Origin of the sequence: Humibacter sp., from assembly GCF_035547335.1 — a bacterium.
In the GTDB taxonomy this organism is placed as follows: Bacteria; Actinomycetota; Actinomycetes; order Actinomycetales; family Microbacteriaceae; genus Humibacter.
In genome coordinates, this window is the sequence record NZ_DASZVF010000009.1 from 1 (window position 1) to 56,348 (window position 56,348).

General features: G+C 67.1%; 55 protein-coding genes and 2 pseudogenes. 25 read left to right on the plus strand and 32 right to left on the minus strand.

Annotation, left to right across the window (positions count from 1 at the left end; genetic code table 11):
- Positions 1 to 418: pseudogene (locus tag VHB92_RS01965) on the plus strand (MFS transporter); the annotation flags it as partial.
- A gap of 38 nt (positions 419 to 456) precedes the next feature.
- Here the strand turns inward: VHB92_RS01965 and VHB92_RS01970 are convergent.
- The gene (locus tag VHB92_RS01970) at positions 457 to 915 is read right to left on the minus strand and encodes a MarR family winged helix-turn-helix transcriptional regulator (protein WP_325450840.1); all 459 of its coding nucleotides are present in this window, start codon (positions 913 to 915) and stop codon (positions 457 to 459) included.
- A gap of 64 nt (positions 916 to 979) precedes the next feature.
- On the opposite strand from VHB92_RS01970, the gene VHB92_RS01975 reads away from it, so the two are divergent.
- Positions 980 to 1,348 (plus strand): VOC family protein, encoded by a 369-nt coding sequence (locus VHB92_RS01975; RefSeq protein ID WP_325450843.1) that lies wholly within the window; start codon positions 980 to 982, stop codon positions 1,346 to 1,348.
- A 41-nt stretch (positions 1,349 to 1,389) separates the two neighbouring features.
- Here the strand turns inward: VHB92_RS01975 and VHB92_RS01980 are convergent, their stop codons facing one another.
- The 4 genes from VHB92_RS01980 to VHB92_RS01995 form a co-directional block, all read right to left on the minus strand.
- Complete coding sequence (locus VHB92_RS01980; protein ID WP_325450845.1) at positions 1,390 to 1,806, minus strand: putative immunity protein; 417 nt, start codon at positions 1,804 to 1,806, stop codon at positions 1,390 to 1,392.
- Positions 1,807 to 1,876: 70 nt separating this feature from the next.
- A complete protein-coding gene (locus VHB92_RS01985; protein ID WP_325450847.1) occupies positions 1,877 to 2,659 on the minus strand; it encodes a nucleotidyltransferase domain-containing protein in 783 nt (260 codons plus the stop codon).
- Positions 2,660 to 2,728: 69 nt separating this feature from the next.
- Positions 2,729 to 3,031, minus strand: a complete 303-nt coding sequence (locus VHB92_RS01990; protein ID WP_325450849.1) for a hypothetical protein — start codon at positions 3,029 to 3,031, stop codon at positions 2,729 to 2,731.
- A 40-nt stretch (positions 3,032 to 3,071) separates the two neighbouring features.
- On the minus strand, positions 3,072 to 3,500 hold the full coding sequence (locus VHB92_RS01995) for a MarR family winged helix-turn-helix transcriptional regulator (protein ID WP_325450851.1): 429 nt from the start codon (positions 3,498 to 3,500) through the stop codon (positions 3,072 to 3,074).
- Positions 3,501 to 3,550: 50 nt separating this feature from the next.
- Between VHB92_RS01995 and VHB92_RS02000 the strand changes: the two genes are divergently transcribed.
- From VHB92_RS02000 to VHB92_RS02010, 3 genes are all read left to right on the plus strand, one after another.
- Positions 3,551 to 4,336 (plus strand): alpha/beta hydrolase, encoded by a 786-nt coding sequence (locus VHB92_RS02000; RefSeq protein ID WP_325450853.1) that lies wholly within the window; start codon positions 3,551 to 3,553, stop codon positions 4,334 to 4,336.
- 67 nt (positions 4,337 to 4,403) lie between these two features.
- On the plus strand, positions 4,404 to 5,264 hold the full coding sequence (locus tag VHB92_RS02005; RefSeq protein ID WP_325450855.1) for a fructosamine kinase family protein: 861 nt from the start codon (positions 4,404 to 4,406) through the stop codon (positions 5,262 to 5,264).
- A 100-nt stretch (positions 5,265 to 5,364) separates the two neighbouring features.
- On the plus strand, positions 5,365 to 5,730 hold the full coding sequence (locus VHB92_RS02010; protein WP_325450857.1) for a VOC family protein: 366 nt from the start codon (positions 5,365 to 5,367) through the stop codon (positions 5,728 to 5,730).
- A gap of 35 nt (positions 5,731 to 5,765) precedes the next feature.
- On the opposite strand, the gene VHB92_RS02015 is transcribed toward VHB92_RS02010, so the two are convergent.
- Both VHB92_RS02015 and VHB92_RS02020 read right to left on the minus strand, forming a co-directional pair.
- Positions 5,766 to 6,071 carry a tautomerase family protein gene (locus tag VHB92_RS02015; RefSeq protein WP_325450859.1) on the minus strand — a complete coding sequence of 102 codons (306 nt, stop codon included), beginning with the start codon at positions 6,069 to 6,071 and terminating at the stop codon, positions 5,766 to 5,768.
- A gap of 203 nt (positions 6,072 to 6,274) precedes the next feature.
- Positions 6,275 to 7,204 (minus strand): NADP-dependent oxidoreductase, encoded by a 930-nt coding sequence (locus tag VHB92_RS02020; protein ID WP_325450861.1) that lies wholly within the window; start codon positions 7,202 to 7,204, stop codon positions 6,275 to 6,277.
- Between the two features lie 91 nt (positions 7,205 to 7,295).
- Here VHB92_RS02020 and VHB92_RS02025 point away from each other — a divergent pair, with 91 nt between their 5' ends.
- On the plus strand, positions 7,296 to 7,787 hold the full coding sequence (locus VHB92_RS02025) for a MarR family winged helix-turn-helix transcriptional regulator (protein ID WP_325450862.1): 492 nt from the start codon (positions 7,296 to 7,298) through the stop codon (positions 7,785 to 7,787).
- Positions 7,788 to 7,914: 127 nt separating this feature from the next.
- Here VHB92_RS02025 and VHB92_RS02030 read toward each other — a convergent pair whose 3' ends face one another.
- Positions 7,915 to 9,045, minus strand: a complete 1,131-nt coding sequence (locus VHB92_RS02030; protein ID WP_325450863.1) for a sialidase family protein — start codon at positions 9,043 to 9,045, stop codon at positions 7,915 to 7,917.
- 471 nt (positions 9,046 to 9,516) lie between these two features.
- Between VHB92_RS02030 and VHB92_RS02035 the strand changes: the two genes are divergently transcribed.
- Positions 9,517 to 9,945, plus strand: a complete 429-nt coding sequence (locus VHB92_RS02035; protein WP_325450865.1) for a VOC family protein — start codon at positions 9,517 to 9,519, stop codon at positions 9,943 to 9,945.
- A gap of 62 nt (positions 9,946 to 10,007) precedes the next feature.
- Here VHB92_RS02035 and VHB92_RS02040 read toward each other — a convergent pair whose 3' ends face one another.
- Together VHB92_RS02040 and VHB92_RS02045 are read right to left on the minus strand one after the other, a co-directional pair.
- The gene (locus VHB92_RS02040; RefSeq protein WP_325450867.1) at positions 10,008 to 10,463 is read right to left on the minus strand and encodes a heme-binding protein; all 456 of its coding nucleotides are present in this window, start codon (positions 10,461 to 10,463) and stop codon (positions 10,008 to 10,010) included.
- Positions 10,464 to 10,551: 88 nt separating this feature from the next.
- On the minus strand, positions 10,552 to 10,887 hold the full coding sequence (locus tag VHB92_RS02045) for a helix-turn-helix domain-containing protein (RefSeq protein WP_325450869.1): 336 nt from the start codon (positions 10,885 to 10,887) through the stop codon (positions 10,552 to 10,554).
- A 77-nt stretch (positions 10,888 to 10,964) separates the two neighbouring features.
- Between VHB92_RS02045 and VHB92_RS02050 the strand changes: the two genes are divergently transcribed.
- From VHB92_RS02050 to VHB92_RS02060, 3 genes are all read left to right on the plus strand, one after another.
- Positions 10,965 to 11,615 carry an FMN-dependent NADH-azoreductase gene (locus tag VHB92_RS02050; protein ID WP_325450871.1) on the plus strand — a complete coding sequence of 217 codons (651 nt, stop codon included), beginning with the start codon at positions 10,965 to 10,967 and terminating at the stop codon, positions 11,613 to 11,615.
- Between the two features lie 129 nt (positions 11,616 to 11,744).
- Entirely contained in the window at positions 11,745 to 12,722 is a 978-nt protein-coding gene (locus tag VHB92_RS02055) for a diacylglycerol/lipid kinase family protein (protein WP_325450873.1), read from the plus strand.
- Between the two features lie 584 nt (positions 12,723 to 13,306).
- Positions 13,307 to 13,696 carry a carboxymuconolactone decarboxylase family protein gene (locus VHB92_RS02060; RefSeq protein ID WP_325450875.1) on the plus strand — a complete coding sequence of 130 codons (390 nt, stop codon included), beginning with the start codon at positions 13,307 to 13,309 and terminating at the stop codon, positions 13,694 to 13,696.
- Positions 13,697 to 14,395: 699 nt separating this feature from the next.
- On the opposite strand, the gene VHB92_RS02065 is transcribed toward VHB92_RS02060, so the two are convergent.
- Together VHB92_RS02065 and VHB92_RS02070 are read right to left on the minus strand one after the other, a co-directional pair.
- A protein-coding gene (locus VHB92_RS02065) for an IS3 family transposase (protein WP_226658157.1) occupies positions 14,396 to 15,651 on the minus strand; the annotation gives its coding sequence in 2 pieces (ribosomal slippage) (positions 14,396 to 15,381 and positions 15,381 to 15,651; 1,257 coding nt in all).
- Complete coding sequence (locus VHB92_RS02070) at positions 15,584 to 16,402, minus strand: hypothetical protein (RefSeq protein ID WP_325450879.1); 819 nt, start codon at positions 16,400 to 16,402, stop codon at positions 15,584 to 15,586. Before VHB92_RS02070 ends, VHB92_RS02065 begins: the two co-directional genes overlap by 68 nt.
- Before the next feature lie 337 nt (positions 16,403 to 16,739).
- On the opposite strand from VHB92_RS02070, the gene VHB92_RS02075 reads away from it, so the two are divergent.
- Complete coding sequence (locus VHB92_RS02075; protein ID WP_325450881.1) at positions 16,740 to 17,720, plus strand: hypothetical protein; 981 nt, start codon at positions 16,740 to 16,742, stop codon at positions 17,718 to 17,720.
- A 106-nt stretch (positions 17,721 to 17,826) separates the two neighbouring features.
- Here VHB92_RS02075 and VHB92_RS02080 read toward each other — a convergent pair.
- From VHB92_RS02080 to VHB92_RS02105, 6 genes and pseudogenes are all read right to left on the minus strand, one after another.
- A pseudogene (locus VHB92_RS02080) lies at positions 17,827 to 18,077 on the minus strand (Mu transposase domain-containing protein); the annotation flags it as partial.
- Positions 18,078 to 18,230: 153 nt separating this feature from the next.
- Entirely contained in the window at positions 18,231 to 19,646 is a 1,416-nt protein-coding gene (locus VHB92_RS02085; protein WP_325450883.1) for an aldehyde dehydrogenase family protein, read from the minus strand.
- Positions 19,643 to 20,740 carry a tartrate dehydrogenase gene (locus VHB92_RS02090; RefSeq protein ID WP_325450885.1) on the minus strand — a complete coding sequence of 366 codons (1,098 nt, stop codon included), beginning with the start codon at positions 20,738 to 20,740 and terminating at the stop codon, positions 19,643 to 19,645. The genes VHB92_RS02085 and VHB92_RS02090 overlap by 4 nt, the downstream gene beginning before the upstream one ends.
- Positions 20,741 to 20,788: 48 nt before the next feature.
- A complete protein-coding gene (locus VHB92_RS02095; protein ID WP_325450887.1) occupies positions 20,789 to 21,667 on the minus strand; it encodes a carbohydrate kinase family protein in 879 nt (292 codons plus the stop codon).
- A 351-nt stretch (positions 21,668 to 22,018) separates the two neighbouring features.
- Positions 22,019 to 22,675 carry a hypothetical protein gene (locus VHB92_RS02100; protein WP_325450889.1) on the minus strand — a complete coding sequence of 219 codons (657 nt, stop codon included), beginning with the start codon at positions 22,673 to 22,675 and terminating at the stop codon, positions 22,019 to 22,021.
- The gene (locus VHB92_RS02105; protein WP_325450891.1) at positions 22,672 to 23,223 is read right to left on the minus strand and encodes a carboxymuconolactone decarboxylase family protein; all 552 of its coding nucleotides are present in this window, start codon (positions 23,221 to 23,223) and stop codon (positions 22,672 to 22,674) included. Before VHB92_RS02105 ends, VHB92_RS02100 begins: the two co-directional genes overlap by 4 nt.
- A 152-nt stretch (positions 23,224 to 23,375) precedes the next feature.
- Between VHB92_RS02105 and VHB92_RS02110 the strand changes: the two genes are divergently transcribed.
- Genes VHB92_RS02110 through VHB92_RS02140 form a run of 7 tightly spaced genes read left to right on the plus strand, consistent with a single transcriptional unit; the run spans position 23,376 to position 31,113 of the window.
- The gene (locus tag VHB92_RS02110; protein ID WP_325450893.1) at positions 23,376 to 24,227 is read left to right on the plus strand and encodes an SMP-30/gluconolactonase/LRE family protein; all 852 of its coding nucleotides are present in this window, start codon (positions 23,376 to 23,378) and stop codon (positions 24,225 to 24,227) included.
- Positions 24,224 to 26,611: a glycoside hydrolase family 2 protein gene (locus tag VHB92_RS02115; RefSeq protein ID WP_325450895.1), complete on the plus strand. Its 2,388-nt coding sequence runs from the start codon at positions 24,224 to 24,226 to the stop codon at positions 26,609 to 26,611. Before VHB92_RS02110 ends, VHB92_RS02115 begins: the two co-directional genes overlap by 4 nt.
- A gap of 3 nt (positions 26,612 to 26,614) precedes the next feature.
- Positions 26,615 to 27,427, plus strand: a complete 813-nt coding sequence (locus tag VHB92_RS02120; RefSeq protein WP_325450897.1) for an SDR family NAD(P)-dependent oxidoreductase — start codon at positions 26,615 to 26,617, stop codon at positions 27,425 to 27,427.
- A gap of 3 nt (positions 27,428 to 27,430) precedes the next feature.
- Positions 27,431 to 28,453 carry a zinc-dependent alcohol dehydrogenase gene (locus VHB92_RS02125; RefSeq protein ID WP_325450899.1) on the plus strand — a complete coding sequence of 341 codons (1,023 nt, stop codon included), beginning with the start codon at positions 27,431 to 27,433 and terminating at the stop codon, positions 28,451 to 28,453.
- A gap of 22 nt (positions 28,454 to 28,475) precedes the next feature.
- Positions 28,476 to 29,540, plus strand: coding sequence for a lactonase family protein (locus VHB92_RS02130; RefSeq protein WP_325450902.1), 1,065 nt, complete (start codon positions 28,476 to 28,478; stop codon positions 29,538 to 29,540).
- Positions 29,537 to 30,316 carry an SDR family NAD(P)-dependent oxidoreductase gene (locus VHB92_RS02135; RefSeq protein ID WP_325450904.1) on the plus strand — a complete coding sequence of 260 codons (780 nt, stop codon included), beginning with the start codon at positions 29,537 to 29,539 and terminating at the stop codon, positions 30,314 to 30,316. The genes VHB92_RS02130 and VHB92_RS02135 overlap by 4 nt, the downstream gene beginning before the upstream one ends.
- Complete coding sequence (locus VHB92_RS02140) at positions 30,313 to 31,113, plus strand: SDR family NAD(P)-dependent oxidoreductase (protein ID WP_325450906.1); 801 nt, start codon at positions 30,313 to 30,315, stop codon at positions 31,111 to 31,113. The genes VHB92_RS02135 and VHB92_RS02140 overlap by 4 nt, the downstream gene beginning before the upstream one ends.
- A 494-nt stretch (positions 31,114 to 31,607) precedes the next feature.
- Here VHB92_RS02140 and VHB92_RS02145 read toward each other — a convergent pair whose 3' ends face one another.
- The 4 genes from VHB92_RS02145 to VHB92_RS02160 form a co-directional block, all read right to left on the minus strand.
- Positions 31,608 to 32,501 (minus strand): hypothetical protein, encoded by an 894-nt coding sequence (locus VHB92_RS02145; protein ID WP_325450908.1) that lies wholly within the window; start codon positions 32,499 to 32,501, stop codon positions 31,608 to 31,610.
- A 78-nt stretch (positions 32,502 to 32,579) separates the two neighbouring features.
- Positions 32,580 to 33,917, minus strand: coding sequence for an ABC transporter substrate-binding protein (locus VHB92_RS02150; protein WP_325450910.1), 1,338 nt, complete (start codon positions 33,915 to 33,917; stop codon positions 32,580 to 32,582).
- Between the two features lie 101 nt (positions 33,918 to 34,018).
- Entirely contained in the window at positions 34,019 to 34,828 is an 810-nt protein-coding gene (locus tag VHB92_RS02155) for a carbohydrate ABC transporter permease (protein WP_325450912.1), read from the minus strand.
- Positions 34,829 to 34,929: 101 nt separating this feature from the next.
- Complete coding sequence (locus VHB92_RS02160; RefSeq protein WP_325451291.1) at positions 34,930 to 35,769, minus strand: sugar ABC transporter permease; 840 nt, start codon at positions 35,767 to 35,769, stop codon at positions 34,930 to 34,932.
- A 428-nt stretch (positions 35,770 to 36,197) separates the two neighbouring features.
- Between VHB92_RS02160 and VHB92_RS02165 the strand changes: the two genes are divergently transcribed.
- Positions 36,198 to 37,022, plus strand: coding sequence for a DeoR/GlpR family DNA-binding transcription regulator (locus VHB92_RS02165; protein WP_325450914.1), 825 nt, complete (start codon positions 36,198 to 36,200; stop codon positions 37,020 to 37,022).
- A 35-nt stretch (positions 37,023 to 37,057) separates the two neighbouring features.
- Here the strand turns inward: VHB92_RS02165 and VHB92_RS02170 are convergent, their stop codons facing one another.
- Complete coding sequence (locus VHB92_RS02170; protein WP_325450916.1) at positions 37,058 to 39,454, minus strand: glycoside hydrolase family 2 protein; 2,397 nt, start codon at positions 39,452 to 39,454, stop codon at positions 37,058 to 37,060.
- A gap of 45 nt (positions 39,455 to 39,499) precedes the next feature.
- Positions 39,500 to 40,444, minus strand: coding sequence for a sugar phosphate isomerase/epimerase family protein (locus VHB92_RS02175; RefSeq protein WP_325450918.1), 945 nt, complete (start codon positions 40,442 to 40,444; stop codon positions 39,500 to 39,502).
- A gap of 149 nt (positions 40,445 to 40,593) precedes the next feature.
- On the opposite strand from VHB92_RS02175, the gene iolC reads away from it, so the two are divergent.
- Complete coding sequence (gene iolC, locus VHB92_RS02180) at positions 40,594 to 41,592, plus strand: 5-dehydro-2-deoxygluconokinase (RefSeq protein WP_325450920.1); 999 nt, start codon at positions 40,594 to 40,596, stop codon at positions 41,590 to 41,592.
- Positions 41,593 to 41,629: 37 nt separating this feature from the next.
- Here iolC and VHB92_RS02185 read toward each other — a convergent pair whose 3' ends face one another.
- A complete protein-coding gene (locus VHB92_RS02185; RefSeq protein ID WP_325450922.1) occupies positions 41,630 to 43,135 on the minus strand; it encodes an aldehyde dehydrogenase family protein in 1,506 nt (501 codons plus the stop codon).
- A gap of 77 nt (positions 43,136 to 43,212) precedes the next feature.
- On the opposite strand from VHB92_RS02185, the gene tcuA reads away from it, so the two are divergent.
- Both tcuA and VHB92_RS02195 read left to right on the plus strand, forming a co-directional pair.
- Complete coding sequence (gene tcuA / locus VHB92_RS02190) at positions 43,213 to 44,694, plus strand: FAD-dependent tricarballylate dehydrogenase TcuA (protein ID WP_325450924.1); 1,482 nt, start codon at positions 43,213 to 43,215, stop codon at positions 44,692 to 44,694.
- A 122-nt stretch (positions 44,695 to 44,816) separates the two neighbouring features.
- Entirely contained in the window at positions 44,817 to 45,236 is a 420-nt protein-coding gene (locus VHB92_RS02195; RefSeq protein ID WP_325450926.1) for an NAD(P)H-binding protein, read from the plus strand.
- 163 nt (positions 45,237 to 45,399) lie between these two features.
- On the opposite strand, the gene VHB92_RS02200 is transcribed toward VHB92_RS02195, so the two are convergent.
- The 5 genes from VHB92_RS02200 to VHB92_RS02220 all read right to left on the minus strand — a co-directional run bounded on the left by VHB92_RS02200 (position 45,400) and on the right by VHB92_RS02220 (position 51,285).
- Positions 45,400 to 47,763: a glycoside hydrolase family 2 protein gene (locus VHB92_RS02200; protein WP_325450928.1), complete on the minus strand. Its 2,364-nt coding sequence runs from the start codon at positions 47,761 to 47,763 to the stop codon at positions 45,400 to 45,402.
- Between the two features lie 30 nt (positions 47,764 to 47,793).
- Positions 47,794 to 48,528, minus strand: coding sequence for an orotidine 5'-phosphate decarboxylase / HUMPS family protein (locus tag VHB92_RS02205; protein WP_325450930.1), 735 nt, complete (start codon positions 48,526 to 48,528; stop codon positions 47,794 to 47,796).
- A gap of 43 nt (positions 48,529 to 48,571) precedes the next feature.
- The gene (locus tag VHB92_RS02210; protein WP_325450931.1) at positions 48,572 to 49,516 is read right to left on the minus strand and encodes a sugar phosphate isomerase/epimerase family protein; all 945 of its coding nucleotides are present in this window, start codon (positions 49,514 to 49,516) and stop codon (positions 48,572 to 48,574) included.
- A gap of 114 nt (positions 49,517 to 49,630) precedes the next feature.
- Entirely contained in the window at positions 49,631 to 50,440 is an 810-nt protein-coding gene (locus tag VHB92_RS02215) for a DeoR/GlpR family DNA-binding transcription regulator (protein ID WP_325450932.1), read from the minus strand.
- Positions 50,437 to 51,285: an aldolase gene (locus VHB92_RS02220; RefSeq protein ID WP_325450934.1), complete on the minus strand. Its 849-nt coding sequence runs from the start codon at positions 51,283 to 51,285 to the stop codon at positions 50,437 to 50,439. Before VHB92_RS02220 ends, VHB92_RS02215 begins: the two co-directional genes overlap by 4 nt.
- A 263-nt stretch (positions 51,286 to 51,548) precedes the next feature.
- Here VHB92_RS02220 and VHB92_RS02225 point away from each other — a divergent pair, with 263 nt between their 5' ends.
- Entirely contained in the window at positions 51,549 to 52,607 is a 1,059-nt protein-coding gene (locus VHB92_RS02225) for a Gfo/Idh/MocA family oxidoreductase (RefSeq protein ID WP_325451293.1), read from the plus strand.
- Positions 52,604 to 53,236, plus strand: a complete 633-nt coding sequence (locus VHB92_RS02230) for an aldo/keto reductase (RefSeq protein WP_325450936.1) — start codon at positions 52,604 to 52,606, stop codon at positions 53,234 to 53,236. Before VHB92_RS02225 ends, VHB92_RS02230 begins: the two co-directional genes overlap by 4 nt.
- A gap of 42 nt (positions 53,237 to 53,278) precedes the next feature.
- Here VHB92_RS02230 and VHB92_RS02235 read toward each other — a convergent pair whose 3' ends face one another.
- Positions 53,279 to 53,485 carry a hypothetical protein gene (locus VHB92_RS02235; protein WP_325450938.1) on the minus strand — a complete coding sequence of 69 codons (207 nt, stop codon included), beginning with the start codon at positions 53,483 to 53,485 and terminating at the stop codon, positions 53,279 to 53,281.
- A gap of 50 nt (positions 53,486 to 53,535) precedes the next feature.
- On the minus strand, positions 53,536 to 55,128 hold the full coding sequence (locus VHB92_RS02240; protein WP_325450940.1) for a HEPN domain-containing protein: 1,593 nt from the start codon (positions 55,126 to 55,128) through the stop codon (positions 53,536 to 53,538).
- A 179-nt stretch (positions 55,129 to 55,307) separates the two neighbouring features.
- On the opposite strand from VHB92_RS02240, the gene VHB92_RS02245 reads away from it, so the two are divergent.
- Positions 55,308 to 56,168, plus strand: coding sequence for an HAD-IIB family hydrolase (locus tag VHB92_RS02245; RefSeq protein ID WP_325450942.1), 861 nt, complete (start codon positions 55,308 to 55,310; stop codon positions 56,166 to 56,168).
- The last annotated feature ends 180 nt before the right edge of the window (positions 56,169 to 56,348 follow it).

Genomic DNA, 56,348 nt, shown 5'->3' on the forward strand with positions numbered 1-56,348 from the left:
CGGCTTCCTCCTCATGCTCGCCTCGACGTCGGGCCTCGAGTTCTGGTGGCAGCTGCTGCCCGGGCTCGTCGTCTACGGCATCGGGCTGGCCATCACCGTCGCGCCGCTGACGACGGCCATCCTCGGATCCATTCCCGTCGCGGATGCCGGAATCGGCTCGGCCGTCAACAATGCCGTCGCCCGCATCTCCGGGCTCATCGCCGTCGCCTTCCTCGGCACCATCGTCGGCGGCGTGATCGACACCGACGGCTTCCACCGTGCGCTCCTCGTCACGGCGGCGTGCTTCGCGGCCGGCGCGCTCATCTCGGCCGTCGGCATCCGCAACCTTCCCGTCGATGTCGAGGCGATCCCGGCGGCGGCGAAGGCCAACTGCAACGACCGTCCGTCCGCGGCAGCATTGCCCGAGGCGACCCGCTGACCGGCCCTCCTCCCTGTTGCGGCGCTGCGTGGACACGCTCAGGAGTCCTCGCTCTGCGACCCGTCGCGCAGCGAACGAGCCATGCTCTGCAGAAGCCGCAACGCCTGCGCCTGGTCGTCGTCCGTCATGCCGTGCAGCATCCTGAGCTCGACCGATCGCACGGCTGCGGATGCCTTCTCGAGGCTGCGCCGTCCGCGCGCCGTGAGGCGGGTAGGGAGCGCCTTCCCGACCGGCGGCTCGGCGGGTCTGGAGACGTAGCCATCCCTTTCCAGAGCCTGCAGCAGCACGTTCATCGTCTGCCGCGTGACGAACGCGCCCCTGGCGAGCTCGGAGTTCGACAGCCCCGGTCGCTGCGCCAGCAGCTCGAGGCACGAGTAGTGCGTGACGGTCATCCCGAGCGGGCGCAGCACATCCTCCATGGCAGAACGCAGCGCGCTGGATGCCTCCTTGAGCAGGTATCCCAGGGATGTCTCAAGGTCGACGCGGTCTTGACTCATGTCAGCAGTCTGACATACAGTCATCTATGTCAGACAACTGACATCCGATTCAGAGGAGCATCTCATGCCAGCAACAGGCCCCGACTTCATCTCCCTGCAGGTTCGCGATCTCGACGCATCCCAGGCGTTCTACGAGAACTACCTGGGCCTCGTCCGCTCGCAGTCCGGACCGCCGCACGCCGTGGTGTTCGAGACGAAGCCCATCGCATTCGCGCTCCGTGATGTCATCCCGGGCACGGATCTCGACGCCGTGACGCAGCCGGGCATCGGCGCCGCCATCTGGCTGCACGCGACCGACGTGCAGGCCATTCACGACGCCCTGGTCGCAGACGGCCACACCATCGTCTCCGCGCCGATCGACGGACCATTCGGTCGCACGTTCACCTTCGCCGACCCGGACGGGTATCAGATCACGCTCCACGACCGGGCCTGACCTCGCGCTCGGGGGAGGCCGGCGGCAGCGGATGCCCGGCCTCAGTCGGCGTGCGACTCGCGCTCTCCGGCGATCGCGCCCTGGATGGTGCGCACGGTCGATCCCAGCACACCCGCGCTGAGCAGGCCAGAGCCGAGCGGGCCGGACGGATCCGCACCGAGCGCAGGCAGCTGCCGCAGCGCCTCCCGGACAGCGGCGGACATCGCATCCAACTGCCAGCGGATCTCGTCGTCGCCGGCGATCGCCGGATCGACTGCCGCTTCGCGCACAGCCCGCACCGCGTACGCGGCCGCGCCGAGCGCGTGTGCTCCCATGTGCGCGACCGCCGCGGCCTGAGCCGCAGCACGGGCGGCAGCGATCGCCGCCGGAGAGGTCACCACGTTCGCAGCGCGGCCGGCGGCGAAGCGACGTCGGATCTCGCCGGCAGCATCCAGTTCTCCCCGGGGAGGCCACGTCACCTACCCTCGCAGACCCCGAGCGGTGCGAAGGAATTGACGGCTGATCGATCGCGGCTCCGTCCGCTGAGGCCTAACGTTCAGCGCGCGCCTCTCTCAAACTTTCGGCGCAGAGCGTTCGCGCCTCGTCGACCGTCAGGAGCAGGCGCGCAGGGTCGGCCGTCGCCGCGGACAGGATGCTGTCCACCTCACGCAGTCCCGCACGAACGAACAGCTGCTTCTCGTTCGTGATCCAGATGCCACGCGCGGCGAGCACAGCGTGCGCCGAACAGGTGGCGGCTCGGGCGACAAGTCCCAGGCACTGGGTCAGACGGCCGGATGAGGCGTGATACCGGCTCGCATAGTCGAATTCGGCCTCTGCTTGTGTCCACCACACGTCGGGAGCATGTCCTCGAAGCGCCTCGGGGTAGGAATGCACAACGGGCGGATCGCCGACGAGCACCCGATTCATCGCCAGTTCCGCCATCGCGAAATAGGACGGGAGGCGAGCGAGATGGAACCACAGAGGCTCCGTCGTGAACCTGCCCTCGCCGGCCTCGGTGATGACGTGCTCGACGACGTCGAGATCCCGGTAGTGCACATCGCTCTGGCGACCTTCCACCGTCAACCACGCTCCGCCGTTGAACACGGTGTCGGGCACAGAGCTCCAGCTCCCGAGCTCGCCGATGACGCCAGGCCAGCCAAGCTCGCGCAGTCCTTGCGGGTCGAACGCACCGCGGTAGTAGATCGAGAAGTCCCAGTCGCTGTCGGGGCGATTCGTGCCTTCTGCGCGCGACCCGCCCAACGTCACCGCTTCGACGCCGGGAAGAGAACCGAGGCGCTCGCCGACGTACGCGACGAACGCGGAGTCATCCATCGGAACACGCTAACAGCGCCGACCGGGCGGACGACGAATGCAGCGGATACACGACCGGGGCGTTCGCTCCTATGACGAGCCGAAAGCGCCGTGCGAACGCCAGAGCTCGGCCGCGCGATCGGCCGCCCTGTTGATCAGGTCCACGAGCTCAGGCCGATCCGGCACGGCGAACGACACGTACGCGCCCCTGCCGCCGGCGACCGGTCGCCCGTATGCTTTCGCGGCCAGGTCGCCGTTCGGCAGCAATCGCACCGTGATGCTCTGCAGCTCGAATTCCTCGCCACGCCGCACATCGCGCCAGCGCAGTTCCTGCGGAACGACGACATTGACCGCGGATGCGCCGACCTCGGGGACGCTCGACGGATGCTCCATCACCCCATGCTCCCAGAGCCGGCCACCCAGGCATGGGCATTCAGTCAGCGGCTGAGGATGGCGCTGCAGTGAGGGTCTCGAGCGTGTGGAGCAGGGCCGTTCGCTGCGATTCGTCGAGCGGCGAGAAGAGCTCCTCGAGCACGCTGGAGGCCACCCGATGCCCGTCCTCGAGAGCCTCGTGCCCCCGTTTCGTCAGCTCGTACTGCAGGCGGCGTCCTCGTCCAGGCGACCGCGCGATCAGGCCGCGCTCCTCGAGTCGGCCGGCGAGCGTGCCGAACGACTGATCGCTTTGGAACGTCGCGGCGGCCAGCTGGTGACCCGACGCCCCAGGCATCCGATCGATGGCGCGGAGCGCATCCCACTGCACGAGGGAGACGCCGACACCGCGCAGCGCCGCATCCATCGTTCGATGATTCCGGTACTGCGCCTGCTTGACGGCCAGGCCGAGTCTCTCCAGGTCCGTCGTCATGGTGTTACTGTATCAGCATACTTATATAAACATACTGATTCAGGGGCACCATGGATATCCTTCCCGAAGACCTGATCGTCGCCAGCAGCGGCGACCCTCGAGCGCGCACCGTCCTCATCCTGCATGGCGGTGGCGGTCCGCAGACCGTCGCGACGATCGCCGTCCATCTTGCGGAGACCATGCAGGTCCTCATGCCGACGCACCCCGGCTGGGAAGGAACGCGCAGGCCGGAATCCCTCACCTCCGTCGCGCGGCTCGCCGCCGGTTACCTCGAGTTCCTGGTGGAGCGCGGCGCACGCGATGTCGTTCTGGTCGGCTCGTCCATCGGCGGGTGGATCGCACTCGAGATGGCTCTGCAGGCGGCCGACGACGAGCGGTACCAGGGTCTCATCGGGGCGCTCATCGACATCGATGGAGTCGGCGCCGTGGTCGCGGGGGAGCCCATCGCCGACTTCTTCACGCTCGACGCTCGTGGCCTCGCCGAGATCGCGTGGCACGACCCGGAACGGGGCTATGTGGATCCGGCGGCACTCACGGACGAGCGACGTGCCGTACTGCGCACCAACGCGAGCACCATGGCGGTGATCGCCGGTCGGAGCATGAGCGATGCAGGCATGCTCGGCCGACTCGATGCGATCACGGTTCCGACTCTCCTCGTCTGGGGCGAGAGCGACCGTGTTGTCACCCCTGCGTACGGGCAGGCGATCGCCGATCGGATCCCGGCCGCGCGGTTCGTGCAGATCCCCGCCGCCGGCCACCTGCCGCATCTCGAGGCGCCCGACGCGACGTGGGCCGTTATCGACCGGTTCCTGTCCGACGCGACGGCGCTGGGATGACGACGAGCGCGCTTGAGTAGGCGCGCTCGAGTTTTGTAGTGTTTAACGACAAACATCGGGAGGCGTGATGCAGGCCGACGAGTGGTCGCCCACCCTCCTCCCGGAAGGACGAGCCGTTCGCACCAGGCGCCGTCTCCCCGGCGGATTCGCGAACCCGGTGTGGCTGTGCGAGCTCGACGACGGGGACGTCGTCGTCGTCAAGGCATCGACCCGCGATGCCGCCGACCTGTTCGCCGGCGAGGCTGCGGGGCTCGAAGCACTCGCCTCGCTGGGCGGACTCACCACTCCTCGTGTGGTGGCGGTCGGTCGCCACTCGATCGTGCTGGAGGCGCTGGATCCGCGTCTTCCCAACACCGATCGGTTCTGGCAGCAGGCGGGGCGCGTCGTCGCTCGCATGCACACCACCACCGCGCATGACCGCTTCGGCTGGGAAAACGACGGCTGGCTGGGTCTCTTTCCGCAACGCAACGCCTGGGATGCCGATGGGCATCGCTTCTTCGCCGAGAACCGCGTTTTGCGCTATCTCGGTGAGGCACGCGTCGAAAAGGAGCTCGACGCCGGCGACCGGGCGGGGATCGAACGGGTGTGCGCGCGACTTCCCGAGCTGGTTCCGGACACCGGCGCCTGTCTCACTCACGGTGACCTGTGGCGCAACAACGTCATCGCCGACCACGACGGGCGACCCGCCTTCCTCGATCCAGCCGTGAGCTACACCTGGGCCGAGGTGGATGTCGCACACATGCTCTGCTCGGGGGGTGTACCGGAGTCGTTCTTCGAGGCGTATGCCGAAGTCCGGCCGCTCCATCCCGAGTGGCGGGAGCACGCCCGCATCCTCAACCTGCGACAGCTTCTCGCGATGCTCGCCGCCGGCATCCCGATCCCGACGATCGTGGCATCCATTCGGGAGCTCATCGCCACGTACGCGTGAGGCCTGCCGCGCACCACGGGCGTGCGTTCCTGTCGAGCGCTGAGCAGCACGGCTCTGGACACCGCTCGACCGGAGGCCTGGGCTGGACGAGACTTGCCGCATGGCGAAGACGACAAGGGTGTTGAGCGTGACGGTGCCGGTTCCGGACCAGGACCGAGCCCTGGAGTACTACCGAGACGTGCTCGGGTGCGAGGTGAGATACGACGGAGAACCCTGGCCCGGCGCGCGCATGATCGAGGTCGTTCCGCCCGGGTCGTCAGTGGGAATCGTGCTGCTCCCCCCGGACAGCGAGCTCCCGATCGCCGTGCGCCTGGGGACCGACGACGCAAACGAAGCGTTCGGTCGGGTCAGGGACTCGGGCAGCGATATGCACAATGACGCACCCATCACGATCCCCGGCGGGAGGCCGATGTTCTTCTTCGACGACCCCTTCGGCAACGGGCTGGTGTACATCGAAGAAGGCTGAACCCCGAGCATCCTTCCAGCACAGAGCGGGTGCTACTAGACGTCCACGCGGTAACCGAGGGCGAGGTCCGCGGCGTTCTGTCCGCGAATGCCCCGGTTGACCTTCGGTGTTTCCGTGATCGTGATCTCCAGGCTGTGTGGACGGATTCCCGCCTCGGCTTCGACACGGGTGAACAGTTCGGCGATGAGCGCGCGCTTGGCGGCTTCCGAGCGGCCCTCGAACATCGAGATCTCGATGATCGTGTACTCGGTGCCGCGGTCCTCCGGGTAGAAGAAGTCCTCCGCCTCGAGGGCGATGAAACGCTGGAACAGCTTCTCCCTCGGGTAGTCGAGGGCGACCATGATCGCCCCGTGATGGCTGCGGAAAGAGCTGCCCGTCGCTGCATCAGCGACTCACGCCGCCCGTACACCACTACCTGCGCCATGCGGTCACGATAGTCGTCCCCACCCCGGCGTCCGACGGCCGACGTGAAGCCGCTACCGGAGTCGACCGTCGGGCCCAGGACGTCGGCGCCGAACATGCCGACACCGGGGGTAGTTCGAGGTCAGGGGAGCACGATCACCTTTCCGGTGATCGGGCCAGCGGCCGCCTCGGCATGAAGCGCGGGCAGTTCAGAGAGCGGAATCCGTCGCGTCACCTCCACAGCGAGCGCACCCTCGTCGACGAGCGCCACCAGCTGTTCGAGCCGGTCGCGGTTCGGTTGAACGAACACGGTCACCCCACGTACCCCACGACTCTCATCACCCGGCGTGGCCATGAACGCCGTCGTGCTCACGACCACGCCGCCGTCTCGAACCGCCGCGACGTACTCCGCGAACTGCCCAGGAGCGATAGGGGCGAGATTCAGCAACGCGTCGACGCGCTCGTCGAGAGCCGGCAGAAGGTCGGTCATGGTGTGATCGACGATCTCGTCGGCGCCGGCCGCGCGCACCGCGTCGATGCTGCGCGGGCTCGCCGTCGCGATGACATGCACGCCCGCGCGCTTGGCCAGCTGGATGGCGTACTTCCCGACGACACCTCCCGCCCCGACGATCAGCACGCGCTGCCCCGCTTCGAGGCGACCGTCATCGAAGAGAGCCTGCCAGGCGGTCAGCGCCACCGATGGAAGCCCGGCCGCGTCCGCCAGCGGGATGCTCGCGGGCGCCGCGACCACGGCATCCGCGGGTGCGATCACGTATTCAGCGGCTCCGCCGTTGCGCTCCATGGGGAGGAACGCGATCACCGGGTCACCGATAGCGAGGTCCACGACTCCATCGCCGATCGCGTCGACGACGCCTGACACGTCATATCCCGGAATGTGCGGCAGCTCGATCGGAATCGGGAGCAGCCCGGCTCGCATGCTGCTATCCGCCGCGCTGTACGCGGAAGCCGCGACGCGCAACAGCACCTCTCCGGCCGCCGGGGCGGGCCGCTCCGCCTCACCGTACTGGAGGACCTCGGGTCCGCCTAGCTCATGGAACTGCACTGCCTTCATGATCTGAGTCCTCTCATTTACTTCGAATTGGAAGTACCTGCCGAGGACTCTAACTCTGTTTCGAATTCAAAGCAACCCTTAGAGTGGATCCATGACGCACGCACCCGCATCGCTCACGCCGACCCAGCTCCAGGCGTACTTCGCGTTCACCGAGGTGAGCGCGCTCGTGCGGCCCGCCGTCGAGAAGCAGCTCCGAGAGGTCGGCGACCTCAGCTACGTGCAGTTCCAGCTGCTGGCCCGACTGGGTGACGCGCCGAACGGTCGCCAGCGCATGACCGACCTCGCCGACGGCGTGGTCTACAGTCGCAGCGGTCTCACCTACCAGGCGCAGGTGCTCGAGCAGCGTGGCCTCGTCACTCGCTCACCATCGCCGGAGGACGAACGCAGCACGATCGTCGCGATCACGGCGGCGGGGCGGGACACGCTTGCGACGGTCTTTCCAGGCCACATCGCAACCGTTCACGAACTGCTGTTCGCACCGATCACGGCCGAGGATGCGCGTGACCTCGCACGCATCCTCGGTCGCGTGAGCGAGCACCTGCGCGCGGCACCTCCGCGTTCGGCCGGTCGCAGGACGAAGTAGACAAAGCGAGCGCCGGGCCCCGATGTGCTCGGGACCCGGCGCTCCTCTTACTGAATCAGCAACCAGACGATGCGCGGCGGACCAAGCACCGGCAGAAGTGCTTCCCCGCGCACCGACTCGCGGTGTGTCAGCCGGCCAGCGAGATGATGCCCGCCTCCACCGGTCCCGACTCGCCGTACTGCGCTCCGGTGATCACGAAGACCAACCCGCGGTTCTCCGGGCTTCCCGGGCCGTCCAGCGGAATCGTGTACCGGCTGTAACCGGCCGGCATGGGCGTGGAAAGACGCGTCCACGCCGACGGATCGCCGAGTTCCGTGTTGACGAAGAAGTCCTGATCGTCGTTGCCGGTCACGACGATCGTTCCGTTCACGCCCGGATACTGAGACCACGACACGACAGGGGCACCGTTCGGTGCGTTCCCGTCCTTGTCGAGGAGAGGCGTGTCGGGCGAGAACCGGAACGACTCAGGGTCCTTCGCGATCCGGTAGTGCACGTGATACGTGTAGTTGTTCTGATCCGGGTTCTCCGGGTCATCGGGCTCGCCGAACTCGTACGTCATGATCCACAGGTCACCCTTCAGCTGCGCCACCGTGGTCATGCCGGGACGCTCCGCGTACGCCGTACCCGTCGCGTCGTCGACGACCGGGCCCCACGTGCGCAGATCCGTGCTGGTCTGGTGCGCCAGCTTCTGGCCGAAGTTCGGATCCCGCTGGTCCGAGTAGTAGCAGATCATGTTGTTCTCGTGCAGAAGCAGGAACGGCTCCCACACCGGCGTCGCACCGTTCGTCGTGTTGGGCGGGCCGCCCTGGGCCACGGTGCTCAGGAATTGCCAGGTGAGGCCGGCATCCGTGCTCGCATACAGCTGGATGTTGGTGCTGCTGAAGTTGCCGAGCGCGTTGCACGCGAAAAGGAGAGTCCCCTTCGCAAAACCGGCGAACGCCCGCGGCAGCTCGTAGAGGAACGGCTGCCGGTACAGCCCGGATGCCGAACTCGGCACGCTGCTCCACCTGGTCCACGTGCGGCCGTCGTCGTCGCTGCGGTAGATCGGGAACCCCGGCCCTCCGCCGCCCTGGTACGTCGCCAGGATGGTCTGCGACTTGCCGGCCGGCTGCCCCGCAGTGAGCCGGACGGCGCGAGCGTACGACGTGCGCCCGTTCTGTCCGGCGACGACAACAGGCCCGAACGGCACCTCGCCGCCGGGCTTTCCGGCGACGGTCGCCGCCTCGGCGAAGGCCGGCCCTGCGAGGCCGAGCGTCACGCCGGCCGCGGCCGCGGCTCCCGCGCCCAGAAGGGCCCGGCGCGAAATCCCGGTTTCGCGTCGGCGGTACCGCTGTCATCAGGTGCATCGTGAAACTTCACTTGCTTCCTCCCCATTGAAGCCCCCCTGCCATGCACGTCCGTGTGCATAGCCCCGAAAGGGCGTGCTCCGAAGGCTAGTGCGGGATTTGTTCTCAGCTCAACCAAATCCGCAACATTTAAGAACCTTCAGGATCGCGGAGTGCTTCGGCTTTGACCGATCGACAAGCACGGCCTTGACTGCCGATCGGGCACTCCATGGCGTCGTCGGCGGGACGCGCCCGGCACGCGAAGCCATCCCTCCAGGGATGAATTCGAGTGATCCTCACTATCCGGGAGTACAATGCGCGCCGGGGCCCCATCCGTGCTGCGAGTAGCCGCGGCGTTGGGCTGGGCCGGCGCGGAATGGCAGCGCCCCGGAATGGGGAGCATCATGTTCGACAACTTGATGGCGACAGCCGTTCTACCGGCATCGGACCTCGACCGCGCTCGCACCTGGTGGCACGACGTTCTCGGCCGCGAGCCGGTGTACGCCGACGACGAGCCCGGCAATCTGCTGTACGACATCGGAGGCACGACCGTGCTGGTGTACCGCACCGACTTCGCAGGCACCGCTCAGAACACCGCACTCGACCTCGTCACCGATGACATCGACCGGGATGCGACGGCGCTGCGCACGCACGGCGTCGTGTTCCACGAATACGACCTGCCCGGACTGAAGACGGTCGACGGCATCGCCGACATCGGCGGCCTCCGCGGCGCGTGGTTCAGCGACAGCGAAGGCAACATCATCGCGATCAGCCAGCCGACGCCCGAGATGATGCAGGCCACGAAGGGGATGCGCGCCGGCACGGCGAACTGAGGCCACAGACCGCATCCGGTGGTCGATCGTCGGACCGCCGTCCTCGAGGAGGCGGTAGTGATTTACGCGCGGAAGCGGGTCAGAGCATCCGCGATCGTCTCGTGGTCGACGACGTCGGACTCACCCGACGACGAGAGCGTGCCGATCAGCTCGCCATTAGCGAAGAGCGGGATGCTGCCGCCCCAGAACTTGTACTCGGGGCCGAGGCCCTCGGCCACGGACGGGTCGGCGTCCTTCTTGAAGCGGCCGAGCAGGGAACTGTGCCCGAAGTGCTTCACGACCAGTCGCTTGCCGACGATCACGTCGGCGTTCGGCTGACCCGTGGATCCGAGTTGCGCGCGGTATGCCAGTTCGTCGCCGATGTGCACCTCGATGGCGAGGTTCAGCTCGCGTTCGCGCACGAGCGCGACGGCCATCTCTCCGAGGCGAGCTGCGTCATCCCGCGTGAAGGACGCGAACTCCGCGACCGGTTCGGCTCCGAGTTGTTCAAGGGTGTACGTCGGTTCGGCGTGGGTCATAACGACATCCTGGCCCATCCGTCACCTCCTCGAGGCAGCGCCCTTCGCCACCCTCGCTCGCACGTGAAGAGCCGCACCGACCAGCGGGTCAGTCGCGAGGCTGGAGATTCCGCTGCGCCCAGGCGCCGAGCTCTTCGATGGTCGGCACGATTTCGGCGCCGGCAGCCGTGAGCTCGTATCGCACCGATACGGGCGGACCTTCCGCTACGTCGCGGCGGACGAGTCCGGCTTCCGCGAGCTCGGACAGTCGCTCAGAGAGCACGGTGTCGCTGATGCCGCTGACGGCCTTGCGAAGCTCGACGAACGACGCACTTCCGCCGCCCAGCACACCGAGAATCATGCCGTTCCATCGCTTGCCCAAGACCGAGAAGGCGAGCGTGATCGCCGAATCACACCTGCGCACATCGGTCTCGGGCTGGGCCATGACACCCATCCTAACCGTGCTATCTTTTGCTCTGTTGCTCTATTTTTCTTAGTCCCTTAGTGTATGGAAGAAGTGTCATGTCGTTGTTCCGTCTCGATGCGAGCATCACGCCCGCGACATCCCAGAGCCGTGCCCTCGCCGATCTGGTGGAAGCCGAATGGTCCGCTGAGCACCCCGACTCGGTCGTCACGCGTCGTGACCTCGGCAGCCAGCCCCTGCCCGCCACGCTGTGGCGCGACGTCGTGACCAGCGGATTCGTGCCCGAGGCAGACCGCACCCCCGATCAGCGCGCCGCCGTCGCGTATGCCACCACCCTTGCCGACGAACTCATCGACGCGGATGCCCTTCTGCTGGCGATCCCGCTCTACAACTGGGGAGTCGCTGCCCACGTGAAGAGCTGGTACGACGTCACCTACACCGATCCGCGCATCGCCGGCGGCGCCCTCAAGGGCAAGCCCGCCGTGCTCGCGACGGTGCTCGGCGGCAACTACAACCCCGGCACGCCCAAGGAAGGATGGGACCACTCCACACCGTGGCTCACCCGGGTGATCAGCGAGGTGTGGGGTGCCGACCTTCTCGTTGTGCAGCGGCAGTTCACGCTCGTCGGCGTCAACCCCGCGCTCGACAGGTTCACCGAGGAGGCAGCCGAGATCAAGGCCGCTGCCGAGCGGTTGGCGATCGAGCACGGGCGCGCCCTCGCAGCGAAGCGGTATTCGCCGGTGGGCTGATGCGGGATCGCGGTATCCACGTGCACTCGCATCTGATACGCGTCTCGAGGAATGTCCGATCGCACTTGCGGTTGTACTGCCCAGCACCGGCTCCGCGCCCAGACAGTGACTGAGCTTTAGGCTCGACTGATGGATGCGAGGCGGGCGGCGATCGTCTACAACCCGGTGAAAGTCCCGCTTGATCGGCTGCGGGATGCTCTCGGCGAGCAGGAGAGGCTGCACGGGTGGTCGACTTCCGCCTGGTACGAGACGAGCCCCGACGACGCAGGGACGCAGGCGGCACGAGATGCTCTCGCGGATGACCCATCCGTGGTGATGGTGGCGGGCGGCGACGGCACGGTGCGCGCGGTCGCCGAGGTCATGCGCGACAGCGGAACTGCGTTGGCGTTGCTGCCTTTCGGCACCGGCAACCTGTTGGCTCGCAATCTCGGTCTGCCCTTGAACGACGTCGAACGTTCCGTTCGGGTGGCGTTCTCGGGCAGGACGCGGGCGGTCGATGTCGCGATCGCCGACATGGAGGACGAGGAGGGTCGGCGGAGTTCGCATACGTTCCTGGTGATGGCCGGGATCGGGCTGGATGCCGAGATGGCCGAGAACACGAATGCGCTGGCGAAGAAGCATGTCGGCTGGCTGGCCTATGTGGCTCCGATCGCCCGCTCCATCGTCAGAAATCGGCTCTTCCACGTGGACTACCGAATAGACGCCGGCCACGTGAGGTCGTCTCGCGCCCACACGGTCATCGTGGGCAACTGCGGAACTCTCACCGGGAACATGCTCCTGATCCCGGGGGCGCGAATCGATGACGGTCTGCTCGACGTGGTGATGCTGCGGCCTAGAGGCCGGTTCGGCTGGGCCGGTATCGGAACCCGCCTCACTCTCCAGGGCATCGCCCACCATTCGCGCATCGGGCGCAGGATGCTCGCGCTCACCCCGGACCTGCGTGCACTCGCGTATGCGCAGGGCCGGCAGTTCGACGTCCGCTTCGAGACACCGCACGGTGTCGAACTCGACGGCGACAGCTTCGGCCACATCGCACGTGCCCGGATCACCGTTCGGCCGGGCTCGCTATCGATCTGCGTGGGCGAGGATCCGGACACCGGCGAGTAGCGCGGAGACCTGGGCGCCGCGCGACGTCTCCATGACGCCAACGACCATCACTGTAGGTTCCGCGTCGAGATGGCGGTAAGCGCCAGGGGTTCCGCAGTACGTTGCGGGGATACCGAGTTCGGGTTCCGCGGGCAGATGGCGACTTCCTACAGCGACACTTGCGGGCATGTTCCACCAGGGGATCCCGCACCGTTCGCCGATGGGCGCGACGAGAGCGTCGATCCACCTGCTCGAATGCGTCAAATCCTGGGTCGCGACAGCGCATCTTGCAGCGGGTTGATGCCTGCACTCACCGGTGCGCGCATCGCGTTAGGCGCTAGCAAGCGGGAGCGGCGACCGGCAATCGGGTTCCTGCAGCCCTTGACCCGCCATTGTCGGCTGTCCGCAATAGCGGAGCCGTACCCAGACCATCGGCGCGTGCCTTTCACAGCTCGGCGAAGAGCGCGAACCTGTCGGTCTGACCGTTTGGCCAGGCATATTTCGATACGGGTGACAGACTCCGGGCAAGGGGTATGGCGGACGCGTTTATCGTCTGAACCAGGACCTCCCTATTCGGGCGGGGGCCAGCAACTCGAAGGAGCACCATGACCACCGACGACGAAAACCGCCAGTACACCGCCGCGCTCGACGAAGCAGAGCGGATGCTCGGCTTCCGCCTTGAGCGGTTCCTCGGCACTGCCGACACCGAGCCCACCAACGCCGCCGACTTCAAGCGCATCGCCACGGTGCAGGCGTTCGGTGCCGCATGGCCACGCACCGAACACCTCGACACCCGAACCCGCGCCCTGATCTCCGTCACCATCGCCGCCACGCTCGGAGTGCTCGAACCCCTTCGCGGACAGCTTCGCATCGCGCTGAACAACGGGGTCACGAAGGAAGAGATCGTCGAGGCATTCATCCAGATCAGCGCCTACGCCGGCGCCGCCCGCGCGTTCGAAGGCTACGGAATCGCCGCCGAAGTGTTCGCCGAGTAGGTCGCACCTCGATACCGCCCTGAAACACAAGAACGGCGGCCAGTTAATGGCCGCCGTTCCCAGTGCTTTCCAGGTGCGTAGCGGGAGCGGGACTTGAACCCGCGACACCACGATTATGAGCCGTGTGCTCTAGCCAAACTCTCACGATCACAGCACTTCGGTCGAGGAACCGCGGATTTGCGGCGTTTTCAAGGCTCGCATGATCACTGTGATCACTTCGGTTCGCCTTCGAGTGTGGGCAAAATGTGGGCAAGCAACGAGGCGTGTTCGGCACCAGGGAACCTCTCACGAGGAGCGAATATCGGGCGGGGAGGCCCACACGCCGGCGTCCCGCCCATCCTCGCGGTCACGGGCTGTCGACTCGAATGTATAGGCCGCGACCTGTTCAGCGATCCCTCAAGGTAGAGGGCGTGGGATTCGAACCCACCTAGCGTCCCTGAAGACGCGGGGCTTCTGAGGTAAAAGTGCTGTTCAGAGGCTCTATTTGAATCACGTTGATATGGTCCCAGTCACAGCGTTTGACGACAGAATGTCGTCAAAACTGTCGTCAAACGCGAGTATGGCGGCCGTGCACGCGAGATCTTCCACCCGTCCGGCTCTGCCTTCAAACTCCGCCTTGACGTGCCGGGCATGCGCCTACCTTGCTCGTGCGGTAGCCGGCGCGAGACACATTGAACCGTCCCCGGTTCTGTGCCGCTTCTATGCGGGTGCCATCTCCGGTTGGGATGGCGTGTTGAGGTCAGCGTAGTAGCTGGCCTCGAACTCGTCGGGCGGGACGTCGCCGAGGGTGCTGTGCAGGCGTCTGCTGTTGTACCAGTCGACCCATTCGGCGGTGACCCATTCCACGTCGGTGACGGTGCGCAGGGGGCCGTTGCGGAACGGGCTGTCCTCTCGGATGGCTTCGTTCTTGAACAGCCCAATCGTGGACTCGGCCAGTGCGTTGTCGTAAGCGTCGCCGATTGACCCGATCGAGGCGGCGATGCCCTCCAACGCGAGTGTCTCGGCGAAGCTGACCGAGGTGAATTGGCTGCCCGCGTCCGAATGATGGATCAGGCCCTCACCGGCTGGTCGGCCGGCGCGGTCGCGACGCCATAATCCCATCCGCAGTGCGGTGGTCACCAGCGGGGTGGTCTTGGTCGTCGCGGCGTGCCAGCCGACGATCGCCCGGGAGTAGCAGTCGATCACGAACGACACGTAACAGAACCCGGCCCAGGTGCGCACATAGGTGAAGTCCGCCACCCAGCGCAGGTTCGGCGCCGCAGCGGTGAAGTCCCGATCCAGCAGGTCCGGCGCCCGGGTCGCGTTCTTATCCGGGATCGTGGTGCGCACGCCCCGGCCCCGGGTGCGCCCGCGCATGCCCAGTTCTCGCATCAGCCGATCCACTCGGCGCGCCGAGACGGCCAGGCCGCGGCGGCGCAGCAGCGCCGTCATCTTCCGTCGCCCATACATGCTCTCCGGGGTTCCGGCCGTTGCCAGCAGCGCATCGATCACCACCGCATCCGCGTGGTCCCGGGCGCTGGCACCGGCATGCTTCCAGGCCCGATATGTCCGCGCGGCGACCCGCACGCCCTGCGATCGCAGAACAGTGCAGACCGACCCGACCGCGCGGCCTTTCACCCGCTGCTCCTCGATGAACGCGAGGATCAACGGCGTCGGGGGTCGAGTTCCCCGGCGAAGAAAACCGCCGCGTCCTTCAGGATCGCGTTCGCCTCACGCAGCTCACGGTTCTCCCGCTCGAGCCGGCGGATCCGCTCGGACTCGGACGAGGTCACCCCTGCCCGGTCGCCGGCATCCACCTGCGCCTGCCGCACCCAGCGGCGCAGCGACTCCGCACCGATCCCCAACCGCGACGAGACCGTCTCGCACGCGGCCGTCAGGTTCGGATACTCATCCAAGTGATCCAGAACCAGCCGCGTCGCCCGCTGCTTGGTCTCCTCCGGAATCTTCTTCGGCATGATCTCTATCTTCCTTCCACACTCGAAAGGAAGCGGCATCAAACCGGGGACGGTTCATAGTCCCGGAGTTCAGCCGATGACCTACCTCCACCGCCGCGGCGTCGCGGACGGCGGGGTTATAGCCGTGCTCGAAGTACAGATTGCGGAGCGTGTCGTTGCGCACTTTGTTCCATTCGATGCTCAACACGTCCCCGTCCGAGTTGGAGGCGACCGCAGGGTCCTCGGGAGTCATATCCGAGGGGTCCACGATGAACGCGTCGATCTGGGGCAACTCCATGTTGTCCCACTCGTGTGCGAACGGTGTCCTGTTGAGCTTGTGCGGTGTGCGTCCTTCCACCGGCGAGTTATCGAAGCTCGGTTGGATTCGGCGAAGACGCGCTGCGACATCGAGCCAGAGTTCCCGCGCCGTGGAGAGCGTGAAGGTGTAAGCGAGGCCGGCGTTCAGCACCTCGGAGTCGCTGGGAACCTGAACGCGTGCCGGGCGCTGCGTGCCGTGGTACAAGGGGACGAGTGAGCGCAACGCTGTTGCGGCGAGCTCCACGTCCTCCGGCAGTGTGAGGTCTCCGCCAAGGTCGAGCATCTGGTCAGTGGTGCTGGCAACGTCACGGGACTGTGCGAGGAGATTGCCATATCCGAACGCGGTGACAATCGTGAGGAAGCGCCGACATTCCCACACGGCGCGCACAAACTGAGCGGCAGCCTCGAAGGCTGCCGGCCCCTCTTCGCCAAACTCCAACTCGTCGTCGTGCAACTGCACACCTCTCGATCACTGTCGGCTAAGAGTAGCTACCACAAGCCGGCAGGCCTTCGTGCTCAGGGACGGGACGTACCGCACGGTCCGTGTCCGTGAGCCGATCCGCTTGAGCACAGCGTGGACATTCGGCCGTTCGGTGGGCCGACAGTCTGCGCATCCTGCGCTGTCCGCGGCGCCACGCCGCACCCCGCCGGAGACCACCGGCGCCACGGTGGACGCAAGCGGTTGGGACGGCCAGACGCGGCGGAGGCGGAGGACCCGATTTGGGGGTGAGGGGTGCCAATTCGATGATCGGCGGACCGCTAGCGTCATCTCTGGATCACTAAGGAGACGCATGAACATCGCACAGTTCCGGAAGCTTTTGGCAACGGCAGCCGGCCGCCGGGAACTCGGGATTGAGATGTCGTCGGACGAGGCTGCCGTCATCCTCGCGGACGACGAGCTGACGGTCGACGCCCATGACGCATACGAGCGCAATTCCAGCGCCGCAACACTGGTCGAGGCTGAGAACGACAGCTCACTCGGTGCATCGACGAGCGCGGCACCTCGCCGATGGAAAGGCTGGATGACTGCTGCCACAGTTGGGATAGGTGTTGTTCTGGTCGTAGCGATCGCTGCCACAGTCAGTATCGGAAGTGCCACGTCTGCACCACAGTCGCACTCCGCAGCCAAGACCGGCACGCATCATGCGGAACCGAGAAAGACGGCCGCCGCAGCGGCGGATCCTTGCGACAAGTACTCACTCAAACAGGCGTATGACTCCTGTAAGTCCGGGGATCTCACCTCCGCCGACAAGATGCAATCGGACTACGACAACGGTACCGGCACCTATGCTCCGACACTCCCCGGTGTCGGATCGACACTCACCAACAGCGGCGCGACAATCACAGTCACGGGTGCCGCGGACGCCAGCACGGTGACATGGAACAACTCATACTTCCGGCAGGGTTCGGGGAACGAGACCTACATTGACAAGCCACCTGCAGCTGGCAACAAATTCTTCATCGTGACTGCGACCGTCACGAATAGCGGAACCGACTCGATGGACATGACCTGTAGCCTGCCCGTCGAGTTCAAGGCGGTCAGCGCCAACCATCAGAACTTCGACCCGATCGACGACCTGTACAACGTCAAGAGCAACCCGGAATGTAATCACCTCCTGGAACCCGAATCATCCGAACCAATGACATGGGTATTCGAAGTGCCAAACGATGCGGACATCGTCGGCGCCTACTTCTACGCAACCTTCACCACCGCCTCACAAGCTCAGATCTTCACGTTCGACAAGAACTACTCGATCACAGCCGGGACCTAAGCGGCCGATCCGACTGCTAACGGCATCCATCATCAGAGTCGGATAGCGATCACCCCCAGTACAGAGCGTCCATCGACCACCTCCGACGCGCGGACAGGCACCCGGACCGAACCGGGCGACCAATGAACCGGGCCCGGACCGAATAGGACGCCGTCCGCACCCGGACGAGGCTCGACCGGCTCACCCGGGTGTCAGCGACAGGCCCGGCTCGAACCGTTCCGCCGTGATCGGTGCCAGGAGCTCGCGTTCGACAGCGAGGTCTTGGGCGACGGTGCGGATCCGATCGCCGATCCTGCGGTTCTCGTCGTCGAGGTCCCACTGACGAACCTTCTGATTCAGTTCGGATCTCATCTCAACCCTTGACGGCGCCGGCCAAAGCTGAACTGCCGCCGAGGAACCGGGTCGTGACGACGTCCAGCCCGAGCATCGGCAGTGATCTTCAGGCCGCGGCCAGCTGGGCCCGAGAGAATCACGTCGATCAACCTCCGGCTGGTGGCTAGATGAGCCCGATCAAGGGTGCAGGACAACGAGCTTTTGTCGGAGCAGCTCCGCCACGGCATACTTAACGCCCTCATGGCCCTCGCCGGATCCCTTCACTCCGCCATAGGGCATGTGATCCGTGCGGAAGGATGGCGGCATATTCACGAATACACTGCCCGACTCGGCCCGGCGCGCGTACTGCATGGCCGTCGCAAGATCCGAAGTGTAGATGGACGTATTGAGGCCGTATTCTGCTGCATTGACCTCGGTGATCGCCGTCGCCAACGAATCGACCTCAACGACGCTGACCACGGGACCGAACGCCTCGGCGCAGATGAGCGGGCTATCCCGCGGCACATGAGTGAGAACCGTGGGAGCCAGCACCCCGTCGCGGACTTCGCCCCCTGCGACCAATCGGGCGCCAGCTGCGGCAGCTTCTTGGATCCAACTCAGAAGACGCTCGGTTGCGGCTGCCGTCACCAGCGGACCCACGACGGTCGACTCGTTGCGCGGATCACCATATGCGACTGCCGAGGCGATCGTGCCCAGCGCTGTAGTGAATTCCGCGGCGACCCCACGCTCGACGTACACGCGTTGGAGAGAGACGCATGCCTGACCGGACCCAGTGAACGCGGCCGCGGCGGCGGCCTCGGCCGCTCGACCGAGATCGGCATCGGCCGCCACGAACATCGCCGTGATGGACCCGAGCTCAAGTACGAAACTCTTGCGGGGCGAGCGTGCTTTAAGCCCCCAACCGACTGCGGACGACCCGGTGAAGGTGATGACGGCCACGCGGTCGTCATCCTGCCAGGCTCCCACGATCTCCTCGGGCGGCCCGGTCACGAGATTGAGCCAGCCGGCGGGGAGCCCTGCGTCCTCGAAGAGCTGCACAAGGAATCCGGCCGCTAATGGCGAATGGTCGGACGGCTTTAGAACGACGGCACAGCCTGCCGCGATCGCCGGCGCGATCTTGTGCAGCACGAGGTTGACGGGGAAGTTGAAGGGTGTGATCGCCGCCACCACTCCGCGCGCTTCGGGGATGGTGAAGGCCATGGTGTCGGCTCCGGCTGCCGCGGCGTCCAGCGGTACGTACTCGCCCGGCAACCGCTTGGCCTCTTCGGCGGCCAACTGGGTGGTCAGTACCCCGCGGGAGACTTCGGCTCTCGACGCGGTGAGGGGCTTCCCGAGTTCCGCGGTGATCAGCTCGGCCAGTTCCTCTGCCCGCTCCTCCATGGCGCGCGCGACGGCGCTGAGCACGCGCGAGCGCTCTGGGATCGCCAGGGGGTTGCGCATCGCGTGGACGGCGGCGTCGGTGGCCGCGACGGCGTCCTCGCGGGAAGCGACAGCAAGCCGGGCGAGTTCCACACCAGTCCAAGCGTCGATCACTGCGCGCGAGGTGGGCGTCTCGATCCAGCGCCCGTCGATGAAGATGCCTTGATACGTCATCTCTGCTCCTTCGACCCCTCCGCCTGCTCCACGAAGCGGTCTGCGATCTCGGCCAGGTTCGTGCGGACGGACGCGACGAACTCGCGAGTTGAGGCGGCACCCCCGAGATCGCGGGTGGAGGTCCCGTCCGCAAGGGTCTTCTCGAACCCGGCGATTAGGTGCGCGGCCGCCGTTCCATACCCGAGGTGTTCAAGCATGAGGGCGCCGCTCCAGATCTGTCCGATCGGGTTGGCGATGCCCTGGCCTGCGATGTCGGGGGCCGAGCCGTGCACCGGCTCAAACATCGACGGGTACCGGCGCTCCGGGTTGAGGTTCGCGCTAGGGGCGACGCCGATCGATCCGGTAACCGCGCTGGCGAGGTCCGAGAGGATGTCGCCGAGCAGGTTCGATGCCACGATCACGTCGAACGACCACGGTCGCAGCACCAGGGCCGCGGCGAGCGCATCGGCCAGGACGCTGGTCAGTTCGATCCCGTCACGCGCGGCGACCGTCTCGGCGACGACTTCGTCCCAGAACGGCATGGTGTGGATGATGCCGTTGCTCTTGGTGGCGGAGGTGAGTCGGCCGTGGCGTTGCGCGGCGATCTCGGCAGCATAGCGCGCCACCCGATCGATGCCGCGCCGCGTAAAGACGGTCTCCTGTACCGCCGACTCGCCCTCCCCCCCACGGGAGAACCGGCCACCGATCTCGGAGTACTCACCTTCGCTGTTCTCGCGCACGATGACGAGGTCGACGCGACGGTCGTCGGCGAGCACAGGCCGGATCCCGGGCAGGGTGCGCGCGGGCCGCACGTTGACGTACTGCTCGAAGTGCCGCCGGATCGGGATCAAAAGGCCCCAGAGGGTCTCGGTGTCGGGGATGTCGGGAGCGCCGACGGCGCCGAGGAAGATCGCGTCGTGCCGGGCGAGCTCATCGAGGCCATCGAGGGGCATCATCCGGCCGTGAGTCCGGTAGTAATCGGAGCCCCAGTCGAGCTCGTGCCAGGTCAACTCCAGCGGATGCCAGGCGCTGAGAGCGTCGATGCACTCCCGCGCCGCCGGCATCACCTCCTGGCCGATCCCGTCGCCAGCGATGACTGCGATGCGTGCGGGCACTGTCGATTCCTTCCTTCGGTGGTTCGACGTCTCGGTCGACGACACGCGTCACCCGTCCCCGAGGAACGCGCGCAGCTCGGTCGTGTCCGGAATCGCGGAGCGGCCGTCCAACCCCCGGCAGGACAAGGCAGCGACGGCGTTCGCCTCCCGGACCGCGTCGTCGAGCGGGCGGCCGAAGACGAGGGATGCCAGCAAAGCCCCGTGGAAGACGTCACCCGCGCCGAGCGTCGACACCGCGTCAACCGCGAATGAGTCAACGAACCGCGGCACGTCGTCGAGATAGTAGCTGCCCCGCGACCCGTCGGTCGCGACGACCCATGCGGCTCCTTCCTCTCGGGCCCGACGGAGGGCATCGTCTACGCCACTGGCGGACGGATACCGCGTCAGGAGGGCGGGAACCGACGGTGCATAGAGATCGATTCCCCGCAGGTCGAGGTCATCGATCGGATTACCGCCGTCGAGACTCAGACGGTTTGTCACGGTACCTGCTGCTGCGTCGATCGCGGCCCGGGTCGGCGCATGTCCGGCGTGGTCCACGTGCAGCCACGTCGACGCACTCAATGGGATGTCGACGGCCCGAGGAGCCGGAGCCCGCACCGTGACGATGGCACGGCTTTCGGTCGCGGTCGACACCAGGACCATGCTTCGAGCGGTCTCCACGTCGGGATCGACCGTGAGCCAGTCGGTCACCACGCCCTCGGATTCGAGATGGCGACGCGCAGCGTCACCTGCCTCGTCCTCTCCGACGACACCGCAGAACCCGACGCGGACGCCAAGGCGCGCGAGCGTGACCGCTGCCGTGGCTGCCGGACCGCCGTGCGCGTCGGTGATGGACGTGGCGAGCACTCGCTGGTCGTCCGTCGGCATGCGGTCAAGAAGGGCGATCCGATCCGAGGTGGCCGACCCAACACAAATCACATCCAGCATCCGCGTTCTTTCTCGACTCAAGGTGTTGGATTATTGCCAGGTAGTGTTCAGATTATCACACTGCCGTAGTCCCATCGGTCGGCCGAGCCCAATGAGGTCCAGACGAGTCCAGAAACGAGGATGGGCCGGCCGGACCATCGCTCGACCGCGGTGGCTGGCGCTTGCGTGTGCTGATCGGCGGCCGGATGCGGTGCCGCCGAGCGTCCTTCACGGAGGTACGACGAAGCGGTCTGGGACACGATCGCCTCCGCATCCCACTGGTGTTCGGACGCTCATCGAAGCTATCCAGCCACGCAGCCCTCCCTGTCACCCCGCAGAATCCACGCGGACGGCTCGCCGGCCCAAGACGCATCACTCGGCGGGCGGGTCCCACGGCGTCGTGACGCCGTGGGATACCGGGACCTCGAACGTGTTGAGGAGGAAGGAGGTGAGGCAGTAGTAGCCGGTGAGGGCGACCACCTCGACGAGCGTCCGCTCTCCCAGCACCGAGATCGCTGCGGCGTACAGATCGTCCGAAACGTGCCCGGTCGTGACGAGCGCATGCGCGACGGACCACGCCGCGTGATCGCTCGGGCTCTTGAACGCGGGATCCTCACCCCGTGCAACGCGCTCAATCGCGGACTCGGGGATCCCCTGCGCCCTAGCGCCCTTCGCATGGCCCGACCACGCGAGGCGGGCATGCCAGTGGCTCGCGACAGTGAGGGTGACGACCTCGGTCAGCCGTGGTCCGAGGCTCGTCGAAAACCGCAGCAGCGCACCGAGATCGCTGACCGCCGTGCCGATCTGCGGCGAGCGCAGCAGCACGTCGAACGGACCGCTCAACTGGCCCTCCGGCCGCACCGCTGTCGCTGCCCGCGGGCCGCTGACCACGGACTCCCACATCGCGTGTTGAGCCGGGTCGAATGCCGCCGGGTCGCGGAGCGCGGCCAGACGGGGCGTGGGCAGACGAGGTGGCTTGGCGGCGGGCGAGCCGCGATCGGGATCCGGATCCGGCGGCATCTGGCTCACAACTCCCGGAGCGGATGGGTTCGCAAGGAGTCGGACCACTCGTACTCGAGCCCGACGTCCAGGGCACCCAGCACCCGCACCACCATGTTGTAGTACGCCACGATGACGACGAGGTCAACGGCGGCGCGACGGCCGAGGGCATCTTCGAGTGCCATCCAGCACGCATCGTCGAGCCGACCATCGAGCGTGAGTTGCTCGGCCGCATCGAGGGCCGCCTGAACGACCGGCTCGAGGTCCGTCTCCTCGTCCGCGAGGTGCCGCTGCACGTCGTCGATGTCGCGCGACGAGACGCCGTTCTCCTCGGCGAGCTGCACGTGATGCGCGTACTCATAGGCGTTGCGGGCCAGAACGCCGACGCCGATGATCGCAAGCTCGCGCACGCGCGGGTCCACCGCGCTGCGGTCGCGCGCCCAGCGACCTACGAAGCGGTTCGCCTCGAGCGCCCCGGGGCTGTTGGCCAGGGCGCGATTGATATGGATGGGGCGGTCGAGCAGCGGACGCTCCTCGATGTCCAGATCATCGGATGTGAGGTACGGGATGCGTGCCATCGGCCGTCTCTTTCGTGGCCGGCGCGGCGGTGCGCCGCCCGCGGTCTGTTCGGCTGGCCCCACGCAGGAGCGTTGGTTTGCGAAATTACGATCAATGAATGATTATATGAGCACACGCGACGAAGCAGGCTGGGAAACGGCGAGGATCGACAATGGTGAAGGCCCAACAGGTGACAGATCCGGTCACCTACCACGGCGAGGGTGCGGTCTGGTACGAGGGATGGGGCGGCCTCCGGTTCGTCGACATGCTCGCCGGCGACGTTCTCTCCCTCGATACCGAGACGGGCGAGGTCAGCCGCCAACAGATCGGCTCCCCCGTCGCGGCGATGCTGCGACCACGCGAGAACGGCGGCTTCGTCGTCGCCACGGAGCGCGGCTTCGCGCTCTGGACGGACGAGGGCGAGGAGTGGGCATCCGGCCCGCTATGGGACGACCCCGACCGCCGGTTCAACGAAGGCGGCTGTGATCCGCTCGGCGCGCTCATCTGCGGGCAGAAGTCGTCCGCGGTCTCCGGCGGCGGCGAGGTACTCCGGCTGAACACGGACCGCACCGTCGACACGCTCTTCGGTGGTGTCACCGTCTCCAACGGCATCGGCTTCACCGCCGACCGCTCCCGCATGTACTACATCGACTCCCGCACTCGGCGCATCGACGTCTTCGACGCCGACGGCCACACCCTTTCGGATCGGCGCCCCTTCGTGGCGATCCCGGACGGCGTGGGCGGCCCGGACGGCATGTGGGTCGACGCCGAGGACGGGGTCTGGGTCGCGCTCTTCCGCGGGGCCGCCGTGCGCCACTACAACTCGGCGGGCGAACTGGAGGACGTCGTCGAGCTGCCGCCCAGCCAGGTGAGCTCGTGCACCTTCGGCGGTCCCGACCTCAGCACGCTCTACATCACGACGTCGCGGGAGAACCTCCCCGACGACGCGGAGCCGCTCGCGGGGGCCGTCTTCGCGGCATCCGTGGGCGTCGCCGGCCAGCCCGTCATCCCCTTCGCCGGATGACGGCCGATCGGGCGGCCGGGTCGCGCCGCGAGAGTCTGACGGCGGGTTGGCGTTTCGGGGGCGCCGTGCCGCACCCCGGGCCGGAGGATCGCCTCGACGAGCGGGTCGTGGCGGAGTGGTCGACGGCCGACCTCGACGACAGCGGGTGGGAGGCCATCGACCTGCCCCACACCGTCGTCCCGCTCTCGTGGGAGGCTTGGGACGCCCGCGCCTGGGAGAAGGTGTGGGCCTACCGCCGCACCTTCACGGTCGATGTGGCACCCGGTGAGCGCGTCTTCCTCGACTTCGATGGCGCCGTGACCTCGGCGATCGTGACGCTCAACGGCGTGCAGGTGGGTCGGAACCGCGGCGGGTACCTGCCGTTCGGCTTCGAGATCACGGACGTCGTGGTCGCCGGCGAGAACCGGCTGGCCGTGATCCTCGACGCCCGCTTTAACATCAACGTGCCGCCCAACGCCCCGGACCCGGTCTCGAGCAGCGCGATCGATTTCTTCCAGCCGGGCGGGATCGATCGCGCCGTCTGGCTGCGCTACGAGCCCGCCGCCTTCATCGGCGACGTGGCGCTCACGCACCGCGACGTCCTGGATTCCGCTCGGCGGACCACGAGCGCCGTCATCACGATCGACGCGGTCGACGCCGTCGACGACGCCGCGCTGACGATCCGGGTGCGTGCCGGCGACGACATCATCGCCGGCACGACGAGCGAGCCGCTCCGGGTGCCCGCCGGTCGATCCGAGCACACCGTCGAACTGGGCGGGCTCGACCGGATTCGCCTCTGGGACGTCGACGACCCGGCGCTCTATCAGGTCGAGGCGGTGCTGACCGCCGACGGCCGCGACCTGCACGCCCGGTCGGTCCGCACCGGCTACCGCGAGGCCCGCTTCGAGCTGGACGGCTTCTATCTGAACGGGCGTCGGCGCTACCTCATGGGGGCCAACCGCCACGCCTACTTCCCGTACGCCGGATTCGCGATGCCGGACCGCGTGCACCGGAAGGACGCCGAGGTCCTCCGTCGCGAGCTCAACTGCCTCATGGTCCGGTGCTCGCACTACCCGCCGTCCGCCGCCTTCCTCGACGCCTGCGACGAACTGGGCCTCCTGGTGTGGGAGGAGTCGCCCGGCTGGCACTTCATCGGTGACACGGAGTGGCAGGAGGCGGCGCTCGATCAGATCGAGCGGATGGTCGTCCGCGACCGGCACCGGCCCTCCGTCGTGGTGTGGGGCGCTCGGCTCAACGAGACCCCGGACAACCCCGACTTCTACGGCCGCACCGAGGCGCTCGTCAAGCGGCTCGATCCCACCCGGGCGACGAGCGGCGCCACCAACGGCGAGTACTTCCGGTCGATGACGTTCCAGCACGACCTGTTCAGCTACGACGACTACACGACCCGCCTCGAGGACGGCGACCGCCGTCCCGATCTCGTGGAGCCGGTGCGCGACCGGCCGTACCTGGTCAGCGAGTCGGTGGCCGCGCGCAGCAGCCCGACCACGCACTACCGCCGGACGGAGACGGCGGCGGTGGCTCAGCACCAGGCCCGGGACTACGCCGTCGCGCACGATCACGCGCGCGGCGACACCTCCTTCAGCGGACTGCTCGCGTGGCTCGCATTCGACTACCAGTCGCCGCGCGGCAACGGCCGCCGCGGCGTGCGCTTCACGGGTCTGACCGACATGTTCCGGGTGCCGAAGCCCGGTGCAGCGCTGTACCGCTCGCAGGTGGCGCCGACGACCAGAGTCGTCATCGAGCCCGCGTTCGCGTGGGACCCCCCGCAGTTCGGCAACGCCCACGGCTACGCCGACCGCCCGGAGACCGCGGAGTGGGGGCCCGGATCCGAGGCGATCATCTGCTCCAACTGCGACCGGCTCGAGGTCTACCTGGGCGCCGAGCTCGTCGGCACGGTCACGCCCGACCGGGAGCGGTTCCCGCACCTCGAGTACCCGCCCTCGTTCGTCGACCTGTCGCTCACCGGCCGCGATCCGGAGCTGCGCATCGACGGGTTCGTCGACGGAGCGCTCGTCGGCAGCCGTCGCTGGTCGGGCGACCGCACCGGCGACGCGCTCGAGCTCCGCGCCGACGACCAGAGCCTTCTGGCCGACGGGTCCGACGCGACGCGTGTGACCATCGCCGTGGTCGATCGCTACGGCAACCCGCGGGCGACCGCGCTACCGACGGTCTCCCTCGAGATCGACGGACCGGCGACACTGGTCGGCGAGCCGCTCGTCGACCTCGACCGGATCGGCGCGATCGCCGCCGTATGGATCCGCTCGCAGGCGGATCGAACGGGCCGAGTCACAATCCGCGCTGCGGCCCCCGGTTTCGGGGCCGGCGCCGCGGTCGTGGACATGACACCGACACGACGCTCCGGCGTCGACGAGAGGGGCTGACCGATGCACATCGATCTGACGGGCCGCGTGGCCGTCATCACCGGCGCAGGACGAGGGATCGGGCGCGACATCGCCCGGCGGCTCGCGCGCGAGGGAGTCCGCGTCATCGGGCTCGACGTGAATGCGGCCGACCTGGAGTTGCTGCCCGGCGAGCTCGCCCAGCACGGCACCGAGGGCGACGCGTTCCTCTGCGACATAACCGACGAGGCGCGGGTCAACGAGGTGATCGGCGAGGTGCTCGCGAAGCACCAGCGGATCGACCTGCTCATCAACAACGCGGGCATCGGCGCCACCGCGCCGACCGACCTGCTGGAGGTCGCGGCCTGGCGGCGCGTGCACGAGGTCAACCTGACCGGCACCTTCATCATGAGCAAGGCCGTCATCCCTGCCATGAAGGCGCAGCGGAGCGGCCGGATCATCAACGCGGCGTCGTTCGCGGCCGTCATCCCGTCGGTCGCGCACGCCGCGTACGCGTCGTCGAAGATGGCCGTCGTGCAGTTCACGCGGGCACTCGCCGGCGAGCTCGGGCCGTGGAACATCACGGTCAACAGCTACGCGCCGGGAATGGTGCCGACCCTGCTCAACCACTTCACCGAGCGCGAGGCGGCGGAGCAGGATCGGCTGCTCGGCACGCTCTCCCTGCGGCGTTGGGAGACGACGGACGACATCGCGAACCTCATCTGCTTCCTCGCCTCCGACGAGGCCGGCTACATCACCGGCACCCTCATCGATGTCAGCGGCGGCAAGCTCGCCACCCAGAATCCGGCCGCGGCGTACGACTACGCCGAGTCGGGCGACATCTCACAGATCCCCTGACCCATGCGCGCTTTCGAGATCGTCGAGCGGGGTCACGGCGAGGTCGTCGAGGTCGACCCGCCGGTCGCCGGGCCGGGACAGGTGGTGGTGGATGTCGCCCTCGTCGGCATCTGCGGCACGGACGTCTCGATCTTCACCGGCGACGAGGCGCGCCTCGCCCGCAGCCGGCTCAGCTATCCGATCCGGCTCGGCCACGAATGGTCAGGCACGGTCGTCGAGCTGGGCGAGGGCGTCGACCCGGCATGGCTCGGGCGGCGAGTCACCGGGGACACCCTGATCGGCTGCGGACACTGCGCGCGGTGCCTCTCCGGCCGTCACCATCTCTGCGACGACCACTGGGGCATCGGCGTGCGGCGCAACTGGCCGGGCGCCCTGGCCGAGAAGCTGCTCGTGCCCGAGGTCTCGCTTCGCGGGCTGCCGGACGAGGTCGACGACGAGCAGGGCGCGATGGTGGAGCCGGGCGCGAACTCGTTCCGTGCGGTCCAGGCCGCGGGCATCCTGCCGGGGTCGACCGTGCTCGTGCTCGGCACCGGCGCGATCGGCTTGATCGCGGCGCAGTTCGCCATAGCGGCGGGCGGTGAGGTGCACGTGGTGGGAATCGACGACGACGGACTCCGGATCGCGCGCTCGCTCGGCGTCCAGGGCACCTGGCGTCCCGACGAGCAGCCCTCGACCCCGTGGGACGCGGTCATCGAGGCGACCAACTCCCCCGTGATGCCGGGCTTCGCGCTCGACGCCGTGGACGCCGGCCGCGTGGCCGTCTTCATCGGCGTCGCGCCGACGCCGAGCGAGGTCGACGCCCGCACGATCGTGCACAAGGAGATCACCGTGCACGGCATCCTGGGCGGCTCGCTCGGGCTGAACGACACGATCGCCGCCTACGCGGACGGCTCCGTCGATCCGCGTCCGCTCATCGCCGCCACCGTGACGCTGGAGCAGGCGGAGGACGTGCTCACGGGTCGCGCGCCGCACACCCGGGGGCCCGGGCCCAAGTTCCTGATCGACCCGAGCCGGGTCGACCGATGACCCGGAGGATGGCGGTGCTCCGATGAGTCCGCAGCCCGAGCGCACGCTCTTCGTCGGATCGTTTACCGCGCCCAAGGGCGCTCGTGGAGAGGGCCTGACGACCCTGTCGGCGGCTCCCGAAGGGGCTGTGCTCCGCCTGGTGGGCGTCGATCGCGGGGGCTGCCCGGCGTACCTCGTGCAGCACCCGACGCTCGACCGGCTCTACGCCGCCTCCGAGCTGCCGGACGGCACCATCGACACCTACGCGGTGGAGCCCGACGGCTCGACGCGGCTGATCGCGCAGACCGCGACGGGTTCGAGCCCCGCCCACATCGCCCTGGGCGTCGTCGACGGCACGACGTTCCTCTTCACCTCGCACTACTTCGGCGGGTGCTTCGCCGTGCACCGCGTCGATGACGACGGCACGGTCGGCGAGCTGCTCGACCTCGTCGACCGGCGCCCGGCCGCCGGACCGGGGCGCACCGCTCGGGCCCACTGCGCCGTCTTCGCGCCGGACGGTCGCTTCGTCTACGGCACGGATCTCGGCACCGACCAGGTCCTCACCTATGCGATCGACGCGGAGACCGGCAAGATCACCGAGGTCGCCGCCGCCTCCACCCCGGCCGACGCCGGCCCCCGGCACCTCGCGCTGCACCCCGACGGACGGCTGTTCGTCTCCGCCGAGCTCGGCGGGCTGGTCATGACGTTCCGAACGAGTACCGACGGGAAGCTGGAGTGGGTCGGCGACCGCCCCTCGCTGGCCCATCGCTCTCCGGCCGGTCCCGCCGGAGACCCGGTGCGACCACAGCCCTCCGAGATTGTGCTCAGCCACGGCGGTCGCTTCCTACACGTGGGCAATCGCCGCGTGGGCATGATCTCGACCTTCGAGGTCGAGGACGACGACCTGCGGCATATCGCCGACACCCCCACCGGCGGCCGCACACCGCGGCACTTCGCGGTAGTCGACGACGAGCTCTACGTCGGCAACGAGGACATCGACGACGTCCGAGCGTTTCACGTCGACCCGCAGAGCGGGCTCCTCAGCCCAACTGGCGCGCGCGTCGAGGTACTCTGCCCGGTGGCGATACTGGTGGGAGGCCAACGATGAACAGGCTCGCCGGCAAGGTGTGCGTCGTAACGGGGGCCGGTGCACCCGGCGACGAGATCGGCAACGGGCGGGCGGTCGCACTTCTGTTCGCGCGCGAGGGCGGAACGGTGGTCGTCAACGACCTCGACCCCGACGCCGCCGAGGTCACCCGGGCAATGATCGCCGACGAGGGAGGCACGGCGACCACCTTCGTCGGCGATCTCAGTCGTGCTGTCGTGGCCGAAGCCCTAATCGCTCACACGCTCGACACCCACGGTCGCATCGACGTGCTGCACAACAACATCGGCATCAGCGGTCGAGGGACCGTGGTCGACGTGACCGAAGAGCTGTGGGACCGGGTCATGCGCGTCAACGTCACGACGATCATGCTTACCGGCAAGTACGCGATCCCGGCGATGTCACGGGCCGGCGGGGGCGCGATCACCACGACCTCGTCGTTGGCCGCGCTCAGGCCGACGGGCCGTGCGCCGTACTCCGCCTCAAAGGGTGCAGTGATCTCACTCACGAAGAGTATGGCCCTGGACCATGCCGCCGACGGCATCCGGGTCAATTGCATCCTTCCCGGACCGCTGTTCACTCCGCACGCGGGTTCGCGCGAGATGACCGACGCCGTGCGCGAGCGTCGCCGACACTCGTCGCCCCTGCACCGTGAGGGGACGGCGTGGGATGTCGGCTATGCGGCCGTGTTCCTGGCCAGTGAAGAGGCTCGCTACCTGACTGGCGTGGTGCTTCCGGTCGACGGCGGCGTGTCGCTGACGACGACGGAGCGGCATTGAGCGGAGCCGGATCACCGTCGGCCCCGGCCGCGCCCGAGCCGGAGTTGCGCGGCCAGGTCGCCCTCGTGACTGGCGGCAGCCGCGGGATCGGTCTGGCGGTCGCCTCCCTTCTAGCTCTTCGGGGAGCCCATGTGGTCATCGCCGCTCGCGACGGGGAAGCTGCACAGGCGGCGGCGACGGGGATACGGGAGGAGCCGCAGGGACGCGGCATCGCCTGCGACGGCACTGCACTCGACGTCCGGTTCGAGAATGACGTTGTGGAACAGATCGACGCGATCGTCGACCGTTTCGGCTCTCTCGACATCCTGATCAACAACGCCGGCACCTCCGGACCGCCCAACAATCTCTGGGAGACGCCTACAGTGTTCTTTGAGGACGTCATGCGGGTCCACTTGCACGGCACTTTCCACTGCATGAAGGCCGCGATCCCGCACATGCTGCGCGCTGGCTACGGCCGCATCGTGAACATGGCGAGTGTCGCAGGCAAGGAGGGCAACCCGCAGAAGGCCCCGTACTCGGCCGCCAAGGCCGCGGTCATCGGGATGACGAAGTCGGTGGCCAAGGAGCTCGCTGTGAGCGGGATCCTGGTGAACGCCGTCGCCCCGACTATCATCGAGACGGACCTGCTCTCGCAGTCCGACCCCGCTCACATCGCGATGCTCACCGCCAAAATCCCGATGGGCCGCCGTGGCACGCCCGCGGAGGTGGCTGAGATGGTCTGCTTCGCGGCGTCGCCACGATGCTCCTTCACCACAGGGGCCGTGTTCGACGTCAGCGGCGGACGCCTGACCTATTGACGCGGCAGTCAAGTCCGCGCCCCGCCGTGATGTCTTATGGTCCTAGCGTGAGGCGCTCGATTTGTGACCGCTGTCTTCGAGCCGTCCCCTGTCAGACCCCCCGAGAGTCGGGTTCTGGAGTTGGTCCTGTAGACCAGTGCCTCACGATGCAGATCGACCCCGCCATGCATTTGCGAACTCGCGTAATCGACGGGTGAACCGTCAGGGCCGGACGCAGCACTTACTTTGGAACCGCCGCCGGTTCCTGTCGAAGGACGATGGAACGTGGCGCCTCAAGCGCTCGCGAAGGCTCTCGGCACCCGAGTATTGCCGTGTTCGCCGGCGGCGCTTCGGCGATCGCGCGTGCTGTCTCAAGGTCGAGTCCCGAATTGCCGCCGGTGATCACGAGTGTTCTGCCGGGCTAACGCGCCAACGGTCGTCACGACGACTGTCGCGGTCGGTTCGTTGGATGAGCTCCGCCCGATCGCGCTTCTGGGCGGTGCGATGGATCCTCGCTAGAGCGCGTGCCGCGCTGCGGAGACAAGTTCCGCGAGTCCTTGGAGGCGCGGCGCCGCGCGCTCGCGGAGCGCGGTTCTCGGATCCACCTCCACCACGGTGTCAGCCCACACGCTCCTTCCGGCCAGGAAGCCAGATGCGCCACCGGCGCAGCTTTCTGCGACAGCTTCCGGGAAGTCTTCCGGTGCGACACCATTGGAGAGGATCACCCAGGGACCAGCCACTATCTCAGACAGTTCTCTGGCGCTCGCACGGACTCTCGAGACGTCTCCCGGTGTGTATCCCGGAACTTGAGCTTTGTATAAACTGGCGCCCTTCGATAAGGCCTCGGCGACATCCAGAATCGCCTCGTCGCGCTCCTTGAGGTCCCGCCACGACTCGCCGGGTGCCAGCCGCACCACGCCCTCGACCAAACTTTCGACGCCGGCTTGCTCTGCCAAATCGAGGAATTGGTCTACAAGATCGCGCTCACCCTTGCGCCCACCATGCCACAAGACGAGTAGCTTGAGCGCCACGGCCTGCGTCTCACGGACATAGTCGACCGTTATTCGCGGGTCGACGCTCGTCGCGGTGACACCCACGCCACGGACATTCGTCAGGGCGTCAGCCGCCAGAATAAGCCCGCAGTTCGGCTGCAGCTCGGCTGGCCGTTGTCCGTTCGGTATGCCGAAGCGGTTGTCCAGGAGCATGCCGGAAGCGTGGGGGCTGAGGATTTCGATCGCCTCGCGCTTGAATTCCTGCAGCACCTGGTCGCTCACGAGTACACCGTCTGCGACGGGCGGGAACATCTCGCGAAGGACCTCTCGATGGTCGAGCGCGACCATCGAGTAACTACCATCCGCAGTCTGCAGCGCTTCCAGGCCGCGACGCGCCTTCTCCGTGATCTGAGTCACGTCCATCCTTACGATCGACCAATACTTAGGTCGGGTGCGAGCCGACTCGTCCGCCCGCACCCGACTTTTATTTTGTCGTTATTTGGTGATAGTGAATCCCTGGCTTGCGCCATACTTTTTCAGCGACTCACCCCACTTGGTTAGACCGGCCTGCAGGTCGCCGTGTTTCGCGTACTCCTGACCAACTGAGTCCCCCACAATAGAATTCGCGTAGACCTGGTACGGCAGGAACTGCCACCCCGGCGATACCTGGCGTGTGGCCTCAGCAAATACCTTGTAGATCTGCTGACCACCGAAGTAGTCGACGTGCTGGTTGAGCCAATCCGGTGAGTTCAGGACCGCCGTCATGCTGGGCGTCGCACCGTTGGCGACCCAAATCTGGTTCGCCTCCTTGTTCTGGCTGAACCACTGCGCGAAGCCGACTGCGGCGAGCTTGTGCTTACTTGCCGCGAGCACCGCAGACGTGGATCCGCCAGTCTGCCCGTTGGCCTGCTCGCCCTTTTTGTACTGAGGCAGCAGGGCGGCACGCCACTTTCCTGTCGCCGTCGGCACGTGGTTGATCAACGAGCCGGACCCCCAGCCTCCTGTGATCAGGGTGGCGTATTTGCCGTTGGCCAGTCCAGTAAACCAATCCGGCGTAAAGGTGGGGACTGTGGTGTCGACCAGACCTTGCGAGACCAGCTGTCCCCACATCGAAGAGAAACGTTTCGTCCCGTTGTCCTGCAGGTTGATTGAAACCTTCGTGCCCGACGTCGAGTACGGCCGGCCTCCGGCCTGCCAGATCATTCCGTTCAGAATGTTCGGCTCTCCCGTATCCGCGGTGATGTAATTCTCTGGGTTAGCCTCATGGATCTTCTTGGCGTCGGCGATGTACTCGTCCCATGTCTGGGGCACGCTCAGCCCCAGACTGTTGAAGACATCGGGGCGGTAGAACATCTCTAGTGGCCCGGTGTCTTGCGGGACTCCGTAGATACCTCCGAGTACATTCACGGCCTCCCAGCTTGCGTCGCTGAACTTCGACTTGTTCTTTGCCTGCCCATACTGGGCAAGGTTGACCAGCGATTTGTTGAGCACAAAGCTCGGGAGCGCGTTGTACTCGATTTGGGCCACGTCGGGTACGCCGGAACCTGCCTTGATCACGTTCTGGAGCTTGGTGTATTCGGTGCCGCTACTGCCAACGTTCTGCAGGTTGATCTTGATCTTGGGGTACGCCTTCTCGAAGGCAGCGATAACGGGAGCGTCTTGTGGGGCCCATCCCCATACGGTGAGCGTCGTCGGCTTCTGGAGCGCCGCCTCAATCTGCGAAGCCGTTGCCAGCTGCTTGGCGCCCGCGCCGCTCTCATTCGTGCTTGAGCCCCCCGGCGAGCAGGCCGTGAGCCCGACGGAGATGGCGACGCACACAGCTGCAGCGCTCAACGTAGCGCGTCGCCGATGTCGTCGTTGAAGATTTGACACAGCTATCACCTCTTGTCTTTTTCGTGCAAGGCGATCGAGCGGGATTGCTCGATTCACCGGTCCTATTGCTTGACGCTTCCAGCGGCGAGACCGTTCTCCCAGAAGCGCTGCAGTAACAGGAAGATGACGACGATTGGGATCACGGCGACGACCGAGCCGGTAATAACCAAGTTGTAGATCGCGTCCCCTCCGTCGTTACTCGCTTGGGCACTCCAGTTGTTGAGTCCGACGGTCAAGGGGAACCACTTAGGATCGCTGAGCATGATCAGCGGCAGGAAGTAGTTGTTCCAGGAGCCCACGATTGAGAACAGCAGCACTGTCACGAAACCCGGCATGAGTAGTCGGAGGCTGACGGATCGGAAGATGCGTAGTTCGCCAGCTCCATCGATGCGAGCGGCCTCCAGCAACTCCAGTGGGACAGCTTCTGTAGCGAAGGTCCAGATCAAGTAGAGACCGAAAGGATTGACCAGTGACGGGATTATGACGGCGAAGGGAGTGTTGGTGAGCCCGAGCGCGCTGAACAACAGGAACGTAGGAACCGCGAGGGCGGTGCCGGGGATGGCGACGGCGCCAATAATGACGGCGAATACGACACGCTTACCGCGGAAGTTGTAACGAGCAAGACCGTAGCCTGCAAGCGTGGCCAGGATCGTCGCTCCACCGGCGCCGACGACGACATACAGGACCGTATTAAGCAGCCACCGGCCATACTCGCCATGCCCATACGTAAATGTCTCCACGACGTTGTCCCAGAGGGCGAAATGGCCGCCGAACGCCAATCCGAAGGTGGAGAATAGGGCTGCTTGCGTCTTCGTCGAGCTGATGAGAAGCCACAGCAGCGGAACGACGGTATAAAGCAGCCCGAGTACCATGACGGCCGTCAGGAAGATGGACTTTCGGGGCCGCAGCTGTGGGTGTCGTCGAACCGACGATACGGTTCGCGAAGGGGCCCTCAAGCGGGTCAATAGAGCAGTCACATTCGGCCCTCTCGTCTAGTCAGGACCACCTGCACGATGTAGGCGGCCACCATGGTGATGGCTCCCATTACGATTGCGACAGCTGCCGAGTAGTTGAATTGTGTGCCGGCGAACGCGAGGTTGTATGCGTAATAGTTCGGCGTGAAGCTCGAGTTGATGGAGTTGGGAGCAAGCGTGTGCAGCACGCTGGGCTCGGCGAAAAGCTGAAAGCTCCCGATCACCGAGAAGACGAGACACACGACGAAAGCACCCCGCATCGCCGGAAGCTTGACTCGGCGGATGATGTGGAACTCGTTCGCACCGTCAATCGACGCGGCCTCATACAAGTCTTTCGGCACGACTTTCAACGCGCCGTAGAGAACCAGCATGTTATAGCCGGCGAACTCCCAGGTGCTGATGTTGCCGATAGCGGCGAGAATGTAGTTGCTGGAGAGGACATCAGGAAGATCCAAGTGCAAGAACGAACTGACGTCTCCGATCAGGCCGAAGTTCCTGCCATAGATGAATCCCCACATGAGCGCTGCCACGACGGACGGGATCGCGTACGGCAGGAAGAACACCATGCGGAAGAATGCCGGAAAAAGAAGCCGCGCGCTGTCGATCGCAAGAGCCGCGACCGTCGCCGCCAGCATCATGATCGGCACCTGCACGAGCATGAAGATTGTGACGCGTCCGAGGCCGGAATAGAACTGCGGATCGGCGAATACCTGCACAAAGTTGGCGAGCCCGACGAAAGAATTGCCCCCTACCAGCCGGTCTTGGAAGACCGACAGGTAAATGGCGTACACGATCGGCGTGATCAGTACGAAGACGAACACGATAAGGAAGGGGGCCATGAACACCCACCCGGCGGATTCGTGGCGGGATCGCTTCCGCGAACCGCGTGTCAGTTGGCGCGGTGAGAGGAGGGTGGCGGTCACGTGGCGGCCTCCGCCTGACCGGTTCGCCATATCGCCCAAGGAGCGAGGATGAACATACGTGCTTCTTTCATCATTGGAAGAGCAGAGCTCTGACGCTGAGGTCGTTCGGGCTGTTGACTTACGAACAGCGCATGCATCGCGATCCTACCCGGATGTGACTATTCGATCAAGCGACGGCGATAAAGTCTCATCCGGAAGGGGCTCCGCGTTCACGCGTGGGCCCCGAGTTGCGCTATTTCGGGGACCAAACCATGTGTGATCGTTTGCACACTCGAGTGCTATGTGATCGAATCGTGTTCAAGTCGCGTCTGTCCGAGCGTTGACAGGAAGTCGAGGAACCATCCGTGTCCGAGGTCGCACAGCAGACATCCATTGCGACCCGCCGCAAGCAGATCGTCGAGGTGGTCGATCTCCGCGGGTACTGCGCTGTGGAAGAGCTTGCCAGGATGTTCGACGTCTCGGCGATGACCATCCGCCGAGATATCACCGAGCTGTCACTTCAGCACCATGTCGTGAAGTTCCACGGCGGCGTCCGCTCTAAGGGGTCGCTCCGCGCATTCATGCCCGACTATGCCGAGCGCGCATTCTCGGAGCGGGTCGTCAAGCGCCGGATCGCCGAGCTCGCGGTCGAGTTCATCGAGCCCGGGATGACCCTCGGTCTCGATGCAGGGACGACCGTGTCGGGCGTGGCTCAGCTCCTGCCCCTCGACATCGACATCCGAGTCATCACCGCCTCGCTGACCGCCACCGAGGTGCTCATCGCAAAGAAGAATGTCGAAGTCACGTCGATCGGCGGGGTGCTGCGACGGGAGAGCCTTTCGTTCATCGGCACGTACGGCGTGGAGGCGCTGTCGCGCCTCCAGATGGACACCGTGTTCCTCGGAGCACACGGCCTCTCCTCTCGGGGCGTCTTCGACGCTACGGACCAGGACGCCACGATCAAGAGGGCGATGATCCGGTCATCCGATCGGGTCGTGCTCTTGGCGGACTCGTCGAAGTTCACCAAGAAGGCCATGACCAAGATCTGCGAGTGGGGATCAGTCCACGTGCTGATCACCGATGATGGAATCCCCGAACAGCAGCACGAGATGCTGATCCAGCGCGGCATCGACGTTCGACTCGCGACCGCAGCCAATCCTGCCGACGCGGATGGGCTCGAAGCCGAGTAGACCGCGGCGACCGTCAACCGGCGAGAATATCGTCCTCACGACGCCCGGCTCTCGATCCGTGCGGTAGTCCTCCCCAGCTCGGGGTTGACAGCCGAGACGAGGATCGTCCCGCCCGCTGCCGGGATGGTCTGCACCCATACCGCGCCGACGGCGCCCGTGTCCTCGAGATTCAGAGACGAGTCGCCGATCAGCAATCCGGGACCGTCGACATTGAACTGGATGACCCGTCGTGACGCGCCGCGGGGCTCCCCAAAGCGGTCGACGATCATGACGACGACGCGGGTTGCGTCCACACCGTCGGCGAACAGGCTGCGGTCATCGGGGATCATCGCGAGGGTGTCGCCCGAGCGATCGCCGGAGTAGCGACGAGTAAGGACCTTCTCGTCCCCGAGGTATCCATCGATCCGGAGGTCCGTCGACGGGCGGTCGCGCAGCGTCAGGTCAACGAACGAGGGGGCGAAGGGCAGATGTGGGAACCGCGCCCGGTCAGGGTGCACGCGCTCAACGAGATGGTTGCCGAGGAAGACGTCGAGGTAGTCACAGTTCGAGCAGATCATGGCCTCCGCGCCGGGGCCCCAGGCGCGCGCTTCGGGGCGTGTGGCGTAGGTCTCCGACGGAGACAGCTCCGGGGGATCCCAGGTGAACGCTGGCTGGACCACGATCCGCTCCGTCGGCGAGACCTGCGCCTGATAGATGGCAGCTCCGGGCTTCAGGACACGGAAGACGTCTCCGAGGCCCGAGGTCTTCGTGCCGTGGTGGTGGTTGTCCCCCCGCGCTGACTGGTAGTCGAACGCGACCCATGCCAGTAGGCCGGAGAACCGTGGGTCGCCCATGGCGTCGTCGTGCACCTGGGCGTAGTCGAGCGCTTGGTGCTGCTGGACCGACGCCACCTCGGCCCGCCGGTACTTGATGGTCGGGCTGCTGCGGATCGAGACGGCCTCGCTCACGAGGTACGGGCGCCCGTCCACCGGCGGTCGCAGGCGGGGGCGCCGCCGGCCCTCGTCGTCGACGACGGTCGCGTAGTCGTCGTAGCTGAAGACGTCGTGCTGGAAGACCGCGACGTCCATGTAGTCGCCGTGCATCGTCCCGCTGGTCTGCCGGGTGGGGTCGAGCGCCTTCACCAGGCGCTCCGTGCGGTCGTAGAACTCCGGGTTGTCGGGCGTCTCGTTGAGCCGGGCGCCCCACACCACGATCGAGGGACGGTGCCGGTCGCGCTCGATCATGTTCGCGATGTCGTCGGCCGCGTGATCCTGCCAGACCTGGTCGCCGACGAACTGCCACCCCGGCGACTCCTCCCAGACCAGCAGGCCGAGCTCGTCGCAGGCGTCGAGGAAGGCGGGCGACTGCGGGTAGTGCGAGCAGCGCACCATGGCGCAGTTCAGGTCGCGCTTGATGATCTCCGCGTCGCGGCGCTCGACACGGTCCGGCATCGAGAACGCCTTATAGGGGAAGAGCCCGTGGCGGTTGACGCCCATGAGGTACCGGCGGCGCCCGTTGAGGAAGAAGCCGCCCGGCTCGAACCGGGCCTCGCGGTATCCGGTGCGCCGGCTGTCGCGGTGGACGGGTCGCCCGTCGACCTCGAGCGTGACGGTCAGGTCGTAGAGCACCGGATCGTCGATGTCCCAGAGCCGCACGTCGTCGAGCGCCCCGACCTCGACCGAGAGCCGGGTGATCCCCTGCTCGACGACGTCGACGTGCTGAGTGGCGCGCCCCACCTCCGCCCCGTCGGCGGACGTCACGGTGACGACGACATCGAGCGCATTGCACGTCGTCGCGGAGTCCACCTCAACCTCCACGATCGAGCGCCGCCGAGCCGGGTCGAGTACGTCGTGGTGGCTGACCCGGAGGGCGCGGACGTAGCTCGCGGGCGCGTCGCGCAGCCAGACGTCGCGATGGATCCCGCCCGGCTGCCAGAAGTCGATGACCCCGGCGGGGATGGGCGCCGGGGGGTTCGGGGGCACATTCAGCGCCGCACGGGAGTCGACGACCACGGCCAGCTGATGCTCGACGCCATCGGCGACGAGTTCGGTGATCTCGACGCTGAACGGGAGGTACCCACCGACGTGCTCTGCGATGACCTGCCCGTCGAGCGCGACGACCGCGTTGGTCAGGACGGCGTCGAAGTCGAGGAACGACCGGCGACCCGGGCCCTGCTCGACCCGCAGCGGCCGGCGGTACACCCACACCTTCTCCCAGGTGGACGGATTCCACAGCTTCCAGGAGAGCGGGACGACCGTGTGCGGGAGGCGCACCTCCTGCCAGTCCGCGACATCGAGGTCCGGTGCGGAGTAGGCGGCCGCCTTGTCGGCGTAGAGTCGGCCGCCCGGCCCGGGCGCGGGGACCTCGCCCCCGAACAGCCATCCCGTGTTGATGCGCTCCCGGCTCGTCGCGGTGGTGGTGGCGTCGTCGCCGACCTGCATGTCGTCTTCCATTCCGTTGTCGTCGCGTTCCGTCGTCGTCGCCGGGGGCGAGCGCGTTCAGTCGGCCTGTGCCCGGGCGGCTTCGAGCGACGCGACCCGGGCGGCGGTGGAACCGCCGAAGTACTTGTCGCGGGCCTCGCGGAGGAACTCGACCGAGGCGCGCATCTCGTCCATGCCGTTCTCGCCGTCCTCGACGCTGACCCAGCCGTCGTAGCCGGCGGCGTTCAGCACCCGGAAGATCTCCGGGTAGTCGTTGAGGCCCTCGCCGACGACGCCGTGCGCCAGCAGCGGCGAGTAGCCCAGAGTCCCGTCGGCCTGGCGCAGCTGGTCGAGGGTCGCACCGGGCAGCAGGCGCCGATCGGACGCCTGCATCGAGACGACGCGGTCGACCACGAGGTGGAGGAACTCGACCGGGTCCTCCCCCGCCATGGTCGCGTTGGACGGGTCGTACTGCACGCCGAAGTAGGCGCGCTCGGGCACCCGCTCGAGTAGCGCGAGGTAGACGTCCTTGCGCTGCGCGAACTCGGGGTACTTCCAGTTGCTCGCCTTGTAGTGGTTCTCGATCGCGAGGATGACGCCCTGCTCGCGGGCGATCGGGATCAGACGCTGGATGGCGTCGGCGGCGAAGTCGAGGCCCTGCTCCACCGAGAGGCCGGGGTGCGCCTGCCCGGTCAGCACCCGACACGTCACGCCCGGGCCGCCGAGGCGCGCCGCGACGCCGATCAGCTCGACCTCCAGGTCGAACTGGCGCGCGCGCTCGTCGGGGTCGGGGTTCACCAGGTCGGGTGACGCGCACAGCATTGGCATCTCGAACCCGCCGGAGGCCAGCGCCTCGCCGATCCGATCGACCGCCGACGGCGATCGGTCCCAGATGAAGCCCCAGTGCAGCTCGAGGCCGTCCACCGGCAGCGTCTTGGCCATCTCGATCCAGTCGAAGACCGACATGGAGCGCTTGACGGCGATCTCCGGCACGAAGGCCTTGGGCAGCACGGACACTCTCATGGGTCTTTCCTTCGATCGTGAGAAAAAGAGAACAAGCCCGGAGCGTGCCGACGACTTGTCGAGGGAAGCGCTCACCCACCGCGGCCATGCGGTTGACAAGCGACCTACGCCGTGTGCATATTACAACGTGTTCGTGTTCGAACATACTCATGACACAGACGGGAAGACAGCTCATGCCGGAGAATCAGGATCCGCTGGACGTCATGGTCCTCGGGCGCGTGTGCGTCGACCTCTATCCGGCGGAGATCAACACTCCGATCGAGGACGTCACCAGCTTCACCAAGTCCATCGGAGGCAGCGCGGCGAATGTCGCGGTCGCGGTGGCCAAGCACGGCCACCGGGTCTCCTTGATCACGCGGACCGGCAACGACGCCTTCGGGCGGTACGCGAAGCGTCAGATCGGCGACTTCGGCATCGACAACACCCACGTCTTTCCGGTCGACGGCATCAACACGGTGCTCACCTTCTGCGAGATCTACCCGCCGGACCGCTTCCCCTCCTTCATCTACCGGGTGCCGACGGCTCCGGATATGAAGATCCGCGCCGACGAGCTCCCCCTGGACGAGATCCGCGATGCCCGGATCTTCTGGGCGACCGGCACCGGGCTCTCGGCGCAGCCGGCGCGCGACGCCCAGATCGCGGCGTGGCGCGCGCGGGGGCGTCGAAGCCACACCATCCTCGATCTCGACTACCGGCCCACCTTCTGGCCGTCGCCGGAGGCCGCTCACGAGGCGATCGAGGACGCTCTGCAGTACGCGACGGTCGCCGTCGGGAACGAGCGGGAGTGCGAGATCGCGGTCGGCGAGACCGACGCGCACCGCGCCGCCGACGCACTCCTCGACCGCGGTGTCGAGCTGGCGATCGTCAAGCGCGGGGAGAAGGGCGTGCTCGCGAAGACCCGCGAGGAGACCGTCGAGGTCGCCCCGATCATGGTGGACGTCGTCAACGGGCTCGGCGCCGGTGACGGCTTCGGAGGCGCCCTCTGTCACGGTCTGCTGTCCGGATGGTCGTTGCAGCGCACCCTCGCCTTCGCCAACATGGCGGGCGCGATCGTCGTGACCAAGCGCGAATGCTCACCCGCCATGCCGACGACGGCCGAGGTCGAGGAGTGGTTGGCCGCCCGCGGCGAGGGCGTGCCCGTCGCCTGAGCACCGGCCCCGGCCACCGCCGGGTACGGTCGGCCGTTCAGCCGAGGTGGGTGACGACAGCCTTGACCTGGGTGTAGCCGAGCAGGGCCGCGAACCCCTTCTCGCGTCCGTGGCCCGAGTGGCGGTAGCCGCCGAAGGGGACCTCGACGGCGGCGCCGTTGAATCCGTTGATCTGCACCTGGCCCGCCCGGATCCGCCGCGCGACCCGTTCCGCGGTGCGCAGATCCGCGGTGAACACGGCCGCGGTGAGGCCGTAGGGCGTCCCGTTAGCGATCTCGACGGCCTCCGACTCGTCGGCGAAGTCGATCACGGTCTGCACCGGCCCGAACACCTCGGTCGTGGCGAGCACCGAGTCAGGCCGGACCCCGGCGACGACCGTGGGCGAGGCGAAGAAGCCGGCGCTGTCCTTCCACTCCTCCGGGGCGAACGCCCCGCCGATGCGGATGTCGCCTCCCTGGTCGGCCGCCTGCTCGATGAGCCCGAACACCCGGTCACGCTGGCGGGCCGAGACGATCGGACCGAGATCCGGGTCGTCACGGCCCACGCCGACCCGGAGTCGGGAGACGCGGTCGACCAGGAGCTCGACGAACCGCTCCCGCACGCTCTCATGCACGACGAACCGGGTGAGCGCGGAGCAGGACTGGCCGGAGTTGCGCATGATCGCGGCAGCCGCGAAGCGCGCAGCCTCCCCTAGGTCGGCGTCGGGGAAGACGAGGGCGGCGGACTTGCCGCCGAGCTCCAGATTGGTCGCCACGACGTTCCGGGCGGCTGCGACCGAAACGGCGATCCCGGTGGCGACGGAGCCGGTGAAGGTCAGGTGGTCGATGCCGGGGTGCCCCGCGAGCGCGGCGCCCGCCGTGATCCCGTCACCCGGCACGACGTCGACGACGCCGGCGGGCACGATGCCGCCCACCAGCTCGGCGAAGGCCAGCGACGAGAGGGGGGCGAGCTCCGACGGCTTGATGACGACGGTGTTGCCCACGGCGAGCGACGGCGCCACCCCGCGGGAGAGCTGGCTGAGGGGCGAGTTCCACGGGGTGATGTGAGCGACGACCCCGTACGGCTCGGGCTCCGTCCGGGCGAGCACGCGCGAGCCCATCGGGATCACGTCGCCGAAGAGGTGCTGGGCGGCGTGGGCGTAGAACCGGAAGTAGCGGGCCGCGGTGGCGACATCCGACCGCGCCTGCGAGAGGGGCTTGCCGGTGTCGACGCTCTCGAGCAGGGTCAGCCGGGGACCGGCCGCATCGATGGCGTCGGCGATGCGCTCGAGCACCTGGGAGCGATCGGACGTGGGCAGCTCCCACCAGGGCTCGAACGCCCGGCGCGCTGACCGGACGGCCGCGTCGACCGTCTCCACCGTCGCATCCCGCAGCGTGGCGATCGTCGTGCCGTCGGCCGGATCGATCACGTCGCGAGCGGGGCCGGTGACCGGGACCCAGCTGCCGTCGACGAACGCTCCCGCCGGGATGGCGCCCAGGGACTCGACCGCGTCGGCACCCGGGCCGCGGGGGGCGCGCGACCCGTCCCGTTCGATATCAACCATAGTTTTGATCATATACAATCACCATAGGCGATCCGGGTGATCCGATCCGATCGAACGCGCGGAGAAGGTGCGGGAATATGAGCGACTCATCGCCGGACACGGTGCACGCGGACGTCGTCGTCGTCGGCGGCGGGAACGCCGGCTTCACCGCCGCGCACGCGGCGGCGACGCGGGGTCGGAAGGTGATCCTGCTCGAGCGCGGGACCGCGGTCATGGCCGGCGGCAACAGCTTCTACACGGCGGGCGCCACGCGCATCCCGCACGGCGGGCTCGACGACCTCCGCGACCTCATCGACGACGACGAGCGCCTCGCAGTCACCACGGTGCCGCCGTACTCGGCGGAGGAGTACGCCGCCGACCTCGCGAAGGTGACCGAGGGCCGCAACGACCCCGAGCTCACCCGGGTGCTCGTCGGCGAATCGGGCGACGCGATCCGCTGGCTCCACTCGCTCGGCCTGCGCTACCGGCTGATGTACGAGCGACAGGCCTATCGGCGCGACGACGGCACGTACCTGTTCTGGGGCGGACTGCATGTCGGCAACGTCGACGGCGGACAGGGGCTGGTCGCGGACCACACCCGCGTCGCCGGCGGGCTGGGCGTCGAGGTGCGCTACGGCGCCCATGCCACCGAGTTGGTGCGGGAGGGCGATCGCGTCACCGGTGTCGTCGCGTCCATCGACGGGCGTCCGGTCACCTTCCGGGCCGAGTCGGTCGTCCTCGCGGCCGGGGGCTTCGAGGCCGACCCGGTGTGGCGCGAGGAGTTCCTCGGCGCGGGGTGGGGCAACGCCGTCGTCCGCGGGACCCCGTACAACGACGGGACGATGCTGCGGGCCGCGCTCGCCGTGGGTGCCGCGCGCGGCGGCGACTGGTCGACCGCGCACAGCGTGCAGTGGGATGCCGAGGCCGCTGACAACGAGAGCAACCGCGAGATGACCAATCGCCTCACCCGCCAGAGCTATCCGCTCGGCATCATCGTCAACCGGGAGGGTCACCGGTTCCTCGACGAGGGCGCCGACTTCCGCAACTACACCTATGCGAAGTACGGCCGGTTCATCCTGCAGCAGCCGGGATCGATCGGCTACCAGATCTTCGATGCGACCCTGCGCCCGCTGCTGCGCGAGGAGGAGTACGACATGCCCGGCGTCGGCGTGCACGTCGCCGACTCGATCGCCGAGCTGGCCGACTCCCTCGGCATCGACCGGGCCGAACTCGAGGCGACGGTCAGCGAGTTCAACGCCTCCATCGATCGCTCGACGCCTTTCGACCCGACCGTCAAGGACGGCCGTCGCGCCTCCGTCACGCCGCCAAAGTCGAACTGGGCGATGCCCCTCGAGAGCGCGCCCTTCTTCGCCTACCCGGTGACATGCGGCATCACCTTCACGTTCGGCGGCCTGAAGTCCGATGTGGACGGGCGGGTGCTCCGCGCGGACGGCACCCGGATCCCCGGGCTGCTGGTCTGCGGCGAGATGCTCGGCGGCCTGTTCAGCGGCAACTACCCTGGAGGCTCTGGCCTCGCCGCGGGCATCGTGTTCGGGCGGCGCGCCGGCATGGTCGCTTAGCCGTCGCCGTAGCCCGGGTGCACGCCGGCGCGTTGTCCGGTCCGCGTGGTCACCTTCTCGAGCAGTGCGATGAGACTGCGTGACGATCTCGATCTGATGAAGAGGTGGTCGAGGCGATGCGGGTGACGATCTTCGGAGCAACCGGGCAGACCGGGCGGCTGCTCGTCGAGCAGGCTCTGGCCCGTGGCGACCGGGTGACCGCCGTGGTGCGCGACCCGCGGCGGCTCGAGGTCCGCCATCCCGAACTCAGCGTCGATGTCGTCCACGAACTCGCCGACCTCGCCGCCACAAACCGCGCTCTGCGGAACGCCGACGCCGTGCTCTCCGCGATCGGCCCGCGCGGGCGCCGGGACGCGCCGGTGGCCGCCGCCGGTGTGCCGGTCTCCTGGCTGCGATTCCCGATCGGCACCCTCAAGCTGCTCGGAGCGCTCGGTTTGGTCGCCGGACTCTGGGTGCCGGGGATCGGCGTCGCCGCCGCGGCTGGGCTCGTCGTCTTCTTCGTGTGCGCGATGTACACCCACGTCCGGGCGGGCGACCTGTAGGCACAGTTCGGACTCGCCGCATTCCTGCTGGCTCTCGACGCGGCGACGCTCGCCCTGACCGTGCTCAGCCGCTTCGACATGGGCGTGCGCGCCGGGGGCTGAGCCGGGACGAGGATCGCTCCCCGCCTCCGACGCCTCCGGCGCGCTCGCCGGTACCGCTCCGCTACCCCTCGGCCGCCACGACCCTGATGGTCGCCGTGGTGGTGCCGAGGTCGCCCGTGGCGGCCTTGACCACGACGCTGCCGGTGCGTCCGGGGATCGTGCGGATCCACACCGCGGCGACCGCTCCCGCCTGCTCGAGCTCGAGCACCGGGTCGCCGACGAGCTCCCCGGGGCCGTCCACGTCGATCGGGATGACCGCCCGAGAGTGCCCGCGGCGCTCGCCGAAGCGGTCGACCACCGCGACCACGACGCGCGTCGCGTCACGGCCGTCGGCCACCAGCACGGAGTCGTCGGGCGACAGCTCGATCGAGTCGCCGACGCGGTCACCGGCGTAGCGCCGGGTCGCCACCAGCTCGTCGCCGAGGTAGCCGTCGATCCGCAGGTCCCACGAGTCCGACCCGGTGAGGTCGAGGTCGATGAACGACGGCGGATACTCCAGGTGCGGGAAGCGCTCACGGTCGGGCGTGACGGTGCCGAGCGAGCGGCCGCCGAGGAACACCTCCAGCCGGTCGACGTTCGAGCAGATGATCGCCTTCCGGCCGGGGCCCCAGATGAGGTCCTCGGGCCGGTTGCCGAGTGCCTTGACCAGGATGTGCTCCGGCGGGTCCCAGGTGAAGGCCGGCTCGACCACCACCCGCTCACTCGGCGCGACCTGCGAGCGGTAGAACGCCGCTCCCGGCTTCAGGATGCGGAAGACGTCGCCGAATCCGCTGGTCTTCAGCCCGTGGTAGACCGTACCGAAGCCCGCCTGATAGTCGAACCCGACCCAGGCGATGATGCCCAGGTAGCGGTCGTCCGCTCGCGCGTCGTTGTGCGCGATCGCGTAGTCCAGCGCCTGGTGCTGCTGGACGTCGGCGGTCTCCACGCGGCGGTACATCGTGGTCGGGCTGCTCCGGCTCGAGATGGCCTCGGCCAGCAGGTAGGGCCACTCCTCCGTCGGCGGGAGGAGCACCGGGTAGCGGTCGCCGTCCTCATCCACCGCGGTCGTGTAGTCGTCGTAGCTGAAGACGTCGTGCTGGAAGGTCGCCGACCTGCTGTAGTCGCCGTGCATCGTGCCGCTCGTCGCCCGCGTCGGGTCGAGCTCCTTGACGAGCGCCTCGGTGCGCGCCCAGAAGTCCGGGTGGTCCGGTGTCTCGTTGAGCCGCGCGCCCCAGATCACGATCGACGGGCGGTGCCGGTCGCGGGCGATCATGCCGGCGATGTCGTCCGCCGCGATGTCCTGCCATTCCTGGTCGCCGACGTACTGCCAGCCCGGCGACTCCTCCCACACCAGCAGCCCCAGCTCGTCGCACGCGTCGAGGAAGGCGGGGTCCTGCGGGTAGTGCGAGCAGCGCACGAAGTTGCAGTTGAGGTCCTGCTTGATGATCTCGGCGTCCTTGCGCTGCGTCCGCTCGGACATGGTGAAGCCGGACCACGGATACAGTCCGTGCCGGTTCACGCCGAAGAGGTAGCGCCGCGTCCCGTTCAGGAAGAAGCCGTGGTGGTCCCACCGCGTCTCGCGGTAGCCGGTGCGCAGCGTGTGGCTGTGCACCGCGTCGCCGCCGAGCGTGAGCGAGGTGCGGACCGTGTAGAGCACCGGATTGTCGATGTCCCACAGCTCGACCGCCTGCAGGTCGCCGAGCGGCACCGTCACCGTCGAGACCCCCGCCTCGATGCGGACGCCGTCGACGCGCGCGGTGGAGACCGGCTCGCCCGCCGCGTCGAGCAGTTCGACCGTCAACGCGGCGTCCGTCGCCTCGACGGCGGAGTCGAGGCTGACCACGAACTCGGAACGCCGCCGCTCCGGGTCGATCGGGTCGAGATGCGTGGTGGCGACCGCCGAGATGAAGGTCGGGGGGACGACCTCGAGACGCACGTCGCGGTGGATGCCGCCCGGCTGCCAGTAGTCGATCCAGCTGCTCGGAGCGGGCGGCGGAAGGTTGGGCGGCACGTTCTGAAACCCGCGCGAGTCGAGGAGCACGGCCAGCACGTTGTCGCCGTCAACGAGCAGGTCGGTGATCTCGAACGAGAACGGCAGGTACCCGCCACGGTGCTCGCCCAGCACGGTGCCGTTCACGCTCACGACGGCCGTGGTCATCGCTCCCTCGAAGTGCACGAACACGCGGTTGCCCGCGGCGTCGTCCGGCGTCGCGAAGTGCAAGCGGTACGCCCACACCTCCTCCCACCGGGACGGATCCCAGTTCTGCCAGCCGAGCTCGGCGACGGTGTGGGGCAGGGTCACCTGCTCCCAGCCGGAGTCGTCGAGGTCGACCGCGTTATGCGCGCCCACCACTTCGGGCTCCAGGTGGTCGGGGGCGCCGGGGCGTTTCACCGGGCCGGTGAAGCGCCATCCGGCGCGCAAGTAGGTCGTCGTCGTATCGCTCATGTGATTCTTCGTTTCTCCAGTTCTGTGCGATCAGGCCGGGTGGGCGACCGGTGCCGCGTGCACGCGGCCGACTGCGTCGATCAGCACCCCGAGCAGGTCGCCCTCGGGGATGGTGAAGGTGTTCTCGTCGTCGATCGCCAGAGGCGCACCGAAGACGACGATCCCGGCTCCGAGCGCCGGGCAGCCGACCGCCTGCTCGATGCTCAGACCGCCGACGGCCTGCACCGGCACGGTGGTCGCCGCGACCACGGCCGGCAGATCGGTCAGGGGCGAGAGCTTCAGCGCACGGTTCAGCGAGCGGTGGTCGTGACCGATGTGGTGGATGACCATGCCGACCCCGAGGTCCTCGAGCCGGCGCGCCTCGGCGGCGTGATCGGCGGCGCCCATGTCGTCGCCCATCACGAGCAGCCCGGTCTCCTCGGCGGCGATGGCGACGCGCTCGATGGTCGCGTCATGCGCCCTGCCCATCACCACGACGGCGTCGGCGCCCGCGTCGCCGTACATCTTCGCCTCGCCGTAGCCGCCGTCCATCACCTTCAAGTCGGCGACGAGGGGATGGTCGGGATACTCCCGCCGGAGGGCGTGGACCGCCTTGGTGCCCTCTGCGAGCACGAGGGGCGTGCCCACTTCGAGCCAGTCGGCGCCCGCCTCGACGGCGATCGCCGCCATCCGCAGTGCGTCCTCGATGGACGTCAGATCGAGCGAGATCTGCACGATCCCGTGGTCGTATGTGTCGCGGGTTATCCCGCGGATCGTGGTGCTCATCCTCTTCTTCCTCCCGCCCGGAACCGGACGGATGCTGACGGTCCTACTCGGCGAGCAGCGCGAGCTCGCGGCTGCGCACCCGGACGGCTGTCGAGCCCCCGAACCAGCGCTCGCGCGCGTCACGGAGGAACTCGGCCGACTGCCGCATCTCGTCCATGCCGTTGACGCCGTCCTCGATGCTGATCCAGCCGTCGTATCCGGCGCCGACGAGGGTGGCGAAGATGCGGTCGTAGTCGTTGAGGCCGCGGCCGATCACGCCGTGCATCAGGGCGGGCGAATAGCCGATGGTGCCGTCGGCCTGACGTAGGTCGTCGAGGGTGGTGCCGGAGGCGAGGAACCGGTCAGACGCCTGCATCGTGACGACGCGGTCGATCACGGCCTCGAGGAAGTCGGCGGAGTCCTCACCGGCGACGATCGCGTTCGACGGGTCGAACTGCACGCCGAAGTGGGCGCGCTCGGCGATGCCGTCGAGCAGGCGCAGGAAGACCTCCTTGCGCTGGGCGAACTCCGGGTACTGCCAGGTACTCGCCTTGTAGTGGTTCTCGATCGCGAGCACGACGTCGAGCTCCCGGGCGATCGGGATGAGCCGTTCGATCGCGTCATGCACCCACTCCAGGCCCTGGTCGATGCTGACGCCGGGGTGAGCCTGACCGCTGACGAGGCGACAGCTGGTGCCCGGCCCCCCGAGCGTGGAGGCGACCCGGATCATCTCGACCTCAACGTCAAACTCCCGCGCGCGCTGGTCGCTGTCGGGATGCGTCAGGTCGGGCGAGGCGCAGAGCATCGGCATCTCGAAGCTAGCGGCGTCGAGTGCATCGCCGATCCGGCTAACCTCGTCCTCACTGCCGCCGCTCCAGAAGAAGCCGGAGTGCAGTTCGAGACCGTCGACTCCGAGGGAGCCGGCGCGCTCGATCCAGTCGAACACCGACAGGGTCCGATCCACGATCATCTCGGTCAGGTAGCCCTTGGGGAAGGCAGCGATTCTCATGAGGATGCGCTCCTTCGCGCGATTCGTGAAATTGGTCACACCGGATGTCATTAATATAACAGCCGTATGGGCGGGAAGAGCCGGCGGCGGACGGGATCGGGCTGCCACCCCCGCTCAGTCGTCGGTCGAGGAGGCGATCACCACTTCGACGCCGGCGGACCGCACTCGGTCCAGGTCGTCGGGCTGCGCTCCGCCATCCACGATGAGCTCGTCGATCGCGTCCCAGCCGCAGATGCGCACGGTCGCCGTTCGCGAGAACTTCGAGGAGTCCGCGACCAGCACCACCCGATCGGCCGCATCGATGAGTGCGCGCTTGGTGATCGCGTCGAAGCCGTTGCCGCAGAACGCGCCCCGCTCACCCATCCCGCTCGCGGCCAGGAACAGCATGTCGATGTGCAGGTTGGCGATGGCCGCCAGCGTCACCGGACCGGCGAAGGACAGCGACTCGGGATGCAGGATGCCGCCGAGACAGATCAGGTCGACAAGCGAATTCGGTGCGAGGGCGGTCACGACCGGGAGCGAGGCGGTGATCGCGGTCATCTTGCTGTCTGTTGAACGCAGCAGCTGGGCAACGTGTGCCATAGTCGTCCCGGCGTCGATGGCGATCACGCTGGCCGGCTGCACCTCCGCGGCGGCTCGCTCGGCGACGGCCCGCTTCTGTCGGGCGTAGGCGTCGTTCCGTTCCGAGTAGTTCGTGCCGACGATCTCCATCGGCGACACCGCACTGACCCCACCGTGGAAGGTGCGGATGCGCCCTGCCTCGAGTAGCTGGCTGACGTCCCGCCGGACAGTCATCTCCGAGACCTCTAACCGCTGCGCGAGCTCGGTGACCGTGCAGAACCCCTGCTCGGTGACGAGCGCCGCGATCAACTCGCGCCGGTTCGAGCCCGAGGTGCGCGTGGCCCGCGACTTCTGAACGCTCACGCCGATCCTCCAGCCCCTGTTGCCCGTATGCGCGATTTCTTCACTATCGCCGACAATTCACGCAGGCGCGCGACGGAGCGCTCGGAGATCGCGCGAGCCGGGTCCGGTTCCGCAACCGTGTCGGCCCAGATGGCGCGGCCGGCGAGGAACCCGGAGGCGCCGCCTGCGGTGGCCTCGTGTACGGCAGAAGCGAAGTCGGGCTGGTGCACGCCGTTCGAGAGCACCACCCACGGATGCCCCACGATGAGGGTAAGAGCACGGGAAGCCTCCCGAACGCCGCTGACGTCGCCCACCTTGTAGCCCGGCACCTCGGCCTTGTACACGTCGGCGTCGCGACCTATGTCCTCGGCGGCCTCGAGGATCGCGGCGTGCCGGTCCTCCAAATCCCTCCAGTCCTCGCCGAGGGGCGGCCGGACGATGCCCTCAACGAAGCTGGCAACGTCGCTTCGGTCAGCCAGGTCAAGGAATCGGGCCACAAGATCCTGTGTCACCGTGTCGTGCTCCCGCCGCCAGATCACGAGCAGCTTGATCGCCGCCGCTCCGGTCGCTCGGATGAACGCCTCGTCCACCATGGGGTCGAGACCGGTGCTGACGACGCCAACTCCATGGATGCTGTGCAGCTCGTCCGCCGCGAGTATCACCCCGCAGCTCTCGGGGACAAAGTCCGGCCGCCGGGCCTGCGGAATGGCGAGCGGGCGATCAAGCAAGATGCCAGTGGCCAGCGGCCACAGGATTGACCCAGCCGTGCGCTTGAAGGACGTAAGGGTGTCGTCGTCGACGAGTGATCCGTCCGGCAGCGGGGGAAACATCTCCCGCAACGACTCGCGCTGATCGAGCGCGAGCATGGCGAATCCACCGGTCTCGTCAGAGAGCGCCCGAAGTCGAGCCGTCATTCCTTCAGCAGGTTCGGTCATCGACGTGCTCCGATCTCTGGCTCCGACAGCGCGGCGATCCTCGTCTGCGCATACCGGTGTCGCCATAGTTAGTGATCATGTTGCAATTCCCCCAACAAACGGTGACACTCTACCGTCTGGGTCACTGGAGCGGCCTGAATTCGTTTGACAGGCGTCGAGTGAAATGTGAATAATCTACCATGAGTCATGGTCCCATGCCGTGCGAGTCAGCGAACGCCGACGCGCCGACGCGTGACGCGCCACGACCCGTCCAATTCGTCGTGATCGGGACCGGTCGAATGGCGGATGCCATCATGCCCGACTTCCAACTCGTGGACGGGGTGGAGGTCGTCGCCGTCGCGGGGCGCTCGATCGAAAACGCGCAATACTTCGCCAATCGGTGGGGCATTCCCGCCGCATTCAGCCTCGACGACCTCGCGGCCGCCAACGTCGACGCCGACCTCTGCTACGTCGCGACCACACCCGCCCACCACATGACGGCAGCGATGCTCGCCCTCGACCTAGGGATGGGCGCGCTCGTCGAAAAGGCCTTCGCACGGAGCGCTGCCGAAGCAGCGCCGATCGTCGCAGCCGCGGCGCGGGAGCACCGCTTCCTCATGGAGGCTATGTGGATGCGGTTCAACCCGCACATCCTGGCGGCCGTGGAGGCGGTCGCCGACGGAGAGATCGGTGAACCGCGCCTGCTGACGGCCGCCTTCGGCCGCCCAGTTCCCTACGAACCGCCGCGTTGGCTGTGGGACCCGCAACAGGGCGGCGGCACACTGTTCGACCAAGCGGTCTACCCGCTAGCGCTCGCCGACGTGTTCTTCGGGGAGCCTGTCAGCGTGCAGGCGTGGGGAACGACGGCCGGCTACGAAGGCGACGACCGCGGCCTGATCACCGAGGCCGCCGTACTGCTTGGCTACAGTGACGGAGCTCAGGCGGTTTCGACCACCTCGATCCGGGCTCAGTTGGTCCCCGCCGCGGTGCTGAGCGGCAGCGAGGGCGCTATCGTCTTCGACGAGGGCTTCTGGGCGGCTAACGGGTTCACGGTCCGCAACTCCTCGGGAACGACACGTCGCATCGACACCTTGCGGGACGGTAACTGGACCCCGATGCTCCGCGCTGTGCGGGATGCCTATCGTCAGGGTTTGACCGAGCATCCGCTCAGCCCCATGGCGGCGACCCTGCGGGTCACGGCGGTCCTCGACCAGGTCGCGGCGCAGATTGGTGGCTCGAGTGCGCGACCGCACGTCGGGACGAGCCCAGCGTGAGCGAGATCCGCGAGTTCCCCAGGGTAGGTTTCGGGACGGCGGGCATCGCCCGGCCAAGGTCGGATGCCGAGCTTTCCGCCTCCCCCGTCAGCGAGGCCGAAGGCATGGCCACCCTCGCGACCGCGTGGGATGAGGGGCTTCGCTGGTTCGACACGGCACCGTTCTACGGCCAGGGCCGTGCAGAGCGGATGCTCGGCGCCTTCCTGCGAGGCCGGCCCCGCGGCGAGTATCTGCTCACGACCAAAGTCGGACGCATCATCCGGGACGGTGCGGCGATCTTCGACTTCAGCGCCGACGGCATCCGTCGCTCCCTCGACGCCAGTCTGCGGCGACTCGGGGTAGACCGCGTCGACGTGATCCTGCTGCACGATCCCGACGACCATCTCAACCAGGCGGTGGCCGAATCGTGGCCCACGATGCAGTCGCTTCGAAACGAGAGCATCGTGGGCGGGATCGGCATCGGCGTCACGCGCCTGACGACGGCAACCACGCTGATCGAGCGCATTGATCCGGCGATGCTCCTCCTGGCCGAACGCTACAGTCTGTTGGACCCCAGTGCGGCTGACCGGCTGCTCCCACTCTGCCAACGTCGCGGCATCGATGTGGTAATCGCCGGGGCCGCCGGATAGTCGTTCTTGAGAACTCGGGCCGGCAGCCCTACACGGTTGTCCTCAACGTAAGAGAGGCCGAGACCGAGCTTCAGCACCTTCGACGCCGATAGAGAGCATCGTCATGATCGGATCGCGCGCCGGTTCGATAAACGCCGCTGCGCGCAACGCGTGCGTGCCGTACACGAGCAGGTGCTTCGCTGAATCCGATTCCTGGATCAGATTGATTTCCTGAAATTGGGAAAGTTCATCGTCATAGCGGCCTGGCACACGCACACTATGGGAGAGCAACAAGCTCTCGCGCCCGTAAGCCGATCCACTTACGAGCGCTGCGCGGGAGGCTCGCGAGCTTCGTCAACGGCCGGCGTCTCGGTGGGAGGCAGGCTCTTGTCGTCGACTACGGTCGCATTGAGGATCGCGATCCGCATTGTGATCGAGTGATCGTCGCAGAGCACTTCGCGTGCCAGCCTCGCGGCGTGAGAGAGGACTGGGTTTTCCTCGACGGCTTTACGGAGGCGATCTTGCGGCACGCCGAGCTCGTGCAGCAGGTTCAGGACCACAACACCCGCGGTGACCTCCGCGACCGCGTGCAGATGCTCGAGGTCGTTTTCAGCGGTACCGACGTGTGCCAGATTGTTGCGCGCATCCTTCGCCGCCTTCGCCCATACGGCGGGGTCGTGCACTAAGCGTTGGCCGGCGACTCCAACTCGCTCCACCAGTTGAAGTAGACGCTCCTTTAGTGTTGGCACGTTCGAATGCTCATTGAGGCGGTCCGCGAGCCAGGTCTTCCGCTCGGGCGGTACGGCTTCGAGGATCGTCTTGCGAATTCGCTTGAACTCGTCTGGCGGGATCGGAGGCGCAGGCTCCAGGGCACGGTGCATCGATTCCGCGGCAGCGACCGCAGTCACCACCCGCGTTTCTATGTATCCGGTCCTCACGTACCTCAGTCCGAGGATCATGCTGCGGGCGGCCGCGAAGGTATCGCGCATCTCGAGCCAACGCGGGAGCAGTTGCTCAAACGGCACGTCGTCGAGCGTCAGGACGTAATTGCGCAGGTCAAGTGCTTTGTCGTTCGGCTTCGGCTTGACCACCCTGATTCTGTAGATGTCGACCTTGTGCGGATGACCTTGCATTGGGTGGCCCTCGGGCCAATCATCCGGCTTCGATGGAAAGTAGACGCGCATGCTGACAATGCCGCACGCCCGAAGGGTCGACAGAGACATCAGGTCGGCCATACCGTCCAGCAGCTCGGTCCAGTATTCGAGCGGCTGCGGCTCCTCCCTCTCGAACCTGATCACTTGACTCTCCTGCACGCGAGTGAGCGTGCGAGAGCGGGACAGCTCCGAATACGGCTGCCATGAGTAATGGCTCAGCTTGACAGTCAGCGGCCCCGCTTCGACCGAAAGCGGCGAGAGACGGCTGAGACGAATCTCGCCGCTCACTGAGTCAGGATCCGAACCCCAGTGGTGCGTCTCCTCAATACCGGAACGCCGAGACCACACAGTGAGATCTTCAACATGAGCCGAGGCGGCCACGAATGCCGCCTCATCGGGATCGTCCATGTAGACGCCCACAAGCCCGATACCCGCCCTTAGTTCTAGCTTGGCAGGAGGGCCGAACAGCCCGCCGAAGCCGTGCGACCTCGCCGTGACAACGCCAACGCCAAGTAGTGTCATCGCTTCTCCATCGCCCGTGCCGAGAACCATCTGCCACTGTTTCAACTCGTCCGTGACAATCGTTGACCCATTTTCGCCGGGATGCGTGACTTGGTAATCCCAGCCACCAATCAGGCGAAGCCGGAGCCCCTCATCGGGCGAGAACGACAGCACCCCGGGTACTTTCGTGTTCGGGTCATCGGGAAGCCACCATTCGCCGGTCCAGTCGCGGGCCTCGTTCAACGGAGATTCGGTCACCCGCTCATCTTGACGCTCGGGGACGACATTTAGACGGATTCCGTGGTCGCAGCCTGCCTGCCACGCCTCCTTAGTACGCCGAAAGGCAGCACTCGAGCCGCTCGTCTTCGTCAACGCAATGCCGCAATCAGGGATCCCCTATGCGCACCTGGGGTTCAGGTGCGTGAGAGGCTGCGGCCATGACTTCAAGTGCAGGGCCGCGCACGTTGTACGTGTCCGATCTGGACCGGACCCTGCTGAGGTCAGATGGCTCGCTCAGCGCCGCGTCGGCGCGGTTGTTGAATGCCGCGATCGATGGCGGCGCACTGTTCACCTACGCAACGGCAAGATCGTTTCTGAGTTCCAGAAGAGCGACCAAAGCTCTGCGCCTGAGGCTGCCGTTGCTCACGTACGGCGGAACGATCACCGCAGATCCGGACACCGGCCAGCCGGCGGACCTTCGACTCCTAGGCGCGACGACCGTGCAGGCGACGCTCCGGCTCTGCGACGCGCACGCGACAGCCGAGCCCATCATGCACACCTTCGAGGACGGCCGAGATTGGATCCGTTGGCGCCCGGAACGGATGACCCTCGGCGTGCAAACATTCCTGGCCTCCCGCTCCAACGACCCGCGCCTGCGACCAGCGACGGCGGACGATCCGCTCGACGCGGCATCGGTGTTCTACATCTCGATCCTCGCCCAGAATCCAGAGTTGACCGGGCTGCGCACCGCTCTGATTCCCGAACTCGGCAGCGCGGCACACTTTCTCAGCGTCGACCCCGGCACCCCTGGCCTGGACTGGCTCGAGTTCCATCACGAAGACGGAACGAAAGCGAAGGCGATTCAGCGTCTCGCGTCAACGCTCGACGCCGATCGTCTCGTCGTCTTCGGCGACAACCACAACGACCTGCCCATGTTCGCCATCGCTGACGAGTCATACGCAGTCTCCAACGCGGTCCCCGCTGTACGGGACGCGGCCACACGGGTGATCAACAGCAACGACGAGGACGCCGTTGCCCGCTGGATCACCGCGGATCGCCAGACAAGCTCACGAACGTAACGGGGTCCGCTTGCGCTCAGCAGGACTCGCTCGGTAGCCACACGTCCTCGCCGGCAGCATGATGCACGTAAGACCCGCCCGGTGAAAATGCCCGCACGGGTACCTCAACTGCAACACGCCTGGAGTTCGGATCCCGAGATAAGTGTCGACTCCGACATCTCACGACATTTGTCTTGGAAT

Coding starts and splice junctions, on each gene's coding strand:
- VHB92_RS01970 (WP_325450840.1), bottom strand. CDS start 915: ATGAGTCAAGACCGCGTCGACCTTGAGACATCCCTGGGATACCTGCTC.
- VHB92_RS01975 (WP_325450843.1), top strand. CDS start 980: ATGCCAGCAACAGGCCCCGACTTCATCTCCCTGCAGGTTCGCGATCTC.
- VHB92_RS01985 (WP_325450847.1), bottom strand. CDS start 2,659: ATGGATGACTCCGCGTTCGTCGCGTACGTCGGCGAGCGCCTCGGTTCT.
- VHB92_RS01990 (WP_325450849.1), bottom strand. CDS start 3,031: ATGGAGCATCCGTCGAGCGTCCCCGAGGTCGGCGCATCCGCGGTCAAT.
- VHB92_RS01995 (WP_325450851.1), bottom strand. CDS start 3,500: ATGACGACGGACCTGGAGAGACTCGGCCTGGCCGTCAAGCAGGCGCAG.
- VHB92_RS02000 (WP_325450853.1), top strand. CDS start 3,551: ATGGATATCCTTCCCGAAGACCTGATCGTCGCCAGCAGCGGCGACCCT.
- VHB92_RS02005 (WP_325450855.1), top strand. CDS start 4,404: ATGCAGGCCGACGAGTGGTCGCCCACCCTCCTCCCGGAAGGACGAGCC.
- VHB92_RS02010 (WP_325450857.1), top strand. CDS start 5,365: ATGGCGAAGACGACAAGGGTGTTGAGCGTGACGGTGCCGGTTCCGGAC.
- VHB92_RS02015 (WP_325450859.1), bottom strand. CDS start 6,071: ATGGTCGCCCTCGACTACCCGAGGGAGAAGCTGTTCCAGCGTTTCATC.
- VHB92_RS02020 (WP_325450861.1), bottom strand. CDS start 7,204: ATGAAGGCAGTGCAGTTCCATGAGCTAGGCGGACCCGAGGTCCTCCAG.
- VHB92_RS02025 (WP_325450862.1), top strand. CDS start 7,296: ATGACGCACGCACCCGCATCGCTCACGCCGACCCAGCTCCAGGCGTAC.
- VHB92_RS02035 (WP_325450865.1), top strand. CDS start 9,517: ATGTTCGACAACTTGATGGCGACAGCCGTTCTACCGGCATCGGACCTC.
- VHB92_RS02040 (WP_325450867.1), bottom strand. CDS start 10,463: ATGACCCACGCCGAACCGACGTACACCCTTGAACAACTCGGAGCCGAA.
- VHB92_RS02045 (WP_325450869.1), bottom strand. CDS start 10,887: ATGGCCCAGCCCGAGACCGATGTGCGCAGGTGTGATTCGGCGATCACG.
- VHB92_RS02050 (WP_325450871.1), top strand. CDS start 10,965: ATGTCGTTGTTCCGTCTCGATGCGAGCATCACGCCCGCGACATCCCAG.
- VHB92_RS02055 (WP_325450873.1), top strand. CDS start 11,745: ATGGATGCGAGGCGGGCGGCGATCGTCTACAACCCGGTGAAAGTCCCG.
- VHB92_RS02060 (WP_325450875.1), top strand. CDS start 13,307: ATGACCACCGACGACGAAAACCGCCAGTACACCGCCGCGCTCGACGAA.
- VHB92_RS02075 (WP_325450881.1), top strand. CDS start 16,740: ATGAACATCGCACAGTTCCGGAAGCTTTTGGCAACGGCAGCCGGCCGC.
- VHB92_RS02085 (WP_325450883.1), bottom strand. CDS start 19,646: ATGACGTATCAAGGCATCTTCATCGACGGGCGCTGGATCGAGACGCCC.
- VHB92_RS02095 (WP_325450887.1), bottom strand. CDS start 21,667: ATGCTGGATGTGATTTGTGTTGGGTCGGCCACCTCGGATCGGATCGCC.
- VHB92_RS02105 (WP_325450891.1), bottom strand. CDS start 23,223: ATGGCACGCATCCCGTACCTCACATCCGATGATCTGGACATCGAGGAG.
- VHB92_RS02110 (WP_325450893.1), top strand. CDS start 23,376: ATGGTGAAGGCCCAACAGGTGACAGATCCGGTCACCTACCACGGCGAG.
- VHB92_RS02115 (WP_325450895.1), top strand. CDS start 24,224: ATGACGGCCGATCGGGCGGCCGGGTCGCGCCGCGAGAGTCTGACGGCG.
- VHB92_RS02120 (WP_325450897.1), top strand. CDS start 26,615: ATGCACATCGATCTGACGGGCCGCGTGGCCGTCATCACCGGCGCAGGA.
- VHB92_RS02125 (WP_325450899.1), top strand. CDS start 27,431: ATGCGCGCTTTCGAGATCGTCGAGCGGGGTCACGGCGAGGTCGTCGAG.
- VHB92_RS02130 (WP_325450902.1), top strand. CDS start 28,476: ATGAGTCCGCAGCCCGAGCGCACGCTCTTCGTCGGATCGTTTACCGCG.
- VHB92_RS02135 (WP_325450904.1), top strand. CDS start 29,537: ATGAACAGGCTCGCCGGCAAGGTGTGCGTCGTAACGGGGGCCGGTGCA.
- VHB92_RS02155 (WP_325450912.1), bottom strand. CDS start 34,828: ATGGTACTCGGGCTGCTTTATACCGTCGTTCCGCTGCTGTGGCTTCTC.
- VHB92_RS02160 (WP_325451291.1), bottom strand. CDS start 35,769: ATGGCCCCCTTCCTTATCGTGTTCGTCTTCGTACTGATCACGCCGATC.
- VHB92_RS02170 (WP_325450916.1), bottom strand. CDS start 39,454: ATGGAAGACGACATGCAGGTCGGCGACGACGCCACCACCACCGCGACG.
- VHB92_RS02175 (WP_325450918.1), bottom strand. CDS start 40,444: ATGAGAGTGTCCGTGCTGCCCAAGGCCTTCGTGCCGGAGATCGCCGTC.
- iolC (WP_325450920.1), top strand. CDS start 40,594: ATGACACAGACGGGAAGACAGCTCATGCCGGAGAATCAGGATCCGCTG.
- VHB92_RS02185 (WP_325450922.1), bottom strand. CDS start 43,135: ATGGTTGATATCGAACGGGACGGGTCGCGCGCCCCCCGCGGCCCGGGT.
- tcuA (WP_325450924.1), top strand. CDS start 43,213: ATGAGCGACTCATCGCCGGACACGGTGCACGCGGACGTCGTCGTCGTC.
- VHB92_RS02200 (WP_325450928.1), bottom strand. CDS start 47,763: ATGAGCGATACGACGACGACCTACTTGCGCGCCGGATGGCGCTTCACC.
- VHB92_RS02205 (WP_325450930.1), bottom strand. CDS start 48,528: ATGAGCACCACGATCCGCGGGATAACCCGCGACACATACGACCACGGG.
- VHB92_RS02210 (WP_325450931.1), bottom strand. CDS start 49,516: ATGAGAATCGCTGCCTTCCCCAAGGGCTACCTGACCGAGATGATCGTG.
- VHB92_RS02220 (WP_325450934.1), bottom strand. CDS start 51,285: ATGCTCGCGCTCGATCAGCGCGAGTCGTTGCGGGAGATGTTTCCCCCG.
- VHB92_RS02225 (WP_325451293.1), top strand. CDS start 51,549: ATGCCGTGCGAGTCAGCGAACGCCGACGCGCCGACGCGTGACGCGCCA.
- VHB92_RS02245 (WP_325450942.1), top strand. CDS start 55,308: ATGACTTCAAGTGCAGGGCCGCGCACGTTGTACGTGTCCGATCTGGAC.